Annotated in this window: 38 protein-coding genes and 2 tRNA genes (1 of these 40 only partly in view); 17 read left to right on the top strand and 23 right to left on the bottom strand. The window is 72.1% G+C overall.

All coding sequences use genetic code 11. The annotated features are described in order from the left end of the window. Positions 1–62: 62 nt before the first annotated feature. Complete coding sequence (locus BIU96_RS01620) at positions 63–1,157, top strand: hypothetical protein (protein ID WP_071290859.1); 1,095 nt, start codon at positions 63–65, stop codon at positions 1,155–1,157. A 66-nt stretch (positions 1,158–1,223) separates the two neighbouring features. Next, positions 1,224–1,673, top strand: a complete 450-nt coding sequence (locus BIU96_RS01615) for a hypothetical protein (RefSeq protein ID WP_139199681.1) — start codon at positions 1,224–1,226, stop codon at positions 1,671–1,673. 118 nt (positions 1,674–1,791) lie between these two features. Here the strand turns inward: BIU96_RS01615 and BIU96_RS01610 are convergent. The 3 genes from BIU96_RS01610 to BIU96_RS01600 all read right to left on the bottom strand — a co-directional run bounded on the left by BIU96_RS01610 (position 1,792) and on the right by BIU96_RS01600 (position 4,168). Next, a tRNA-Arg gene (locus BIU96_RS01610) sits at positions 1,792–1,864 on the bottom strand. A gap of 88 nt (positions 1,865–1,952) precedes the next feature. Next, positions 1,953–2,738, bottom strand: coding sequence for a dienelactone hydrolase family protein (locus BIU96_RS01605; protein ID WP_071290857.1), 786 nt, complete (start codon positions 2,736–2,738; stop codon positions 1,953–1,955). Positions 2,739–2,749: 11 nt separating this feature from the next. Beyond that, complete coding sequence (locus BIU96_RS01600; protein WP_083402570.1) at positions 2,750–4,168, bottom strand: glucose-6-phosphate dehydrogenase; 1,419 nt, start codon at positions 4,166–4,168, stop codon at positions 2,750–2,752. A gap of 81 nt (positions 4,169–4,249) precedes the next feature. Here BIU96_RS01600 and BIU96_RS01595 point away from each other — a divergent pair, with 81 nt between their 5' ends. The 4 genes from BIU96_RS01595 (at position 4,250) to BIU96_RS01580 (ending at position 10,598) form a co-directional block, all read left to right on the top strand. Further along, a complete protein-coding gene (locus tag BIU96_RS01595) occupies positions 4,250–5,419 on the top strand; it encodes a Gfo/Idh/MocA family protein (protein WP_071290855.1) in 1,170 nt (389 codons plus the stop codon). Further along, positions 5,416–6,339: a sugar phosphate isomerase/epimerase gene (locus BIU96_RS01590; RefSeq protein ID WP_071290854.1), complete on the top strand. Its 924-nt coding sequence runs from the start codon at positions 5,416–5,418 to the stop codon at positions 6,337–6,339. The genes BIU96_RS01595 and BIU96_RS01590 overlap by 4 nt, the downstream gene beginning before the upstream one ends. A gap of 35 nt (positions 6,340–6,374) precedes the next feature. After that, entirely contained in the window at positions 6,375–8,189 is a 1,815-nt protein-coding gene (locus tag BIU96_RS01585) for a thiamine pyrophosphate-requiring protein (protein ID WP_071290853.1), read from the top strand. A gap of 87 nt (positions 8,190–8,276) precedes the next feature. After that, on the top strand, positions 8,277–10,598 hold the full coding sequence (locus BIU96_RS01580) for a bifunctional UDP-sugar hydrolase/5'-nucleotidase (protein ID WP_071290852.1): 2,322 nt from the start codon (positions 8,277–8,279) through the stop codon (positions 10,596–10,598). Between the two features lie 424 nt (positions 10,599–11,022). Here BIU96_RS01580 and efeB read toward each other — a convergent pair whose 3' ends face one another. The 3 genes from efeB to efeU are packed head-to-tail and all read right to left on the bottom strand — an operon-like array spanning position 11,023 to position 15,132. Beyond that, on the bottom strand, positions 11,023–12,336 hold the full coding sequence (gene efeB, locus BIU96_RS01575; RefSeq protein WP_083402569.1) for an iron uptake transporter deferrochelatase/peroxidase subunit: 1,314 nt from the start codon (positions 12,334–12,336) through the stop codon (positions 11,023–11,025). Further along, complete coding sequence (efeO, locus tag BIU96_RS01570; RefSeq protein ID WP_071290851.1) at positions 12,333–13,556, bottom strand: iron uptake system protein EfeO; 1,224 nt, start codon at positions 13,554–13,556, stop codon at positions 12,333–12,335. Before efeO ends, efeB begins: the two co-directional genes overlap by 4 nt. Further along, the gene (gene efeU / locus BIU96_RS01565; RefSeq protein WP_071290850.1) at positions 13,543–15,132 is read right to left on the bottom strand and encodes an iron uptake transporter permease EfeU; all 1,590 of its coding nucleotides are present in this window, start codon (positions 15,130–15,132) and stop codon (positions 13,543–13,545) included. The genes efeO and efeU overlap by 14 nt, the downstream gene beginning before the upstream one ends. Before the next feature lie 69 nt (positions 15,133–15,201). Between efeU and BIU96_RS01560 the strand changes: the two genes are divergently transcribed. Next, complete coding sequence (locus BIU96_RS01560; protein WP_071290849.1) at positions 15,202–15,984, top strand: trimeric intracellular cation channel family protein; 783 nt, start codon at positions 15,202–15,204, stop codon at positions 15,982–15,984. Positions 15,985–16,248: 264 nt separating this feature from the next. Further along, positions 16,249–16,857, top strand: a complete 609-nt coding sequence (locus BIU96_RS01555; RefSeq protein WP_071290848.1) for a TetR/AcrR family transcriptional regulator — start codon at positions 16,249–16,251, stop codon at positions 16,855–16,857. A 95-nt stretch (positions 16,858–16,952) separates the two neighbouring features. On the opposite strand, the gene BIU96_RS01550 is transcribed toward BIU96_RS01555, so the two are convergent. The 5 genes from BIU96_RS01550 to BIU96_RS01530 all read right to left on the bottom strand — a co-directional run bounded on the left by BIU96_RS01550 (position 16,953) and on the right by BIU96_RS01530 (position 24,058). After that, complete coding sequence (locus BIU96_RS01550) at positions 16,953–19,334, bottom strand: DUF3488 and transglutaminase-like domain-containing protein (RefSeq protein WP_071290847.1); 2,382 nt, start codon at positions 19,332–19,334, stop codon at positions 16,953–16,955. Then, the gene (locus BIU96_RS01545; RefSeq protein ID WP_071290846.1) at positions 19,331–20,662 is read right to left on the bottom strand and encodes a DUF58 domain-containing protein; all 1,332 of its coding nucleotides are present in this window, start codon (positions 20,660–20,662) and stop codon (positions 19,331–19,333) included. The genes BIU96_RS01550 and BIU96_RS01545 overlap by 4 nt, the downstream gene beginning before the upstream one ends. Beyond that, the gene (locus BIU96_RS01540) at positions 20,662–21,654 is read right to left on the bottom strand and encodes a MoxR family ATPase (protein WP_071290845.1); all 993 of its coding nucleotides are present in this window, start codon (positions 21,652–21,654) and stop codon (positions 20,662–20,664) included. The genes BIU96_RS01545 and BIU96_RS01540 overlap by 1 nt, the downstream gene beginning before the upstream one ends. 197 nt (positions 21,655–21,851) lie before the next feature. After that, positions 21,852–22,856 carry a sugar phosphate isomerase/epimerase gene (locus tag BIU96_RS01535; protein ID WP_071290844.1) on the bottom strand — a complete coding sequence of 335 codons (1,005 nt, stop codon included), beginning with the start codon at positions 22,854–22,856 and terminating at the stop codon, positions 21,852–21,854. Beyond that, a complete protein-coding gene (locus BIU96_RS01530; RefSeq protein ID WP_071290843.1) occupies positions 22,853–24,058 on the bottom strand; it encodes a Gfo/Idh/MocA family protein in 1,206 nt (401 codons plus the stop codon). Before BIU96_RS01530 ends, BIU96_RS01535 begins: the two co-directional genes overlap by 4 nt. Before the next feature lie 96 nt (positions 24,059–24,154). Between BIU96_RS01530 and BIU96_RS01525 the strand changes: the two genes are divergently transcribed. Both BIU96_RS01525 and BIU96_RS01520 read left to right on the top strand, forming a co-directional pair. Beyond that, positions 24,155–25,150 (top strand): LacI family DNA-binding transcriptional regulator, encoded by a 996-nt coding sequence (locus tag BIU96_RS01525; RefSeq protein WP_083402568.1) that lies wholly within the window; start codon positions 24,155–24,157, stop codon positions 25,148–25,150. 49 nt (positions 25,151–25,199) lie between these two features. Next, a complete protein-coding gene (locus BIU96_RS01520) occupies positions 25,200–25,715 on the top strand; it encodes an AAA family ATPase (protein ID WP_071290841.1) in 516 nt (171 codons plus the stop codon). 34 nt (positions 25,716–25,749) lie between these two features. Here BIU96_RS01520 and BIU96_RS01515 read toward each other — a convergent pair whose 3' ends face one another. Next, on the bottom strand, positions 25,750–26,154 hold the full coding sequence (locus BIU96_RS01515; protein ID WP_071290840.1) for a GNAT family N-acetyltransferase: 405 nt from the start codon (positions 26,152–26,154) through the stop codon (positions 25,750–25,752). Between the two features lie 18 nt (positions 26,155–26,172). On the opposite strand from BIU96_RS01515, the gene BIU96_RS01510 reads away from it, so the two are divergent. Then, on the top strand, positions 26,173–26,865 hold the full coding sequence (locus BIU96_RS01510) for an HAD family hydrolase (RefSeq protein WP_071290839.1): 693 nt from the start codon (positions 26,173–26,175) through the stop codon (positions 26,863–26,865). Here BIU96_RS01510 and BIU96_RS01505 read toward each other — a convergent pair. The 3 genes from BIU96_RS01505 to BIU96_RS01495 form a co-directional block, all read right to left on the bottom strand. After that, positions 26,862–27,536 (bottom strand): Type 1 glutamine amidotransferase-like domain-containing protein, encoded by a 675-nt coding sequence (locus BIU96_RS01505; protein ID WP_071290838.1) that lies wholly within the window; start codon positions 27,534–27,536, stop codon positions 26,862–26,864. The genes BIU96_RS01510 and BIU96_RS01505 overlap by 4 nt on opposite strands. 81 nt (positions 27,537–27,617) lie before the next feature. After that, positions 27,618–28,622: a glycosyl hydrolase family 18 protein gene (locus BIU96_RS01500; protein WP_139199679.1), complete on the bottom strand. Its 1,005-nt coding sequence runs from the start codon at positions 28,620–28,622 to the stop codon at positions 27,618–27,620. 62 nt (positions 28,623–28,684) lie between these two features. Next, positions 28,685–29,134, bottom strand: coding sequence for a MarR family winged helix-turn-helix transcriptional regulator (locus BIU96_RS01495; protein WP_071290836.1), 450 nt, complete (start codon positions 29,132–29,134; stop codon positions 28,685–28,687). Between the two features lie 147 nt (positions 29,135–29,281). On the opposite strand from BIU96_RS01495, the gene BIU96_RS01490 reads away from it, so the two are divergent. After that, positions 29,282–30,475: an MFS transporter gene (locus BIU96_RS01490; protein WP_071290835.1), complete on the top strand. Its 1,194-nt coding sequence runs from the start codon at positions 29,282–29,284 to the stop codon at positions 30,473–30,475. 117 nt (positions 30,476–30,592) lie between these two features. Here the strand turns inward: BIU96_RS01490 and BIU96_RS01485 are convergent. From BIU96_RS01485 to BIU96_RS01475, 3 genes are all read right to left on the bottom strand, one after another. Then, positions 30,593–30,682: transfer RNA gene (locus tag BIU96_RS01485), tRNA-Ser, on the bottom strand. Positions 30,683–31,168: 486 nt separating this feature from the next. After that, positions 31,169–31,843: a GntR family transcriptional regulator gene (locus BIU96_RS01480; protein WP_071290834.1), complete on the bottom strand. Its 675-nt coding sequence runs from the start codon at positions 31,841–31,843 to the stop codon at positions 31,169–31,171. 149 nt (positions 31,844–31,992) lie between these two features. Then, positions 31,993–33,447, bottom strand: a complete 1,455-nt coding sequence (locus BIU96_RS01475; protein WP_368072962.1) for an MFS transporter — start codon at positions 33,445–33,447, stop codon at positions 31,993–31,995. A 239-nt stretch (positions 33,448–33,686) separates the two neighbouring features. Between BIU96_RS01475 and BIU96_RS01470 the strand changes: the two genes are divergently transcribed. Next, entirely contained in the window at positions 33,687–35,075 is a 1,389-nt protein-coding gene (locus tag BIU96_RS01470; RefSeq protein ID WP_139199677.1) for an AAA family ATPase, read from the top strand. Continuing rightward, complete coding sequence (locus BIU96_RS01465) at positions 35,068–37,077, top strand: VWA domain-containing protein (RefSeq protein WP_071290831.1); 2,010 nt, start codon at positions 35,068–35,070, stop codon at positions 37,075–37,077. Before BIU96_RS01470 ends, BIU96_RS01465 begins: the two co-directional genes overlap by 8 nt. A 370-nt stretch (positions 37,078–37,447) precedes the next feature. Here the strand turns inward: BIU96_RS01465 and BIU96_RS01460 are convergent, their stop codons facing one another. Genes BIU96_RS01460 through BIU96_RS01440 form a run of 5 tightly spaced genes read right to left on the bottom strand, consistent with a single transcriptional unit; the run spans position 37,448 to position 41,350 of the window. After that, positions 37,448–38,206: an SCO1664 family protein gene (locus BIU96_RS01460; RefSeq protein WP_071290830.1), complete on the bottom strand. Its 759-nt coding sequence runs from the start codon at positions 38,204–38,206 to the stop codon at positions 37,448–37,450. Beyond that, entirely contained in the window at positions 38,203–38,730 is a 528-nt protein-coding gene (locus tag BIU96_RS01455; RefSeq protein ID WP_071290829.1) for a DUF3090 domain-containing protein, read from the bottom strand. The genes BIU96_RS01460 and BIU96_RS01455 overlap by 4 nt, the downstream gene beginning before the upstream one ends. Positions 38,731–38,764: 34 nt before the next feature. Then, on the bottom strand, positions 38,765–39,487 hold the full coding sequence (locus BIU96_RS01450) for a histidine phosphatase family protein (protein ID WP_071290828.1): 723 nt from the start codon (positions 39,485–39,487) through the stop codon (positions 38,765–38,767). 10 nt (positions 39,488–39,497) lie between these two features. Continuing rightward, positions 39,498–40,244, bottom strand: coding sequence for an ABC transporter ATP-binding protein (locus BIU96_RS01445; protein WP_071290827.1), 747 nt, complete (start codon positions 40,242–40,244; stop codon positions 39,498–39,500). After that, positions 40,241–41,350 carry an FtsX-like permease family protein gene (locus tag BIU96_RS01440; protein WP_071290826.1) on the bottom strand — a complete coding sequence of 370 codons (1,110 nt, stop codon included), beginning with the start codon at positions 41,348–41,350 and terminating at the stop codon, positions 40,241–40,243. The genes BIU96_RS01445 and BIU96_RS01440 overlap by 4 nt, the downstream gene beginning before the upstream one ends. Positions 41,351–41,499: 149 nt before the next feature. On the opposite strand from BIU96_RS01440, the gene BIU96_RS01435 reads away from it, so the two are divergent. From BIU96_RS01435 to BIU96_RS01425, 3 genes are all read left to right on the top strand, one after another. Continuing rightward, positions 41,500–42,669 (top strand): sensor histidine kinase, encoded by a 1,170-nt coding sequence (locus tag BIU96_RS01435; protein ID WP_071290825.1) that lies wholly within the window; start codon positions 41,500–41,502, stop codon positions 42,667–42,669. Further along, positions 42,666–43,286: a response regulator transcription factor gene (locus BIU96_RS01430; RefSeq protein ID WP_071290824.1), complete on the top strand. Its 621-nt coding sequence runs from the start codon at positions 42,666–42,668 to the stop codon at positions 43,284–43,286. Before BIU96_RS01435 ends, BIU96_RS01430 begins: the two co-directional genes overlap by 4 nt. A 62-nt stretch (positions 43,287–43,348) precedes the next feature. After that, a protein-coding gene (locus BIU96_RS01425; RefSeq protein ID WP_071290823.1) for an MFS transporter crosses the window boundary here: on the top strand, positions 43,349–43,754 show its beginning. Its footprint extends 788 nt past the window's final position; the window shows 406 of its 1,194 coding nt (coding positions 1–406); the start codon lies at positions 43,349–43,351; its stop codon lies off the right edge, out of view.

The following is a 43,754-nucleotide window of genomic DNA, read 5'->3' as shown; positions in this document are numbered from 1 at the left end:
GCCTCCCGTCCGTCGTCTGCACGACCGGTAGATTCGTCTGGCCGCGATCCAGGGGGGGAACCGTGCAGGCACTGCCGACACCACTCGACACCACCGCGCTCACCGAGCGTGTCCGCCGCCGGGACGTCCGTCGCTCGTGGCGGTCGCTCGTCCGCGCGCACCCCGGAGCGCGTGACACCTCCGGGCTCGTGCGCCGGTTCGTGCTCGGCTTCGCGACGTGGACCGTCCCGCTCGGCTTCCTGGCCCTGGGCATCGGGATCCCGGAGACCATCGCCGAGGGCGCCGACGACGTGGTCACCGCCGTCATCGTCCAGAGCACCATCGGCGCGTTCATGCTGCTCGCCTGGGTGCTCTGCGGCTGGGCGTGGTTCCGCCTGCACCGACGTCGCCCTCGGAAGCGGGTGCACCACCGGCTCGCCCGCTTCGCGGCCGCCAACGGCATGACCTACGAGCCCGGTCCGACGGGGGCCCTCCGGGGTGCCCCGATGCGCCGTCGCGGGTCGCTGAACCTGTACCGCGTGCTGCGGACGCCGGGCCCGCGCGGGTTGGAGTTCGCGAACCACGAGCTCGTGCGGTCGACGATGGACAACACCTCGCCGGCATTCGGCGGGTACTGCGCGATGCGTCTGCCGGTGGCCCTGCCGCACATCCTGCTGCGCTCGGAGGACGGCCCGAAGCGGCCGCTGCACACCTCGTCGGTCGTCCGCGACTCGCAGGTGCTCTCGCTGGAGGGCGACTTCGACCGGTACTTCCGGCTGTACTGCCCGGCGGGCTACGAACGCGACGCGCTGTACCTGTTCACCCCGGACGTGATGGCCCGGCTCGTCGACCACCTGCGCGGCCTCGACGTCGAGATCGTCGACGACTGGATGTACCTCATCAGCGCCCGCGACCTCGTCACCGACAGTGCCGAACGGTGGCAGGCGCTGGCCGCTGCGGTCGACGCGCTCGACGACCGGGTCGAGCGCTGGGGTCGGTGGCGTGACGAGCGGGTCGACGAGGTCGTGCCCGCGCACGACGAACCGGTGGTCCGGGTCCGCGAGGTCGCACGAGCCGGTCGCCGACTCCGGACCACGTGGGGTGCTGGCACGATCCTGATCGTCGGGACGGTGACGCTCGGCTTCGTCGCGCTCGTCGTGGCGGTCAGCCTGCCCTGAGCACGGCCCGCCGCCGAGCAGCCCGCGTGCTCGGCGGCACGGGGCGACGTGTGCGACACTCGGGCCATGACGGGGGCGGATGACATGGTGGGTGGCGACGTCGTGCGGGATGAGCAGCGACGGCGCCGCGCGCAGCGCGAGCAGGACGAGCGCCGCATCGCGTTGGTCGCGGTGCTGGTGCTGTGCGCCGTCCCGTTCATGATGTTCGGGAACCTCGTCTCCACCCTCCGCCTGATCGGCGGGAGCGAAGAGGGTCTCGCGTCCGTCCGCACGTACGAGGTGCTGCTCGTGCTCGCGCCGATCGCGTTCCTGGTCGCGATGATCCTCGGGGCTCGCACCGGACGGCGGGGCGTCCTGCTGCTGGCCCTGACCATGGTGCCGATCGTCCTGATCACGGCCTACGTCTTCGCGGTGCCGCAAGGCCGGTGGCACTCCCCGGCCGGGTTCACCTTCCCGAGCCGCGACGTGCCGGCCTGCTACAGCGGGACCGACAGCTGCGCCGAGTACGGCGGCTGACACGACGTGAGCCGACACGAAGGGCGGTCGGAACGAAAGCCTGTCAGAACGAACGAAGCCCCGTCGCAGTGCGACGGGGCTTCGTTCTGTTCGGTGTCGTACCGACCTGTCGGTACTGTGCGCTCGAAGGGACTCGAACCCCCAACCTTCTGATCCGTAGTCAGATGCTCTATCCATTGAGCTACGAGCGCGTGGCCTTGCGGCCGTGGAAGACTCTACAACAGCTGCGGCCAGGGCGCCAATCGAGCGGGCTCGAGCGGCCCGCTCGGCGTGTCGGCCTCAGAGCCCGGCGAGCTCCTCGTCGAAGACCTCGGCGAGGAAGACCTCGAGCGCCTGCCACGACCGGCGGTCGGCGCGCTCCTGGTACTGCGCGCCGTGGTCCGGCGCGTCGGTCCCCGGCACGGCGAACGCGTGCATGGCTCCGGCGTAGGTGACGAGCTGCCAGTCGACGGACGGTGCCGCGCGCATCTCGTCCTGCCAGGCGACGACCTTCTCGTCCGGCACGACCGGGTCGGACGCGCCGGTGAGGACGAGGAGCTTCGCGCGGATCTCCGAGGCGTCGGAGGGGTTGTGCGTGATGAGCCCGCCGTGGAACGACACCGCCCCGACGAGGTCCACCCCGGTCCGCGCGAGCTCGAGCGCCGTCGAGCCGCCGAAGCAGTACCCCATCACGACGATCCGGGTGTGGTCGACGTCGGGGTCCTGCCGGAGCCGTTCGAACCCGGCGAGCGCCCGTGCCCGCAGCAGCGGGAGGTCCTGGTAGTACGACCCCGCGACCTGCCCGGCGGTGTCGTCGCCCGGACGGATGCCCTCGCCGTAGATGTCCGCGCCGAAGGCCACGTACCCGAGCCGGGCGAGCATCGTGACGCGTGCCTCGACGTGCTCGTTCACGCCGTGCCAGTCGTGCACCACCAGGACGGCGGGACGGGGCCCGGACACCGCGGCGTCCTTCGCCAGGACGCCGAGCAGCGCGGTGCCGTCGTGGTCGTAGCGGACGGACTCGACACGGATGTCGGAGCCGGCGGGTGCGGGGACGGTCTGCAGGACGTCGTCGATGGTGGTCACGTGGTCAGACGTTACGCGTCGACGTTGTCCCAGGCATCGGGGCCCTCGGACCCGGCGGCGTACTCGTCGAGCGGGGTCGTGCCGGCCCGCCAGGCGTCCAGGAACGGCTCGACGACCTTCCAGCCCTGCACGGCGCTGTCGCCGCGGACGGAGAGGGTCGCGTCGCCCTCGAGCACGCCGGCGAGGACCTCGCCGTAGGCGCTGAGTCGTCCGGGGTTGAAGGACACCTCGAGTGCGGTGTGGTCGATCGTGTACGGGTCGCCGGGGCCGTTGACGTTCAGCTCGAGCTGCATCTCGTCGGGGGCGATCCAGATGCAGAGCCGGTCGGGCCGCTCCGCTCCGGACAGCCCGACGGGCACGTGCGGGGAGTCCTTGAACGTGATGAGGATCTCGCGGCGCTGCTTGCCGAGGGCCTTGCCGGACCGCAGGGTGAACGGGACGCCGGCCCAGCGCCAGTTCGCCACCTCGAGCTTCAGCTGCGCGAGGGTCTCGGTGCCGAGCGACGGGTCCACGCCGTCCTCGTCGACGTACGACGGCATCGACCGGTCGCCGACCGTGCCGGCCGTGTACCGCGCACGCTTGCCGGCCGCGACGACGTCGCCGCCCCAGGGCCGCACGGCGCGCAGCACGAGCTCCTTCTGGGTCCGCAGGTCGTCCGCGTCGATCGAGGCCGGGGCCTCCATCGCGACGACGGCGAGCACCTGCAGCAGGTGGCTCTGGATCATGTCGACCAGGGCGCCGGCCTTGTCGTAGTAGCGGGCGCGCCCTTCGAGGCCGAGGGTCTCGTCGTACACGATGTCGACGCGCTCGACGTGCTGCGACGAGAGCAGGGGTTCGATGATGCGGTTCGCGAAGCGCAGGCCGAGCAGGTTGAGCACCGTCGAGCGGCCGAGGAAGTGGTCGACACGGTGGATGCGCTCCTCCGGCAGGAACGAGTGCAGCACGTCGTTGAGGTGCTCGGCGCTCCCCGCGTCCGTGCCGAAGGGCTTCTCGAGCGCCAGGCGGGTGCCGGCCGGCAGCGGCAGGTCCTTCAGGACCTCGCAGCTCTTCTCGGTGACGGCCGGCGGGAGCGCGAAGTAGATCGCCGGGTCGTGCCGGCAGTCGGCCAGGAGGGCCTTCAGGTCGTCGGCGCTCGTGACGTCGGCCTTGCGGTAGCTCGACGCGTCGATGACGGCCTGCAGCCGGTCCGACAGCGTGGTCTCGGCCTCGGCGCCCTCGTCCTCGTTCTTCGACGCCTGCGCGTTCTCGAAGGACTCGCGCACCTGTTGCTTCCAGTCGGCGTCCGAGATGTCCTCCACACCGGCCCCGACGAGCTGGACGTCCCAGTCCTCCTTCACCTCCAGCAGGGTGGCGAGGCCCGGCAGGAGCAGACGCTTCGACAGGTCGCCACTGGCACCGAGGATGAGCAGGGAGGTCTGGAGGCTCGACATGCCCCAGAACGTACTCATGCGTTCCGGCACGTGGCCGGGAGACGCCGATACGGTGGGACCAGTTCGGCGCGAGGGAGCACCATGAGCAGTGGGTACGGAGGGCGACGCCTGCGCGTCGTCGTGGTCGGCACGGGCATGATCGCCGGGGTCCATGCGCAAGCTGCGCGCGCGGCCGGCGCAGAGGTGCTGGGTGTGCTCGGCCGGAACGCGACCCGGTCGGAGCAGGTCGCGGCGCAGCTCGACCTGCCCCGCGGGTACGCATCCCTCGACGAGGTCATCGCGGACGCCCCGGACGTCGTCCACATCTGCACCCCGAACGACCAGCACCACCCCCAGACGCTCGCCGTGATCGCCGCCGGCATCAACGTGGTGTGCGAGAAGCCGCTCGCGATCGACGCGGCACAGGCCTCGGAGCTCGTCGCGGCCGCAGCAGAGGCCGGTGTCGTCGCGACGGTCCCGTTCGTCTACCGCTACCACCCGATCATCCGCGAGATCCGCGGGCGCATCGCGGACGGCGACCTCGGCCGGGTGCTCGCCGTGCACGGGCACTACCTGCAGGACTGGATGCTCGACGAGGACGCCTCGAGCTGGCGCGTCGACGCCGGGGCCGGTGGCCTGTCTCGGGCGTTCGCGGACATCGGCTCGCACTGGTGCGACCTCGTCGAGTTCGTCACCGGTGACCCCTTCGCCTCGGTCTCCGCCGTGACCGACATCGTCTACCCCACCCGTCCCGCGGCGTCGGGTCCGTCGTTCTCCGGCTCCCCCGACCCGGACCCCGTCCTCGACCCGAGTTCGCGCGCCGAGGTCACGACCGAGGACACCGCGGTCGCCACCTTCCGGACGGGCACGGGCCGGATCGGCAACGTCGTGATCTCGCAGGTGTCGGCGGGCCGGAAGAACCGGCTGTGGTTCGAGGTGGACGGCTCCCGCGGGTCGGCGGCGTTCGACCAGGAGCAGCCCGAGTCGGCGTGGTTCGGCAACGAGCGCGGCGCGCAGATCGTCGTCCGCGATCCGTCGCTCGGCGTCCCCGACCAGCGCCGGCTCGCCCTCGTGCCGTCCGGCCACCCGCAGGGCTACCTCGACGCGTTCGCCGCGTTCGTGGCGGACACCTACGCCGCCGTTCGGGCCGGCGATGACCGGTCGGCGTGGCCCGAGGGACTGCCGACGTTCGCGGACGGTGCACGGGCCGCGCACATCATCGACGCCGTGATCGGCAGCGCCGCCGACGGTGGCTGGAGGGAGATCCGATGAAGCTGGGGATGCTGACGGCGTGCCTGCCCGGGTGGTCGCTGGACCGCATCGCCGGGTTCGCGGCCGAGCAGGGGTACGAGCGGCTCGAGGTGGGCGTGTGGCCCGGCACCGGCGGCCGCGACTTCGAGGCCGCCCACCTGCCGGTGGCCACGTTCACCGACGAGGACGCGCAGGCGACCCGCGCCCTGCTCGACCGCACCGGGCTCGAGATCAGCGCGTTCGCCTACTACGAGAACAACCTCCACCAGGACCTCGACCGCCGTGCCCAGATCAAGGAGCACCTCTTCCACGCGATCGACGCGGCGCAGCGCCTCGGCGTGCCGTACGTCGGCACGTTCATCGGTCGCGACAACTCGAAGTCGGTGCGCGAGAACATGGCCGAGGGCGACCGGGTCCTGCCGGAGCTCGTCGACTACGCCGGCGAGCGGGGCGTGCGGCTCATCATCGAGAACTGCGTCATGGAGGGCTGGCACCCCGACGGCTACCCGGGCAACCTCGCGTACTCGCCGGAGCTCTGGGGCTGGGTGACCGGTCTCGGCTTCGGCCTGAACTGGGACCCGTCGCACCTGACCTGGATCGGCATCGACCCCGTCGAGACGATCCTGCCGTTCGCCGAGCACATCGTGCACGCGCAGGCGAAGGACCTCGAGCTCTTCCCCCGGAAGCGGAACGACTACGGCTTCTTCGGCAAGGTCGACAAGGGCGACGACCCGTGGGACATGGGCTGGTGGCGCTTCCGGGTGCCCGGCCGTGGCGTCGTCGACTGGCCGCACGTCGTCGACCGGCTCTACGAGGCGGGGTTCGACGGCACGCTGAGCGTCGAGCACGAGGACCCGCTCTGGGGCGGCACCGACGAGAAGGTCCTCGAGGGGCTCCGCATCGCGCACCGCACCCTCCGTCCCCTCATCGCCGAAGCCTGAGAACGCGGGGGTCGCCGCCCGCGCACGCTGGTGCCATGAGCACCACCGTGAGCGACTTCGTCATCGACCGCATCAAGGCGTGGGGCGTCTCCCGCGTGTTCGGGTACCCCGGCGACGGCATCGGGGCCTTCGACGGTGCCCTCGGCAAGGCGGACGGCAGCGAGCGAGCGCTCGAGTACGTCCGTCCGACGCACGAGGAGATCGCCGCGCTGATGGCGACCGCCCACGCCAAGTTCACCGGCGAGGTCGGGGTCTGCGTCGCCACGTCGAGCCCGGGTGCGTTCCACCTGCTGAACGGCCTGTACGACGCGCAGATGGACAACCAGCCGGTCGTCGCGATCGTCGGGCAACAGGGTCTGGCGTCGATCGGCACGTTCACGCAGCAGGAGTCGAACCTGGAGCGGGTGTTCGCGGACGTGGCCTGCTACGTCGAGACCGTCGCCACGCCGGACGCCGTCGGAGTGGTCGTCGACACCGCGTTCCGGACGGCGATGCTCCGGAAGCAGCCGGCGGTGGTGGTGCTCCCCCACGACGTGCAGGCGATGGCCTACGAGGCGCCCGCGGCCGAGCACTGGGTGTCCCGGTCGAGCGACGTCGCACCGTCCACGCGCATCACGCCGCCCGCCGACGAGATCGCGAAGCTCGCCGAGATCGTGAACGCCGGCGAACGCGTCACCTTCCTGGTCGGAGCGGGTGCCCGCGGTTCGACCGACCAGGTGCTCGCCGCCGCCGAGAAGGCCGGCGCGGGGATCATCACGGCGCTGCGCGGCAAGGACGTCGTACCCTCGGACGTGCCGTGGCACACGCAGCAGGTCGGGCTGCTCGGCTCGCGGCCGAGCCTGACGCAGATCAAGGAGTGCGACACGATCGTGCTCCTCGGCACGAACTACCCGTACGGCGAGTACCTGCCGGCGAGCGGTCAGGCGCGCGGTGTGCAGGTCGACATCAAGCCGGAGCAGATGGGCCTGCGCTACCCGACCGAGCTCAACCTCTGGGGCGACGTCGGCGCGACGCTCGACGCCGTGCTCCCGCTGCTCACCGAGAAGACGGACAAGTCGTGGCAGGAGAAGCTCGCGGGCGAGATGCGCGAGTGGGAGGCCGAGATGGCCCGCCAGGCCGAGGTCGCCTACGACGACGGCGTGAACCCCCGCCGGGTCGTCCGCGCGGTGAACGAGCACCTCCCCGAGGGCGTCACCGTCACCTGCGACGCGGGCACCACGGCGGACTGGTACGGCCACCACATCCGCCTGCGGCGCGGCATGCACGGCGACATGTCCGGGCGGCTGGCGACGATGCTGGCGGCGATGCCGTACGCCGTCGCCGCGAAGTTCGCGTTCCCGGACCGGCCCGCGGTGTGCACGATCGGCGACGGCGCGTTCCAGATGCTCGGGATGAACGAGCTCATCACCGTGAAGAAGTACATGGCGGCGTGGCCGAACCAGCAGCTCGTCATCGTGGTCATGCACAACGACGACCTCGGCCAGGTGTCGTGGGAGATGCGCACCGAGGACGGCAACCCGATGTGGCGCGGTTCCCAGGACGTCGAGTCGATGGACTACGCCGGGTACGCCGAGCTCCTCGGGTTCACCGGCATCGCGGTGCACGGTGACGACGAGGTCGAGGCGGCCGTCGAGCGGGCGTTCGCGAACCCGGGCGTCACGCTCATCGACGCGTACGTCAGCCGGAACGTCCCCCCGCTGCCGCCGCACATCACTGCCGAGTACGCGCTCAACACCGCGAAGAGCCTGCTCAAGGGCGACCCGGCGGAGCTCGGCGTCGTGAAGGACTCGGCGAAGGCGATGGCGGCCGAGGCCGTCGAGCGGGTGAAGGGCGCCCTGGGTCGCGACTGAGCCGCGCGCCGGGCCGTGTGAACAACACGTGACGTGTTGCGGCACACCCTGGCGGGTCTGCTGTGCGTTCTCATAGGTTCGACGCCGATGAACGCTCACACTCCCCCGCGCCGACGTCGGCGTCTCGCCGGCGGCGCGGCACTCGTCACCGCCGGTGTCCTCGTCGCCCTGTCCCTGCCGTCCGGAGCCATCGCGGCCGACGGCGACACCACCATCGACCTCTACAACGTGAACGACTTCCACGGTCGGATCGCGCAGTCCATCTCGCAGACGAACGGCGCGCCGACGCCCCGCGACGGCGACGCCGCGGGCGCTGCGGTCCTGGCCGGCGCGCTCGACGAGCTGCGCGGCGAGGACCCGACCACGTCGGCGTTCGTCAGCTCCGGCGACAACATCGGCGGGTCGACGTTCGAGTCCTTCATCCAGCAGGACCAGCCCACCATCGACGTGCTGAACCAGATGGACCTGTCGGTCAGCGCGATCGGCAACCACGAGCTCGACAAGGGGCAGGACGACCTGCGCGACCGCGTGATCGGCCCGGAGTCCGACCCGAACGCGAAGTGGGACTACGTCTCCGCGAACATCCTCGACGAGGCGACGGGCGAGCCCGCGTTCGACCCGTACGCGGTCGAGGAGATCAGCGGCCAGCGCGTCGCCTTCATCGGCGCCACGGTCGACCTGGTCGGTCAGGGGCTCGTCAGCCCGGACGGCATCAAGGGGCTCGTGATGGGCGACATCACGACCGAGGTCAACAAGGTCGCCGCGCAGATCGTCGCGGAGGACGCCGCCGACGTCATGGTGCTGCTCGTGCACGACGGCGCCGAGACCTCCGCGGCGGCGGACCTGGGCCGCGACAGCGCCTTCGCCCGTGCGGTCCACGGCGTCACGCCCGACGTCGCCGCGATCCTCTCCGCGCACACGCACCAGACCTACGTGCACTCGGTCGTCCCCGAGGGCGGCACGGTCGCCCGACCGGTGATCCAGACCGGCTCGTACGGATTCAACCTCGGTCACGTGCAGCTCGCCGTCGCCGAGGACGGCACGGTCACCGCACCGATCGCCGAGAACATCCGGCTCGTCGACGGCACGTACGGACCGGACGCGGCCGTCGCCGCGACCGTCGGCGCGGCGGTCACCGAGGGCGATCGCCTCGGAGCCGTCGAGCTCGGCACGGTCGACCGCGACCTGCGCCGCGCGGTGCAGCGGGACGGCTCGGAGAACCGCGGTGGCGAGTCGACGCTCGGCAACTTCGTCGCCGATGTGCAGCGTGCTGCGACCGAACGGCAGGGGTCGCAGATCGCGTTCATGAACCCCGGCGGTCTCCGCGCGGACATCACCGCCGGTGCGGTCACCTACAAGGAGGCCGCGGTCGTCCAGCCCTTCGCGAACACGCTCGTCGTCCTCGACCTGACCGGTGCGCAGATCCAGCAGGCGCTCGAGCAGCAGTGGCAGCCGGCGACGGCCAGCCGCCCGTTCCTCAAGCTCGGCGTCTCGGACGGGTTCGCGTACACCTACGACCCGAAGGCCGAGGCGGGCTCCCGCATCACCTCGATGACGCTGGGCGACGAGCCGATCGTGCCCGGCAGCACCTACAGGGTGACGGTGAACTCGTTCCTCGCGGGCGGCGGCGACAACTTCGCAGCCTTCACGGCCGCAGCCACGAAGCAGGACAGCGGCAAGGTCGACCTCGAGGCGCAGGTCGAGTACTTCCAGGCCGACCCAGAGGTGAAGGTCCAGGAGGACCAGCGCTCGATCGGCGTCCGCGTGACGCCGACCCCGGCGGGTGGCTTCCAGCCCGGAGACGCCGTCACCGTCGACCTGTCGTCCCTGGTCTTCAGCAACGTGCCGGGCCAGGGCGGCGAGGTCGCGGTCAGCGCCGGTGGAACGGAGCTCGCCCGGTCGGCGGTCGACACGACGATCGTCGACACGACGGACGAGCAGGGTCAGGCCACACTCCGGTTCACGGTCCCGGGTGCGGCACCCGCGCCGGAGACGCAGCCGGTCGCCCTCGCCGCCGCCGTGGCACCCGCCGCGACGACCGACGAACCGCTCGTCGTGACGCTGCCGAACGGTCGGACGATCACCCTCGCGGTGACGATCCCGCTGCCCGCCGTCGTCGACCCGGGTACCGACCCGGACGACGGCGACCCGAACACGCCGATCGACGACGACCCGACCACTCCGGGCGTCGGGAACGGTGGCGCCGGAGGGGTGGGCGTCGACCTCGACGGCGACGGGGTCGTCGACGGCACCGTCCCGGTGCGCGCCGACGGCGAACTCGCCTTCACGGGTGCCGAGCTCGCCGCTCCGGCGATCGCCGCCGGGCTGCTCCTGCTCGCCGGACTCTCGACCGCGCTGCTCGTCCGCCGGAACCGTGCGAAGCGCGACGCGACCGTCCTGACGGACTGACACCGCGCCTCCAGGCCGACCAGACGGGCCGTCTCACCATGGTGGGACGGCCCGTCCTCGTGCTGCCTGGAGGCGCGGCGCCGGTCCCACGGTCCGGCCCGCGTCGGCGGGCGGTCACCACCACTGTCCCATCCCGGTACTTCCCTGCGGATCCGGCGATGCGCGGGGTACGCTCGGCGTGTCGCATCGCGACGCGTCGTGCTGGGTCACCTCTCGTCCGGACGGTGGTTCCGCCCGGCGGACTCCGCGACGCGGGTGCTCTCCGTCTCCAGGGAAACGACGGAGGGCACCCTCTCCACGTCAGTCCGGGCGTACCTGGTGAATCCGGGCGTACTCACCCGGGAGTTCGGACCGGGTACGCCCGATTCCACCGGGTTCGACGGGGAGCGCCGACGGGGAGCGCCGACGGGTCAGCGCCGACGGGTCAGCGGAACAGCTGCTCGCCGATGTACGACCCCTTGCGCGGGGCCGGCGGGACGGCGAACACCGCGGACCCGATGTGCGAGATGTACTCGTTCAACCGGTCCGACGCCCCGAGCTTCCGCTGCAGCCGCGTGAAGTGCTCGGGGTCGTTCATGTACGCCGTGAAGAGCAGTCCCGCGTCGAGCTGCCCGTACTGGTTCAGCCCGTCCGTGTAGTTGTACGGACGACGGAGGATCTTCACGCCGTCGTTCGCCTCGTGCGCGGCGAGGGCGATGTGCGACGTCGGGTCGATCTTCGTCCCGCCGCCCGTCGCCTTCGCGTGGAAGTCCGGCGTGGTGTGCTCCGAGCCGCCGGAGAGCGGTGCGCCCTCGATCTTGGTCCGGCCGAACACCCGCTGCTGGTCGCTGACGACGTCGGCGTCCCAGATCTCGATGTTCATCCGGATCTTCCGCGCGACCTGGTACGTGCCGCCGGCCATCCACCCCGCGCCGTCACCCGCGTCGTCGACCCAGACGAACCGGTCGTAGTCCTCGTCGGTGCTGATGTTGCGGGTGCCGTCCTTGAAGCCCATCAGGTTCCGCGGCGTGGACTGGTCCGGCCCAGCCGACGCCCGCCCGAACCCGAGGACGGTCCAGCGGACGGTCGCGGTGCCGCGGGCCATCCGAGCGAGGTCACGGACCGCGTGGTACGCCACCTGCGGGTCGTCCGCGCAGGCCTGCAGGGACAGGTCGCCGCCGGTGAGTCCGGCGTCGAGGTTGTCGCTCGGCAGCGTCGGGATCGCCGCCAGGTGCGCCGGCTTCTTCGACGCCAGGCCGAAGCGCCCGTCGAAGATCCCGGGGCCGAGGCCGACCGTGACCGTGAGCGAGGCGGGGCCGAGGTCGAGCGCCTCCCCCGTGTCCGCGCCGACGCCGTCGCCGTGCGCGGGTTCGACGCTGCCGACGGTCTTGCCCGCCTGCAGCTGCGCGATCGACGCCGACCAGCGGGCGAGGAGCACCTGCAGGTCGGTCGTGACCGTTGACGACATGTCGAACGTCATGAAGACGCAGTACCGCTGCGGTGCGGTGCGCACCCCGCCCTGCGGCTGCCGGGCGGCGGTGGCGTAGAACGGGTGGCTCTGCGAGAGGTCGATGGACTCGTCGCCGTTCGTCGCGGCGGTGAGGGGGTTCACCCCGGTCGCGGCGGCGGCTCCGGCGATGCCCGCGACGGCACCGACGCCGGCGCCGGCCGCCGCGACCCCCGCCCCGAGGAGCCCGCGCCGCGAGACGTGCCCGCGGTGCTGGTCCGCGGGCACCCCGTCGTCGTGCGGGTCGGTCACGCGGTGGCGACCTTCTCGGCGAGGCGGGACAGGGGGTCCTGAAGCGCCTGGACCTGCTGCGAGATCGTGTTCGCGTCGGACGCCTTCGTCGCGGCGTCCCACGTCGCGAACCCGCCGAGGTCGTCGGCGTCGCGGTACCCGTCCATCAGGGTGTTCGTCGCGTCGAACTGCTTCGCGATCTGCTTCGTCAGCGTCGGGTCGAGCTTCGTCAGTCCGGGCTTGAGGTACGCGAAGGCCTGCCGGGCACCCTCGACGTTCGCGGCGAGGTCGACGAGGTCGATGTGGCTGTAGGCCTCTTCCTCGCCGGTGATCTTGTTCGACTGGACCTCCTCGAGCAGCCCCGCGGCGCCGTTGGCGAGGTCCTCGGGCTTGTAGTCGAGGGTCGGCACGAGCTTCGCCAGCAGTTCGACGTTCTCGGTCAGGTCCGCAGCGGTCTTCTTCGTCGAGGCGGTGATCGCGCCGGCCGCGAACAGGTCCTTCTCGACCGCGTGGAACCCGCTCCAGCCGACGGCGTCGTCGAGGTTCGACGCCCGCATGTCGATGAGGTAGTCGAGGTTGCCGGCGTTGTCGGTCGCCTTGTGGCCCTTCTTGACGAAGCCGTCGACATCGCTCTCGACGTGCTCGTAGAACGGGCGGGCGTTCGCGTAGTCGGTCTTCGCGGCAGCGAGGTCGCCCTTGTCGACGTCGGCCTGCAGCTGCTTGACCGCGGCCACCATGTCGGTGACCTGGCCGTCCACGTACTCGGCGTAGCCCTTCGTGCCCTCGTCGAGCAGGGTCGCGGCGCTGCTGTTCGCGGTCGAGGTCACCTTGCCGGTGACGGTGAAGTCGGTGAGCTCGCGGTCGGCGCCGGGGCAGTAGACCTGGTACTTCCCACCGGTGAGCGTCGCGGTGAACCGCACGGCGTCGAGGCCGGGTGCGAGGTTCTCCTTCTCACCGAGGATCCGCTGGTCCTGCAGGAGCTCGACCTCGGTGATGGCGGTCGACGACTCGTTCTTGACGGTGAACGTGACCGGGCCGGCCGGGACCTTCGTGGTCGAGACGGAGCACGTGTCCGAGCCGTCGTTCGTCAGCGTCACCGACACGCGCGAGACCTTGCCGGAGCTGCTCGCGCCACCGCCGGTCGACGGGGACGCATCCGCGCAGCCGGTGAGCGCGAGGGCGGCGACGACGCCGAGGGCGCCGAGGGTGAACAGGGGGCGGGCAGTCCTAGCGGAGGGCATACTCGGGGCTCCTTGTGGGGTCGTCGGCGGGTGGGCCGCGCGACGGGTCGGGGTCGGGTGCGGTGGTCGAGGTGAGGGGGCGGCGACGCCGGTCGCGCAGCGCGAGCAGCACCTGGGCGGCAGCGGCGACGCCGAGGGCGATCGGCAGCCAGGCCTTCCAGAGCAGGAGCTCGGCACCGCGGGTGTCCGCCGCCGAGACGGCGGCTGCGGACTGCTGGACGGTGGCGCTCGGCACGGCCCAGACGGTGCGGTCCAGCGTCGTGGTGCGGGCAGCCGGGAGGCCCCCGCCACCGAGCGTGAGCACCGTGCGTTCCGTACGGGTCGCGTCCAGGACGCCACCCCGGACGGTCCACAGGGTGACGGTGTCGCGGACGGCCCAGCGCGCGGTGAAGGGGCCGGGGTTCGTGCTCGGCGAGATCCCGACGGGCACCCGGCCGAACAGGTCGACGAGGTCGTCGAGGGTCAGGGTCAACGGCCGCCGTGCAGCCGAGCTGTCCTGGGTGAGCCGCCAGCGGTCGGCGGTCACGCCCGCGCGGGTCGCGCGGCGGTGGGCCGACGTCGGCAGGGTGATCCGGGCCTCCTGGTCGTCGCCGGCGGCGCGCAGGACGGCTGCCGCACCGTCGACGGAGGCTGAGACGGACCGGGCGTCGCCGGTCACGGCGGTGGAGCGCGGCAGGTCGGCGCCGCCGGTGGGCACGGCGATCGCGAGTGCTGCGGCCGCGACGGCGAGGACACCGGCGGTGACCAACCGGACCACGGGCACGCGCACCGGGGACGGACGCCAGGCCCGGGGCCAGAGCGACAGGGCGAGCACGGGCACGACGTAGAGCACCCAGCCGAGGACCTCGATGACGCGGGGGTCCGGCGGGATGCCGAGCACGCCGGTGACGAGTGCGCCCTGCACCGAGCCGTTCGGGGCGAGCCAGGAGAGGTCGACCGTGCGCTGCTGGCCGATGACGATCCAGCCGGCTTCGTGGGCACGGCGGAGCACGGTCAGCACCAGGCCACCGGCGACGAACACCAGGAAGACGCCCGTGCCGGTGAAGAAGCGCGACAGGTTCAGCCGCACGCCACCGGTGTAGATGCCGTAGCCGACGACGACCGCGGCGGCGATCCCGATCACGGCGCCGAGTGCGGCGAGGCCGGTGTCCGACGACGCCTGGAAGGTCGCGAGGAGGAAGACCGCGGTCTCGAAGCCCTCCTTGAGGACCGCCAGGAACGCCATGCCGGCGAGCGCCCACGCGGTCCCACGGCCGAGCGCGGCGGTCGCGCTGGCCTCGAGCTCCTTCGTCAGGGTGCGCGCGTGCGTGCGCATCCAGACGATCATCCCGGTGACGAAGACGACGGCGACGATGCCGATGACCGCCTCCATGCCCTCCTGCTGGGCCTGCGGCAGCGCCTGCTCGACCACCTGCAGACCGAAGCCGACCGCGACGCTGAGCACCACGGCGACCCCCACGCCGAGCCACATGGGGGCGAGGGGGACACGGTTGCGACGGAGGAACGCGGCGATGATGCCGACGATGAGCGTCGCTTCGAGGCCTTCACGGAGGCCGATGACGAGGGTGGCGAGCATGACGAAGGTGAGGCTAACCTAACCGGCGCTCGGCCCGCCAGTCGTGCGGCGTGGGGTTTGATGGTTCTCATGAACCTGCTGTCCCCCGAGGGCCTGACCTCCGTCACGAGCGTCCTCGACCTCGCGGGGGTCTTCGCCTCGGCGCTGCTCGGTGGATCGATCGCCCGGACGATGGACTTCGACCTGTTCGGGTTCCTGGTCGTCGGGTTCGTCTCCGGCCTCGGCGGCGGCATGCTGCGCGACACCCTGCTGCAGGACGGGCCGCCGGTCGCCCTCGTGGACCCGCTCTACGTGCCGGTCGCCATCGCCGGCGCGCTCATCGCCTTCTTCGTGTCGTTCTCCGAGCGCACCTGGGACCGCCTGTTCACCGTGCTCGACGCCGCCGTGATCGGGTTCTGGGCGGTCGTCGGCGTGCAACGCACCTTCGACGCCGGACTCGAGTGGCCGGCCGCGATCATCATGGGGACGATCACGGCGGTCGGCGGCGGTGCGATGCGAGACCTGCTGCTCCGGCGCGTGCCGGCCGTGTTCGGCGGGAACGCCCTGTACGCCACCGTCGCCGTCGCCGCTTCGGCCGTGATGGTCATCGCCTCGCACCTCGGGTCGCCGACGATCGGGATCGTCGCCGCCATCGTGCTCTCGCTCGGCCTGCGGTGGGGCGCGGTCCGGCGCGGGTGGGGCCTGCCGAACGGCCGCGACTGGCAGCCGAAGTCGACCCTCGGTTCGCTCCTGCAGCGCGGACGGCGACTGCGTCCGGACGCCATCCGCCTGCTCCGCCGACCCGGGCGCCGCTCCGGTGCCGGCAGCGTGCGGAGCGAGCACGACACGTCCGAGGACGACCCGGGGGTGTGATTCGTCGGTGCCCGGGCGTACCATCGGTACCGCCGGGTATCGACTCGGCGCACGTCGTCCGCTCACGCACCGACGCGACCCGAACGCGGCGGTTCCGAGCAGACGTGTGGATGGGGGCTTCGCTGATGCCGCGCGGGATCAGACGCGCGGCGCGGCAGGTCTCCGCCACCGATCTGCCCGCGACAGAATGGTGATCGACCACCACCACGCCAGCCCGACGCAGCCGGACCCGACGGACCGCGACGGCCCGCCGAACCAGGAACGATGAGCGACGACGCCTCCGACTCCCCCACCCCTCGGACCCCCCGCGCCGAGGTCCGCGAACGTCTGCTGAACGCGGGCGCCGAGGTGTTCGCCGAGTACGGCGTGCACGAGGCCCGGCTCGACGAGGTCGCCGCCCGCGCCGGGTTCAGCAAGGGTGCCGTCTACTCGAACTTCTCGTCGAAGGACGACCTGGTCGCGCAGGTCATGCAACGCGCGACGAACCTGGTGCTCGGCGCGCTGCGGGAACTCGTCAGCGCCGACATCGCCGCCGTCGAGATCGGGGACGTCGTCCGGGCGGCGTTCGGGCGGCACGACCAGAGCGCACAGTTCGCCCTGCTGTCGGAGTTCCGCGGCTACGCGATCCGGCACCCCGAGTTCCTGCCCGAGTTCGTCCGGCAGCGCCGCGAGCTGCAGGACGGTGTGCTCGAACTCGTCCGGCTGTGGTTCGGGGCCCACCCGGAGATCGACCCCGGCATGGACCTCGAGGACCTGACGACCGTGCTCGTCGGGGCGAACGTCGGGATCATGTTCGACACCGCGGCGCTTCCAGGGGTCAACCCCGGCGAGGTCGTCGCGACCCTGGTCGAGGCGGTCATCCGCCGCCGCTGACGGGGCCGCTCCGAACCGCTACGACCCGCTGCGTCGCCGACCCGCTCCGCAGGGCTGCGGCCCCGACCCTCTGCGCGGTGCTGCGGCGCCGACCGCTACGCGGGGCGGCGGCTCGTCCGGCGTCCCTCGTGCGACCAGGCCGACGACGGCAGCAGGCTCGGCGGCAGCAGGCGCGACCGGACCACCTTCGCACCGGACACCGACGCGTCGAGGGCGACCCGGGCCTGCCGGACGGCCACCAGCAACGCGGCGACGTCCACCGACGCTGCGCCACCGGCGGCGAACCGCTCCCGGTCGACGGCGTCGACCACGGCGTCCAGGTGTGGCAACACGGCGGGCGGCAACGACGGCCGGAGCCGACCGAGCACCGCGCGTGCCGTGCGTGCCGCAGCGGCCGCGTCGTCCGGTGGTGCGAGCCCCGGGGAGTACCCGTGGTCGGCGACGTCGTCGAGGACCTCGCGCCAGGCGTTCACCGCCGGCGACCGGCCCGAGCGGATCGCACCGAGACGCGATCGTCTGCGGATCGCCCGGACGGCGGACGGTGCCACCAGCAGGGCGAGGGCGAGCAGGATCCCGACCCCGAGCCCGAGCGGACCGTTGGCACCACCGCTCGTCGACCCTGCGGCCCCGGGACCGGCTGAGGCACTGGGGGTCGGGGTCGCCGAGGACGGAGCGGCCGAGGCCTCGCCGGGTGCCGGCAGCGGTGTGTCCGGAGCGGCGGGCGACGGCGTGGCGGTCGCTTCGGTCGACGAGGTCGCGGCCTGGTCGGAGTCAGGAGTGGGCTCGAACGCGACCCAGCCGGCGCCCTTGATGTACAGCTCGGGCCACGAGTGCAGCTGCCGGTTGGAGACCGTGTACTCGCCGTCCGCCTGCGTCGAGCCGGCCCGGTAGCCGACCGCGATGCGCGACGGGATGCCGAGCGTGCGGGCCATCACCGCCATCGCGGACGAGAAGTGCACGCAGTACCCCTCGCGCACCTGCAGGAACTTCGCGACGACGTCCATGCTGTCGCCGTCGTAGCCCTGCTCGACGGGCGCGGTCTCGGAGTAGGTGAACAGGTCGCTGCGGAACCACTGCTCGAGCGCCCGGGCCTCTTCGTAGTCGCTGCCGGCGCCACCGGCGACGCGCTGGGCGGTCCGCGCGATGCTCGTCGGCAGCTGCTTCGGCAGCTCGCGGTCGGTCCGGAGCTCCGCGTTCGACGGGCGCGCGAACCCGCGACCGTCGGCACGGCCGAGCAGCCCGGACTGGGCGATGGCGTCGAGGTACTCGCCGGACCACGTCGATGCGCCGTAGACCTCGTACGTGGCACCGCGCGGTGTCGCCGGGCCGGTCGACCGGACGGTGCTCGAGTTGCCCATCCAGCGCCACTGCGCCAGGTCGAAGTTGGTGGAGCGCGACTCGATCGAGACCGCGCCGGCCGGCACCGGCAGGTAGTTGCTCGACAGCCCGGTGATCCGGATCGTCACGTCGCCGCGCGCCGACAGCCGTGGGTTCACGCCGACCGCCCACTGCTGGGTGTCGGCGGTCTCGGAGGTGCTGGCGTCGGTCGTCGTCGGGACCCAGTCGCCGGTGCCGAACTCGTCGAGGTCGGCGAGCTTGAGGTACTCCGGCTGCCCGTCCGCCGAGCGGTACCGGAAGACCTCGAGCTCGTTCGGCTGCCGCAGGTCCTGCCCGAGGTTCAGCAGCGTGCCGGGGCGTCCGGGCTGCACGGGCGACTGGATGGCCCCGGTCACGCCGGACAGCCAGCTGGCGTTGAGCGGCACGATCGCCGGCAGGCCCACCGCGACGACGAGGCCGATCGCGCCGACCACGGCAGCCGGCACGGCGCGTTGCACGGGTCGGACCGACAGCCAGAGCAGGGCGAGGAACGCCAGCCCCGTGGCGATCACCAGCCCGGGTGCGGCCGGCGCCCCGGTGACGATGCCCGGGACGATGAGGATCACGAGGGCGGGTACCGCGGCGAGGGCCGCGGTCGGGGCGACGGCGGCGAGGAACAGCGACACGCCGGCGACCCACCCGATCGCCACAGTGACGATGAGCCGGATCGAGTCGGTCTGCGGCAGCGGCGCGGGGTTGAGGCGGATGGCGGCCAGGGTCTCGCCGAGCGCGCCGTCCTTGTCGAGCCAGCCGAGCGGCTGGACGTCGTTGACCACGGCGGCCGCGCACGAGCAGACGATCAGCGCCGCGACGAGGGCCACGAACCGGACGCCCGGTGCCCGGCGGCGGAAAGCGAGCATCGTGCCGACCAGCACCGTGGCCATCAGGACGCCGGACACCCACCAGGCGGCACCCTGCACGAGCGGGCGCATCGCCAGGGCGGCGATGAGCACCGGCACGGGCGCGAGGGCGACGACCCAGGGGTTCGGGGAGTCCGGACGCTCCGCACGCGCGGCGAGGGCACCGTCGTCCGCACGGCGTGGACCGCCACCGCGTGGGGCGCTGCCAGGCACGACGGGACGCGTGGAGACGCCGCTCACCGGATGCTCCCCGCGGTGTGCGCGCCGGCGACCGGCACGACGAGGGTGCGCCAGCCGCCGCGGTCGAGGATCCCACGCACGACCGGGTCCGGCGGGACGATGGTGGCGAGGATGCCCCGGCTCGACCCGGTGGTCGCGGAGACGAGTTCGGCGGCCTGCTCGGCGGTGCAGTGCCCGGTGACGACGGCCGTCATCCCGTGCACGTCGCGACCGCGGACGTCGGGCAGCACCTCGGTGACCTCGCGGGCGTCCGACCGGACGCGAACGTCGGCAAGGCCGACGAGCACGTCGGTCAGTCCACCGGCATCGCCGGCGTGCCGGGTGCTGCCGGACGGCCCGTCGCTGACGAGGAGCACGCGCGAGGTCCGTGCGGCGAGGGCGCGGGCGACGCTGGCAGCCACGACGACCGCGTGCTCGAAGGCCGCGTCGCCGCCGAGGTCGGACAGTTCGGCGAGGTCGTCGCGGCCGAGGCGCTGGTACGACTCGCGCCGGACGTCGAGCGCGATCACGGCCTCCGGTGGCTGGGCCTGCGTGGTCTGCCGGACGTGGAGTTCGCCGCGGCGGGCGCTCTGGGCCCAGTGCACCCGACGGATCGGGTCACCCGGACGGTAGGGGCGGAGTTCGCTGTCGTCCGCCGAGCCGCCCTGGCCGACCCGGCCCTCGTCGGCGGAGACGGCTCCGGCCAGCGCACCGGTGTCGAGCGCGGCGAGCGGGGTGGTGGCCGGCACGACCACGACCTCTTCGGCCGGCACGACGGGACGGTCGATGCGGAGCAACCCGAACGGGTCCTCGACGCGGATCGTCACCGGCCCGACCAGGCTGCGGCCACGGTGCATCGCCAGGGCCTCGACGTCGAGGACGGCCGGCGGGACGTGCGGCCCCACGGTGGCGTACGTCTCGGCGGTGGACATGCTGACGAGCCCGTCGTCGAGCTGTTCGCGGACGAGCAGCGTCGAACGCGGTCCGATCGGCAGGTTCGTCCCGCCCAGGGTGATGCGTTCGCGGTACACCTCGCCGACCTGCACGATCGCCCGCGTGGTGCTCCGACGACCGCGCAACGGTGCCGCGACGACGAACGCCATCACGACGCCGAGCACGACGAGCACGAGCAGCAGGAGCCCGGCGGACACGGCGACGCTCGTCGTGCCCACCAGACCGCCACCGACGAGCCCGATGCCGACGGCGATGACGGTCCAGCCCCGGGCGGTCGGCCGCGGGAACGGGGTGCGGCGCAGCAGGGAGAGCCCACGGCGCCCGTACCGGACGGCGAACGACCGCGCGGCACCCGTCCGCAGGGCGAACGACGACGGTGCCGGGGAGCCGGGCATCAGGAGCGGACGGCGGTCGCGGTGAAGGGCACGACGGTGTCGGAGACGATGCGCACCACGATCTCGCGCGCGGTGTCGTCGCCGGTGCCGCCGAGGCCACGGGCGACCGGCACGAGGCGGTGGGCGAGGATCAGCGGCGCGAGCGTCGCGACGTCGTCCGGGGTGACGAAGGGACGACCGAGCAGCGCGGCGTGGGCGCGAGCGGCCTGCGCGAGGTGCAGCGTGGCGCGCGGGCTGGCACCGAGCACGATGTCGGGGTGGGTGCGGGTGGCCCGGACGATCGCGACGATGTACGCCTCGACGTCGGCGGCGACGTGGACCGTGCGGACCGACTGGATGAGGTCGCGGAGGGTGTCCACGTCGACGATCGGCCGCAGGTGGGCGAGCGGGTCACCACCGCCGCGGTTCGTGAGCATCTGCCGCTCGGAGTCCGCACTCGGGTACCCCATCGTCAGACGCGCCATGAAGCGGTCACGCTGGGCCTCGGGCAGCGGGTACGTGCCCTCCATGTCGATCGGGTTCTGCGTCGCGACGATCATGAACGGGCTGTCCAGCTTGCGCGTGACCCCGTCGACCGTGACCTGTGCCTCGGCCATCGCCTCGAGCAGGGCGGACTGCGTCTTCGGGCTCGTGCGGTTGATCTCGTCGCCGATCACGACGTTCGCGAACACCGGGCCGGGCGAGAACCGGAACGTGCCGGAGGACTGGTCGAAGATGTTCACGCCGGTCACGTCGGACGGCAGCATGTCCGAGGTGAACTGGATGCGGTTCACCGACCCGCCGACGGAGGCGCCGAGCGCCTTCGCGAGCACGGTCTTGCCGACGCCGGGGACGTCCTCGACCAGCAGGTGCCCCTCGGCCAGCATCACCGTCAGTGCGGTGCGGATGGCTTCGGTCTTGCCGTCGATCACCGTCGAGACGGCGGCGATGACGTCGTCGCCGACGTCGCGGATGCGCTCGATCGGGAAGGCGGGGTCGGTCGGTTCCGGCACGCAGGCCTCCTCGTCTCGGACAGGTGTCGTGCATGCTACAACGGCCCGGTGACAGCCTCCGGAGGATGCGTCACCGACTGCGCCTCACGACCCAGCCGGGGGACGCGGCACAGCCTGGAGGCCCGGATCACGTGAGCGGTCTGCTCACGTGATCCGGGCCTCCAGGTCGACCCCACCGTGCATCCGACCCAGCCGGGTCAGACGCGTGCCGCGAGGGCCGCGTCCGCGGCGCGGAGCACCGCGGCGGCGACCGCCACCCCTTCCTCGCGGCCGAGCTCGGTGTCCTCGTGCTCGATGTTCACCCACATGTCCGGGTCGACCTCGTGCAGTGCCTCGAGGAACGCGGACCAGTAGGCCGCCTCGTGCCCCTTGCCGAGCGCGACGAAGTCCCACGCCGACGGCTTCGGCCACTCGTTCGCCCACTCGTCGCCGCCGAGGTTCGTGCGCGGCTCGTCCGGCGACAAGCGGCGGAACGAGTTGTCGAGCACGCCGTTGATCGCGGCGTGCGGGTTGATCCTGACGTCCTTCGCGGCGGCGTGGACCACGAGCGGCCCGAGGTCGCGAACGACGGCCACCGGGTCCATCTGCTGCCAGAACAGGTGCGACGCGTCGAGTTCGACCCCGATGTTCGTCAGACCACCCCGCTCCACGAGCTCGCGGATCGTCGCCGGGTTGAACACGAGGTTCTGCGGGTGCAGCTCGAGCGCGACCCGGACGCCGTGCTCACGGGCGAGCGCGTCGATCTCCTGCCAGAACGGCACGGCGACGCTCCACTGGTGCTCGATGACGTCGAGCGCGGCGGAGTTCCACGCGTTCACGACCCAGTTCGGCCGGATGCCGCCGGGCTCCCCCGCTGGCAGTCCGGACATCGTGACCACGCGGTCCTGGCCGAGCCGTGCTGCGAGCCGGATGCTGCGGCGGACGTCCTCGGCGTGCGCCGGGCCGATCGCCGGGTCCGGGTGCAGCGGGTTGCCGTTGCAGTTGAGGCCGGCAATCGTGACGCCGGTGCCGTCGAACTGCGCGAGGAAGGCGTCGCGAGCACCGTCGTCGACGAGGATCTCGTCGATCCCGGGCACGTGTACCGGGGGCAGGAACCCGCCGGTGTTCAGTTCAATGCCGGTCAGCCCGTTGTCCGCGATGACCCGCAGGGCGTCGGCCAGCGGGCGGTCGTGCAGGATCGCGTCGTACAGCCCGAGCTTCATGCGTGCACCTCCTCGGCGATCGCGACGGTCGCGCCACCCTCGGCGGCCGACCGGGCCACCGCGTCGAGGACCTCCATGTTGTGCACGCCGTCTTCGAAGGTGGCGTTGGCGGGCAGGGCATCGCTCGCGCCCGTGACCTCGTCGAGGAACGCGCGGGCCTGGTACTCGAACATCTGGTTCTGGCCCCAGCCGACGCCGGGCGCGTCCATCGCCATGCCGCCGGCGACGTAGGGGTGGTCCGGGCCGAGCACCACCTGGCGGTACCCGCCGAGGCGCGGTCCGTCGGCCTGCAGGGCGAGACCGATCTCCGACGCGCGCTCCTGGTCCCAACGGGCGGCGCCGCGCTCGCAGAACACCTCGACCACCAGGCCGTTCGGGTGCCTGGAGGCGACCCGTGACGCCTCGAGCGAACCGACCACCGAGCCGTCGCCGAACCGCGCGCTGAACGTCGCGTAGTCGTCGTTCTCGACGCGCGCGGTCTCGCCTGTGAGCGGCGTCGCCTGCCCGCGGAGCGCGTGCCCGGCGGCGACCGGCCGCTCGGTGATCGAGGTCGTGAAGACACCGCCGCTGACGCTCTGCACCGGCCCGGCCAGGAACTCCGCGACGTACGTCAGGTGCGAGCCGACGTCGGCGAGGGCGCCGGTGCCGGGGGCCCCGGCGAACCGCCACGAGAACGGGACGTCGGGCGAGGCGCCGTAGTCCGTCCAGTAGCGGGCGGAGACGTGCAGCACCCGGCCGAGGGTGCCGTCCTCGACGAGTTGCCGGATCGCCGCGAGTCCTGGTGCGCGCCGGTACGTGAAGCCGACGCGTGCGACGAGACCGCGGTCGGCGGCGCGCGCAGCGGCGGTCGCCATGGCCCGGGCGTCCTCCAGCGAGTCGGACAGGGGCTTCTCGCACAGCACGTGCTTGCCCGCGGCGAGGAGTCCCTCGACGATCTCGCGGTGCAGCGTGTTGGCGACGACGACGCTCACCACGTCGACGTCGTCCGCCGCGGCGATCGCCCGCCAGTCGGTGTCGTGCCGGGCGTAGCCGAAGCGCTTCGCGGCCTCGGCGGCCAGGGGCTCGTACACGTCGCCGACCGACACGAGCCGCACCGGCGGCAGGGTCGAACCGAACAGGGACGGTGCGTTCCGCCACGCGGCCATGTGGGCCTTGCCCGCCATGCCCGCCCCGATGACGGCGACGCCGATGCTGTCGCTCATGGTCTCTCCTTCGAGAACTCGCTCTGCGTTCTGGAACGTTCCAGAAGCTGTCGGTAGACTGTAGCCGCAGCAGCCCATGTCCTGTCAAGGAGTCGTGTGTCCCGTCCGCCGACGATCATCGACGTCGCCACCCGCGCCGGCGTCTCGAAGTCCCTGGTGTCGATGGTGATGCGCGACGACCCCGGGGTGTCGGACGTCCGACGCTCCGCCGTCCTCGCGGCCGCGGCCGAGCTCGGCTACCGGCCGAACCGCGCCGCTGCGATCCTCGCCGGCACACGCACGCGGACGATCGGCGTCGTCGTCGACGACTTCCGGAACCCCTGGTACGTCCCGATGCTCGACGGCGTGCGCGAAGCCCTCGCCCCACACGGCCTCCGCCTGACCCTGGCCGACACCCTCGCCAACGCCCACCTCGGTTCGTCACCGTTCGACGACCTCGTGTCGCTCCGGGTCGACGGGGTCGTGCTCGCCGCCGAGGGCTTCACCGACCTCGTCGTCCCGGCCGACACCCCCGTGGTCGTCGCCGGCGAACGCGCCGAGGTGCCAGGCGGGCTCGACGTGGTCGCCTCCGACGAAGCCGCCGGCGGCCGGTTGGCAGCGACACACCTCGTCGACCTGGGGCACCGCCGCATCGCCCACGTCACCGGCTCGGGAGGCCCGGCTGCCGTCCGCCGCGCCGCCACCGTCACGCGGCTGGCCGAGTCCGGCATCCCGGCCCTGGTGTACGGCGCCGGACCGACGTCCGAGCAGACCGGCTACGAGGGCACCCGGCGCGCGCTCGAGGACCACCCCGACCTGACCGCCGTGTTCGCCGCGAACGACGTCATGGCGATGGGGGCGATCGCCGCGGTGCGCGAGGCCGGGCTCCGCGTGCCCGAGGACGTCTCGGTGATCGGCAACGACGAGACCCCGCTGGCGTCGTCTCCCCTGCTGCGCCTGACGACGGTCGACCCGCACAACGACGAGGTCGGTCGGCTCGCAGCGGCCCGACTCGTCGAGCTCATCGGGGCACCGCACCGCCCCGCGCCGACCCGGACCCTCGTGCCGCCGTCGCTGGTCGTCCGCTCGACCACGGCTCCCCCGCGCGCCTGAGCACGAGCGTCGAGGTGCCGGCCCGCCGTTCCCGAACTACCGTGCTCCCATGGGTGCGCGGAACTACCTCGTCGACGGCGTCTCGGGGACCGGCAAGACCTCGGTGTGCGAGGAACTGCGCCGACGCGGGTTCGCGGCGATCAACGGAGACCGAGAGCTCGCGTACCAGGGCGACCCCGAGACCGGAGCGCCGGTCGACGGCGTGAGCGGCACCGCCGTCCACGAACACCACCTCTGGCGGGTGGACCAGGTGGTGCGGCGCATCGCGGATCGGTCCGAGCGGGTGACCTTCTTCTGCGGCGGAGCACGGAACGTCCGCGAGTTCATCGCGTCCTTCGACGGAGTGTTCGTCCTCACCGTCGACGAGGAGACGCTCGAACGTCGACTCGACGCGCGTCCCGACGACGAGTGGGCGGGTCGAGGCAGGGCGGAGGAGCGAGCGCTGGTCCGTCGACTCCGCGCCACGGGACGGGACACCCCTCCGGGCACCGCCATCGACGCCACCCGGCCCCTCGGGGTCGTGGTCGACGAGCTCCTGCACCGGTGCGGACTGTCCAGCGGATGATCCTCGACCGGCGCAACTCGGCAGCACGGATTCGTCAGCGCAGCCGGATCAGGCCCGCGTGCGTCGGTGTGAAGCCGCACGCGCCCTCGTAGAAGGGCACCAGGTCCTCGCCGTAGTCGACGAACAGCCATTCGCAGCCGGCTGAGCGGGACGCCTCGACCGCCAGCTGCACGACGGCGGTGCCGAGGCCCCGGTGCTGGTGGGCGGGATGGGTCTTCGTGTCGATGAGGAAGGCGTGGTCCGCACCGTCCCACGCGACGTTGACGAACGCCACGAGTGCGCCGTCCGGGGTCCGACCGGCGACCCACCCGAGCGACCGGGGGCGGACGCGATCCCACCATCCGGCCGCGGCGGTACCCCCGTGGGCCGCCGTGAGCGCCACGAGCTCGTGGTCTGCGATCTCGGTCCGCCAGGTCAGTGTCACGTCGTCGTGCTGCATGCCTCGTAGTCTGGACGAGTGGGTGCCGTCCGCGCAGTGTGCTTCGACCTGGACGGGACCCTGTTCGACCACGCGGGCGCCGCCCGAGCCGGCGCGACGCACTTCATCGAGGGTCTGGGGTCGGCCGCGACGGAGTCGGCGCTCGACGCGTGGTCGTCTGCCAAGGCCGAGCAGTTCGAGCGCTGGCGATCCGGGCAGATCAGCTTCCAGGGGCAGCGCCGCGAGCGCCTCCGGGCCGTCCTGCCACGGCTCGGAGCCGAACTGCCTCGTGACGACGACGCCCTGGACCGGTTGTTCGAGGGCTACCTGCGCTCCTACCGCGCGTCGTGGCGGCTGTTCCCGGGCAGTGCGTCGCTGCTGCGCGAGCTCCGGGTAGGTGGTTACCGGCTGGGTCTCCTCACCAACGGGACCGAGGAACAGCAGCGCGACAAACTCGGGCGGACCGGGCTGGACAGCGCGTTCGACGCCGTCTGCGTCTCGGAGCACATCGGGTACCAGAAGCCCGACGCGCGAGCGTTCCTGACACTGGCGGACGAACTCGACGTGGACGCTGCCGACTGCCTCTTCGTCGGTGACGACGCCGACCGGGACATCGCCGGTGCCCGAGCCGTCGGCATGCGCGCAGTGCTGGTCGACCACTCGGCAGCGGGAGCGGCCGATCTGCGGACGGTGGTGCTGGCCGCCCTCCGCGACGACGAGGCGATCCGCTAGTCGGTCGGTCCCCGGTCGAGGTGCACCCAGCGCCCCTCGGAGACCACCTCGACCACGCCGTCGACGACCTGGATCGCGGTCTGCTCGTCGATGGCGTACGCCGGCGCACCGAGGTCGGCGGCCCATCGCTCCGCGTTCTCGAGGGTGTTCTCGGGGAACGCGTCGAGGTGCGGGAAGATCGAGAAGTCGACGACGCCGAGCGTCCGGTCGTCGGCCGCGAGCGGCCACTCGACGAAGAACTCGCCGATGCGCGGAGCCATCACCATGCTCCCGGCACTCACCCCCACCCACACCGTGTCACGCAGGGACGGCAACAGGTCCGCGAGCCCGGAGGCGCGCATCCAGTGGCTGAGGTACGTCGCGTCGCCGCCGTCGACCAGCAGGACGTCGGCCTCCCGCACCCAGCTGACCCACCGCTCGACGCCGATCGTGGGCAGCGCGGTGAGCTCGAGGACGCCGAGCGACGCCCACCCGAGCCCCGAGAAGAACCGGGAGTCGTCACCGCCCGACACCGTGTCACGGACGGAGGCCGGTCCGCACATCGGGTGCCCCCACTGGGCGGTCGGGATGACCAGTGCGTGACTCTGGTCGACGGGCTTGCCGAGGAGCCCGACGAGCGCCGCGTGGATGCTCGGGTTCGTGACACCACCGGATGTCAGCAAGAGCTTCACGTCGCCTCCGGGGTCTGCGGCACAGGTCGTCGCAGTCAGGATCCACCGTCGTCCGGCGCCGCGCAACGGTCCGTCGCGGGATCAGTCGGGGAGGGCGAGCGTCTCGAGGGACCAGAGGGCGACACCGTGCAGCCCGAGGTCCTCGGCGAGGGCGGTGCGTGCCCGGTAGGAACGTGCGTCGGACCAGTGCAGTGCACGCCTGTCGTCCAGCGCGGCGGACCACTCCCCGTTCCGCGACGACCACCGTGCGCGGTCCCCGGCGGCCGTGCGCGCCTGCGCCGGGGACACCTGCGCGTCGCCGGAGCCGCCCCACACGTAGCCGTAGCCGGCGATCCCGAGGTCGATCCGGTCAGCCGACAGTCCTTCGGCCTCGGCGGCGTGGACCACCCGCTCCGCCCACGGGAGCGCGCCGACCGTGCCCGGACCGCTCCAGGGGCCGTGCTGGTCGTAGGTCATCAGCACGAAGCGGTCGACGTGGTCGGCGAGCGCGCCGAGGTCGTACCCGGTGTCGCGGTACCCGTCGGCGTTCGTCGAGGCCATCACGGCCATCGAGACCTCGGCGTCGTCACCGAGTTCGACGTGCACGGCGGCCTCGAGCGCTGCGGCGAACGCCACGAGTCCGGCGCGGTCACGGCTCCGGAGGGACTCGAGGTCGATCTGCACCCCGGTCACGTGCTGCTCGGCGGCGAGCTCGGCCAGCTGCGCCGCCACGCGGTCACGGTTGCCCCGGTCGGACAGCAGCGCCGTCCCGATGCCGGGCGAGAAGTCACCGAGCGATTCGGAGTAGTTGCTGACGAGCAGTTCGGACGCCGCGCCGCCCTTCGATGCGGCGCGGGCGAGCGTGCCGACGCCGTCCGGCAGGTCGTCGAGCCGGGCACCGTCGTCGGCGACCGTGACACCGTCGATGCCGATCGTGGTGGCACCCGGAGCCGCGTCCGCGACCCGCTGCTCCGTACCCGGGCCGGGCTCCGCGTACGCCTCGACGGCGAGGCCGGTGGCGCCGTCGTCGGACTCGGTGGCGCAGCCACCCAGCACCACCGTGAGCACGAGCGCTCCGGCGACCACGAGCCCTCTCCGCCGCACCACCCGCTCACCGTAGCGTGCGGGCACGAAGCGAGCCGCGCCTCCAGGCAGGTGCACGACGGTCGTCAGACGGCCGCGCCCTCCAGCCGGTCGACGGCGACGGCGAGCTCCTCGAGTTCCGGGACGTCGCGCGCCTCGGCGAGCGCCCCTTCGAGGGCCGCGGCGTGGATCGGGGTGGCACGGTCGAGCAGCGCCTGCCCGGCGTGCGTGAGCTCCGTGTAGAGCCCCCGGCGATCGTCAGCGCACAGGACCCGAGTGAGGAGAGCTCGTTCCTCGAGGCGGTTCACCAGACGGGTGATCGCGCTGGGGCTGAGGGCGGCCGCCCGGGCGAGCTGCTGCATCCGCATGTGGAAGCCGTCCTGGCGGCGGAGCGCATCGAGGACCGTGAACTCGACGACGGACAGGTCGACCTCGCGCAGCGCGCGCTCGAGCCGCGTCTCGATCAGCCCGTGCAGGGCGGCGAGGGTGCGCCAGCCGTGGGCGCGGACGGCGGTGGAGGTGTCGTCGACCGACATCGGGCTCCTTCGTGTCTCGGGGTGCGCGGGCAGGCGTTCACCACATGGTTGCTTGCGCGGATAGTCCGCGTGTGCAACTATCGATATCCCGCGCGTGCAACTACCAGCGTACGCGGGACAGCTGCACCGCACAACGGAAGGACACCCATGCCCGCGGGACTCATCGCCCTCGCACTCGGCGGCTTCGGCATCGGCTTGACCGAGTTCGTCATCACCGGGCTGCTGCCCGAGGTCGCTGCCGACTACGGCGTGACCGAGACGACGGCGGGCTGGCTCGTCACCGGCTACGCCCTCGCGGTCATCGTCGGAGCGCTCGGCCTCACCGCCGCCACCACGCGGCTCCCCCGCAAGCCCGTGCTGATCGGCCTGCTCGTTCTGTTCATCATCGGCAACACGCTCTCGGCCCTCGCGCCGGTCTACGGCGTGATGATGCTCGGCCGGGTCATCGCCGCGCTGTGCCACGGAGCGTTCTTCGGCATCGGTTCCGTCGTCGCGTCGAACATGGTCGCGCGGGAGAAGCGCGCCTCAGCAGTCGCCCTCATGTTCACGGGGCTGACGGCATCGAACGTCCTCGGCGTCCCGTTCGGCACCTTCCTCGGGCAGGCGCTCGGCTGGCGCGCGACGTTCTGGGCCATCGCGGTCATCGGTGTCGTCGCGCTCGTCGGTGTCCTCGTGCTCGTCCCCGCGGTGCGGGTCACCGAGACCCCGTCGCTCGCCCGGGAGCTCAGCGCCTTCCGGTCCGGGCAGGTCTGGCTCTCGCTCGGCATCACGGTGCTCGGCTACGGCGGCATGTTCGGGGCCTTCACCTACATCGCGTACACACTGACCTCGGTGTCGGGGTTCGCCTCGAGTGCGGTGCCGTGGCTCCTCGTCGTGTTCGGCGTCGGGCTGTTCGTCGGGAACTTCGCCGGCGGGAAGCTCGCCTCGCGGTCGATCGACGGCACGCTCCTCGTGGTGCTCGTCGTCCTCACGGTCGTGCTCGCGCTGTTCGCCGTCGTCGCGACCTCGCCCGTGCTCACCGTCATCGCCCTCGTGCTCATGGGCGCCTTCGGGTTCGCCACGGTGCCAGCACTGCAGACGCGCGTGATGCAGTACGCCGACCACGCGCCGACCCTGGCGAGCGGGGCGAACATCGCCGCGTTCAACCTCGGCAACGCGCTCGGGGCGTGGATCGGCGGGCTCACCATCGCCGCCGGGCTCGGGTACACGTCGCCGATCTGGGCCGGTGCCGGGATCACGCTGGCGGCCGTGGTGCTCACCGCGATCGCTGCGGGGGCGGCGCGGCGGTCACGAGCGGCTCGACCGGTCGGGTCGGGCACGGGAAGCGTCGCGACGGTCTGAGCGTCCGTGGAACGACGAAACCCCGGTCCGCGTGGACCGGGGTTTCGTGTTCGCTGCTCGTGCTGCGCCGCTCGTATCTGCGCCGCTCGTATCTGCGCTGCCAGTTCTTGGCTCGTGCGGAGACGGAGGGATTTGAACCCTCGGTCCCCTCAAAGGGGACTCCACCTTAGCAGGGTGGTGCACTCGGCCGGACTATGCGACGTCTCCATGCACTCTCGCGAGTGCTCACACCACCATACAGGAGGACGAGACCGGTCTCGACCCGGCATCGGGCGGGCGCGTCATCGCCGGTCCCCCGAAGTGGGGACGTGCGGGGGTTGTCGGCACGTACCCCGGTCAATAGCATCGTCGGGACGCGGCGATCACATTCCGGGGGCTCGAGCCTCCGTAGTCGCGACACAGCACCGACGTCGTTCCCTGCAGCTGACGCGCGACGCGCCCGATCGTGCGGCGCCCGGCCGGGGGACGGCCAGGGGGCGCGGTCCACCACCGCGCCCCCGTTCTCGGTCGCGTCGGGCACACCGGCCGACCCACGCCGGCGCTGCCTGCGCCACGTCGGCAAAGCGACACTTCCGTGCGATCGGGGCCGGAGGGAGCCACCGAAGCGACAGTTGCACGCGGATGTTCGACGGCGAAGTGTCGCTTTCGCGAGAGGGACCGCGGGGCGCAGCACCCGCAACCCGCGGCGAGCGCTCAGGCGGCCGCCCGGAACCGCTCGGGCAGGGCGATGAGCGCCGTGGCGAGCTCCACGAGGGCATCGGCGCAGTCCCCGAGCGCCTCGGCCTCGGCCGCGCGGGCCGCACGCTCGACGATCTGCAGGCGATCGCGCCGCGCAACGACGGCGTCGATCCCGTTCGCCAGCGCGACGTCGTCCTTGTAGAAGGCGTCGAGCACGGCGCGCTGGGACAGCAACCAGTCGGCACTGACGGCGGCGCCGTGCCGGCGGAGCCACCACGAGCCGACCTCGACGAAGGCCCCACCCTCGGTCGAGCACTCCCGCAACCACCCCGCGTCGAACCGGTCCCTGGTGCAGTCCGACCCGACGGAGGGGTCTGTGAACATCGTCCGGGCGATCCGGATCCGCTCGGTCATGTGCTCGACCGTCCAACCCGTGATGACGACGCCGACGTAGCGCTGCACGGTCACGAGGCGGAGCGTCTCGAGCGGCACGAGTGCTTCTCGCACGGGAGTTCGCGAGACGCCCATGTCGTCGGCGATGTCGTCGAGCCGGATGCGCTGCCCCCGTCGGTAGACCCCGCGGAGCACGTTGTCGAGCAAGCGCGCGAAGACGGCGTCGCGCAGCAGGCTGCGGCGGATGCCGTTCGGGTCGTCCGCGCCGCGCCCCGGACGGTTCGTCGATCGGTCCATGTCGCCAGGATCACGCACGGCTGACGCCGCCGGGTTCGATGGGGGTCGGATCGTGGACCATGCGGACTGTCGTCGCGGTGTGGAGGAGTGCCATGTGACGACGGTGGCAGTTCCGGATCACGCCCGCTAAACACTCCGTATACGGAATACTACTTCCGCGCCGAGTCGGACTCCCCCGTCAACACCGACAGCGGTTGGGTGATGTCCTCCAGACCCTTCCGGGCGGAGTCCACCCCGAAGATCAGCGCCACGACCCCGCCGCCGATCATCACCGCCGAGCCGAGCAGGTAGCCCCAGAAGAGCGGCTCACGGGACGACCCGTCCCCGATGAACGCCCCGTAGATCGCCGGCGCGACCGCACCGAAGATCTGCGCGAGGGCGAAGAAGTACGAGATGGCCTGCGACCGCAGCTCGAGCGGGAAGATCTCGCTGACGGTGAGGTACGCGCTCGACGCTCCCGCCGAGGCGAAGAAGAACGAGACGCACCAGAAGGCGACCTGCACGGTGGCGCTGATGGCGTCTGCGCGGAACAGGAACGCCGACGTCGCCAGGACGAGCCCGGACACCAGGTACGTCAGGAAGATCATCTGACGGCGTCCCCAGGTGTCGAAGAACCGCCCGAGGATGATCGGTCCGAGCAGGTTCCCGATCGCGAACGGGAAGAAGTAGATCGACGTCTGCGCGGTCTTCAGGCCGAAGAAGTTCGTCAGGACGAGCGCGTAGGTGAAGAAGATCGCGTTGTACAGGAAGGCCTGCGTGATCATCATCGTGGCGCCGACCAGGGTGCGGGTCGGGTACTGCTTGAGGAGCACCTTCGCGATCGTCAGGAACCCGACGCGGTCCATCGGCGTGACCGTCAACGCCTTCGACTGGTCGACGTCCGGCAGGCGGTGCCCGGTCGACTTCTCGACGGACTCCTCGATCTGCGTCACGGTCGCGTCGGCCTCCTCCTCACGCCCGTGGGTCATCAGCCACCGCGGACTCTCGGGGATGTGCCGCCGCAGGAAGATGATCGCGATGCCGAGCACCGGGCCGAGGAAGAAGCCGATGCGCCACCCGATGTTCTCGGCGAAGTACGAGGTGTCGAGCAGGTAGATGTTGGCGAAGGCGCCGAGCGCGGCACCGCCCCAGTACGTGCCGTTGATCGCGATGTCGACGTGGCCGCGGTACTTCGAGGGGATGAGCTCGTCGATCGCGGAGTTGATCGCCGCGTACTCACCACCGATGCCGAGGCCGGCGACGAACCGGAACGCCGCGAGGAACCAGAAGTCCTGCGCCAGTCCCGCGATGCCGGAGCCGATCAGGTAGATCGCCAGCGTGAGGATGAAGAGCTTCCGTCGCCCCAGTCGGTCGGACATGCGCCCGAACACCAGTGCACCGACGACCTGGCCGACCAGGTAGATGGTCCCGAGGGACGTCACCTGCTGCGTCGACAGGTTCAGGTCGGCCTGGAACCCGGCGTTGGAGACGATCTGGATCTCCAGACCGTCGAGGACCCAGGAGACCCCGAGTCCCACGACGACACTCCAGTGGAACCGTGTCCACGGCAGTCTGTCCATCCTGGCGGGGACCAGGCTCTTGATCGCCCCGTTCGTGCTGCTCACGAGAGGGGAACGTACGCCGAGATCGGCAAGGTGGTTCACATCCGGTACGACGGGGCCGGCTCGGAGCCGGATCCCCCTATCGAATCCGGCTCCGATGCCGGAACCACAATCATTGCAATTGCTATGTAAACCCACAAGCGGGCCGGGCAGCGCCGGCCGGCCTGGAGGCGCGGGGCGGACCCGCCACGCGCCTCCAGGCCAGCACGTGGCCGCGTCCACGGCACGGGCGTAACGTCGGAGTGGTGACCCGACCCTCCATCCGAACGGTCGGCGAGCTCCGCACCTCTGGTCACGTCCAGAAGACGGTCCGCGCCGAGATCCGCGACAACCTGCTCAGTGCCCTCCGCGAGGGCCGCGACCCGTGGCCCGGCCTCCACGGCTTCGCCACCACCGTCGTCCCCCAGCTCGAACGAGCCCTCATCGCCGGCCACGACGTCGTCCTGCTCGGCGAGCGCGGGCAGGGCAAGACCCGTCTGCTCCGCACCCTGCAGGGCCTGCTCGACGAGTGGACGCCGGTCATCGCCGGGTCCGAGCTCGGCGAGCACCCCTTCGAACCGATCACCACGGCGAGCATCCGTCGCGCCGAGGACCTCGGCGACGCGATGCCCGTCGATTGGCGGCACCGCGACGACCGCTACGTCGAGAAGCTCGCGACGCCGGACACGAGCGTGGCGGACCTGATCGGCGACGTCGACCCGATGAAGGTCGCCGAGGGCCGCAGCCTGGGTGACCCGGAGACGATCCACTTCGGACTCGTCCCCCGCGGCCACCGTGGCATCGTCGCGATCAACGAGCTTCCCGACCTCGCCGAGCGCATCCAGGTCGCGATGCTCAACGTGATGGAGGAGCGCGACGTCCAGATCCGCGGGTACGTCCTGCGCCTGCCGCTCGACGTGCTCGTCGTCGCCAGCGCCAACCCGGAGGACTACACGAACCGCGGCCGGATCATCACGCCGCTGAAGGACCGCTTCGGTGCCGAGATCCGCACCCACTACCCGATCGAACTCGAGGACGAGATCGCCGTCATCCGGCAGGAGGCCCAGCTGACGGCCGACGTGCCGGACGCCCTCATCGAGATCCTCGCCCGCTTCACCCGGGCGCTCCGCGCGTCGAGCGCGGTCGACCAGCGCAGCGGCGTCAGCGCCCGCTTCTCGATCGCCGGCGCCGAGACGGTCTCCGCGGCGGCCGTGCACCGTGCGGCCCGACAGGGCGAGGACCACGCGGTCGCGCGTCCGATCGACCTCGAGACGGCGGTCGACGTGCTCGGCGGCAAGATCGAGTTCGAGAACGGCGAAGAGGACCGAGCCGACGAGGTGCTCGAGCACCTGCTCCGGACGGCCACGGCGGAGACCGTGCGCTCCCGGTTCAAGGGACTCGACTTCGCCGTCCTCGTCGAGGCGCTCGACGGCGGCACGATGGTGACCACGGGCGAGCAGGTCAGCGCCCGTGCGTTCCTCGAGGGGCTGCCGTCGATCGGTGAGTCCGACCTGTACGACCAGGTGTGCGATCGACTCGGCGCCACGAACGACGGCGAGCGGGCTGGTGCGATCGAGCTCGCGCTCGAGGGGCTCTACCTGGCGCGACGCATCAGCAAGGAGTCCGGCGGGGGCGAAGCCGTCTATGGCTAGGCAGAACCGGCGCCTGTCCCGCGACGCCCGGTACGGAAAGTACGAGGACGGCCCGGATCCGTTGGCTCCCCCGGTCGACCTCGCCGAGGCGCTCGACGCCATCGGCGAGGACGTCATGGGCGGGACCTCGCCCGAGCGCGCGATCCGCGAGTTCCTCCGGCGCGGCGGTCGGGACCAGCGCGGGCTGGACGACCTGGCTCGTCGCGTGGCCGAACGACGCCGTGAGCTGACGAGCAAGAACAACCTCGACGGCACGCTGCAGCAGGTCAAGCAGCTGCTCGACGAGGCCGTGCTCGCCGAACGCGGGCAGCTCGCCCGCGACACGGACATCGACGACGGCGACCGCGCCCTCGCCGAGATGCAGCTCGACAGCCTCTCCCCCTCGCCCGCGTCCGCCGTGCAGGAGCTCAGCGGCTACGACTGGAAGAGCCCGACCGCGCGGCAGAAGTACGAGGAGATCAAGGACCTGCTCGGCCGCGAGATGCTCGACCAGCGCTTCGCCGGCATGAAGCAGGCGCTCGAGGGTGCGACGGACCAGGACCGGCAGGCCGTGGCCGACATGATGCGCGACCTGAACGCCCTGCTCGAGTCGCACGCTCGTGGCGAGGACACCCCCGAGCAGTTCGACGAGTTCATGGCAGAGCACGGGCAGTACTTCCCGTCGAACCCGCAGAACGTCGAGGAACTCCTCGACGACCTCGCCGAACGGGCCGCCGCCGCCCAGCGGATGCGGAACTCGATGACCCAAGAGCAACGGGACGAACTCGACGCACTCGCCGAACAGGCCTTCGGGTCACCGGACCTGATGGGCCAGCTCGCGCAGCTCGACGGGAACCTCCGGTCGCTCCGCCCCGGTGCGGACTGGGGCGGCTCCGAACGGATGGACGGCGAACAGGGGCTCGGACTCGGCGACGGCACCGGGGTGTTCCAGGACATCGCCGACCTCGACGCCCTGGCCGACCAGATCGCACAGTCCGGACCGGGATCGGACCTCGACGACCTCGACCTGGACGCCCTCGCCCGGCAGCTCGGCAACGAGGCCGCGGTCGACGCGAAGACCCTGCAGCAGCTCGAGAAGGCCCTGCGGAACTCCGGGGCGATGCGGCGCGGTGCGGACGGGCAGCTCCGGCTCACCCCGAAGGCGATGCGGCAGCTCGGCAAGAGCCTGCTCCGCGACGTCGCCGAGCGGATGTCCGGCCGGCAGGGCGCTCGCGACCTCCGCCGGTCCGGTGCGGCCGGGGAGCCGTCGGGGTCGACCCGGCAGTGGCAGTACGGCGACACCGAGCCGTGGGACGTCACCCGCTCGATCACGAACGCGCTGACCCGGACCGCGGCGTCCGGTCGGATCGGCCCGGGTGTCCGGCTCGAGATCGACGACGTCGAGGTGCAGGAGACCGAGGCGCGGACCCAGGCGTGCGTGGCGCTCCTCGTCGACACGTCGTTCTCGATGGCGATGGAGGACCGGTGGGTGCCCATGAAGCGCACCGCCCTGGCGCTCCACACGCTCGTGTCGACGCGGTTCCGCGGCGACGACCTGCAGCTCATCGCCTTCGGCCGCGAGGCCGAGGTGATGGACATCGAACAGCTCGTCGGTCTCGACGCGATGTGGGACAAGGGCACGAACCTGCACCACGCGCTGCTGCTCGCCAACCGCCACTTCCGGAAGCACCCGACGGCGCAGCCCGTGCTCCTCATCGTCACCGACGGTGAGCCGACGTCCCACCTCGAGCCGAACGGGCAGGTCTGGTTCGGCTACCCGCCGGACCCGATCACGATCGCATTGTCCGTCCGGGAGCTCGAGAACGCCGGACGCCTCGGCGCGCAGACGACCTTCTTCCGGCTCGGCGACGACCCCGGGCTGGCCCGCTTCATCGACTCGATGGCGAAGCGGGTGGACGGCACGGTGGTCGCACCGGAGAACGACGACCTCGGGGTCGCCGTCGTCGGCTCGTACCTGGGTGCACGGCGCGGCAGCCTGTTCGGTGACGACTGGGCGGTCTGACGCGGGAACGGCGGACGGGAGGCGCGGTGCCAGCCGGCACCGCGCCTCCCGTCCGTCATCCAGCTGGGTCTGTTGCTCCTGCCGCGACCGTCGTATGCTGACGCCACAGCTGCCCGAGACCCCGGCCGCCGTCACCGATCCACGCGCACCGACCTCGTCGGCGCGTCGGAGCCGACCGGCCGAGTGCACCTGATCCGTCCTCGGCCGGTCGACCCCCTGCGGGGGTCCCGGAGGGCAACGGCGCACTCCGACCGGATCACCGCGGGTTCCGCGTCCCTGCAGCCGGGGCGCGGTACGGGTCGGCGGGCTCCGGACCCGACGGTGCCTGCCGACCCGATCTCGGTTCGACGGGCACCTGCACGACGGCCTGCTAGAAGAGCGGCCAGGGCACGGCCGGCCCGTTTCCCGGCGGCGGCGGGAAGACCCCGACGGCCCGCAGCGCGGCGCAGCGCGCCCGGAGGGTGTCCACCTCGGCGACGGTCAGGTGTTCGTCGAGGGCTGCGCCGAGGTCGCCGTGCAGCGCCTCGGTGACGCGGTCGATGCCCTCGAGCTCGTCGGCGTCGAGGGGTTCCCCGATCCACCCCCAGAGCACCGTGCGGAGCTTGTGCTCGACGTGGAAGGCCAGCCCGTGGTCGACGCCGAAGCGGTGGCCGTCCGGCATCGCGAGCACGTGACCGCCCTTGCGGTCGGCATTGTTCACGACGACGTCGAACACGGCCATCCGGCGGAGCGCGAGCGTGTCCTCGTGCACGAGTGTGACGGGACGGTCCTGCTCGTCGATCGCCTCGAGCACCGGGAGCCACGGGGTGCCGTCGGCTTCGGCGTCCTCGGTGGGGACCAGGTCGACGGCGTCCTGATCGGGGTCGACGTCCTGCCAGCGCTGGACCATGCCCCGCCCGAACGGCCCGTCGCCCATCCACGTGGGCGGGACGACGCCCCAGCCGAACGCCTCGGACACCAGGTACGCGGCGACCTCGCGGTCGGCGAGGGTGCCGTCGGGGAAGTCCCACAGCGGTCGCTCGCCCTCGATCGGCTTGTACACGACCGACTCGCCGTCGAGGTCGGCGAGGAACGTGGCGTTCGAGGCTTCTCGGATGCGTGCCCGGATGGACAGCGATCCGTCGCTCATGCGTCCCCGGGTGGACGGCCGGCGGCGACGATCTGCCGCGTGCGCTCGACGAACGCACGCGCCGTGCCGACCGGGATCTTCACCTGGAACAGCTCGGCGGGTTCCGGGATCTCGACCACGGCCTCGATCTCCTCGCCGTCGTCGTCGGTCTCGGTGACGATCTCGATCTCGTCGTCGATCGGGTACGCCTCGATCACGACCTGCGCGGTCGCGGGGTCGAAGCCGAGGCTGAGGGCGCCGGCGCGGAACTCGGGCTCAACCGGCTGGTCGAGCGGAGCACCGTCACGGAGTTCGGTCGGAGCGGACGGCGGGACGCTGAAGCGGTTGTCCTCGACCGTGGCGACCTCGTCGAGGAGCTCGTCGATCTTGTCCGCGAGGACGGACGACTGCTCCTTCTCGAGCGCCACGCTCGTGACGCGGCGGCCGTCACGGGCCTGGATGTAGAAGGAGCGCTCGCCCGGGAGGCCGACGGTCCCGACGACGAGACGGTCCGGCCAGTCGAAGCCGTGCACGATGGTGGGCATACCCCGCATTGTAGGAGCGCCCGGCGACACTCGTTCAGGGTCTGGCAGGGCCTGGCTCTGCGGGTGCGTCGTCGTGGCCCGCTCCGCCCCCGACCGCGGCGTCGCCGGTCGGTGCCGGGGCGGCGGCCAGCCAGGCGAGGTCGCCCGATTCGGTGTTCGACGCGACGACCTCGGGACGGTGCTCGCCGTAGCGCACGATGGACACCGAGGCAGGGCCGACGGCGATGCGCTGGAACAGGTCGAGGTGCATGCCGAGCGCGTCGGCGAGGACGGACTTGATGACGTCACCGTGGCTCACGGCGACCCAGACGGCGCCGGGGCCGTGCGCCGCCTCGACCTCGGCGTCGATGCGGCGGATCGCGGCGACCGCGCGGGACTGCATGCCCTGCATCGACTCGCCGCCCGGGAAGACGACGGCGCTCGGGTTCGCCTGGACCGTGCGCCAGAGCGGCTCCTTCGCCAGGTCGGCGAGCTTCCTGCCCTGCCAGTCGCCGTAGTCGCACTCGGTGATCGCCCGTTCGATCCGCGTCTCCGGGGAGCCGACCTGTCGTTCGAGCAGCGCGCGGGAGGTCTGCCGGCACCGCTCGAGCGGACTCGACACCACCGCGGCCAGCGGTACGGCGGCGATGCGCTCCGCGGTGCGGGCGGCCTGTTGCCGGCCGACGGCGTCGAGCGCCACCCCGGCCGTCCGGCCGGCGAGCACCCCGGTCGCGTTCGCGGTGGTGCGTCCGTGCCGGACGAGGAGGACGGTCGCCATGTGCCCGATCCTAGGCCGCTGCGACCGACACTCCGTCGGCGCCGGGACGGTCGTCGGCCGCCGGGTTCGTGACCACCCGCCCGTCGACGACGGTCACGAGCTCGTCGAGGACGTCCCGGTGCACCATGTCGTGGGTGACGAGCAGCGTCGCCGTGCCGCGTTCGTGCGTCAGCTCGGCGATCAGGTCCATGATCGCCGCCCCCCGCTCCTGGTCGAGCGCGCTGGTCGGCTCGTCGACGAGCAGGACGTCGGGCTCGTGCACGAGAGCCCGGGCGATCGCCACCCGCTGTCGCTGACCACCGGAGAGCTGCGCAGGTCGCTTGTCGGCGTGCGCGGTGAGCCCGACCGCGTCGAGGAGTTCGTCCACCCGCGCCGGTGACACGGCGGTCCGCGACCAGCCCCGCGCACCGCCGAGGTGCGCCATCACGAGCACCTGCTCGCGGGCCGTCAGGGCCGGCAGGAGGTTCGACTGCTGGAAGACGATGCCGATCCGTTCCCGTCGGAGCGCGGTGGCCTCGTCACGGGCCAGTGCGGCGGCGTCGACCGCCTCGGGACCCGGGCCGCCGATCAGCACCCGCCCGGAGTCCGGACGGATGAGCGTCGCGGCGACGGCGAGCAGCGAGGACTTGCCGGAGCCGGACGGACCGGTGATGCCCGTCACCACCCCGGCCGGCGCGGTGAGGGACACGTGGTCGACCGCGGTCACCCGGCGGTCGCCGTCGGGGAAGGTCAGAGTGACGTCGTCGAGGGTGATCATCGGTTGCTCCCGAGTGCGGTGAGGGGGTCTGCGGCGGTGACGGTCCGGAGGGCGACGGCCGCCCCGGCGAGTCCGAGTGCGGCCATCACGACCGCGGGGACGACGGTGGTCAGGGGGCTCATCAGGAACGGCAGGGCTCCCCCGGCGAGCGCACCGAGTCCGACCACGGCCGCCATCCCGACGGCGATCCCCGCGACGAGCACGACGAGCGCCTGACCGAGGGCGTCGCGGACGAGCGAACCGGTGCTCGCCCCGAGTGCCTTGAGCACGGCGACGTCGCCCGCGCGCTGCATCGTCCACACCGTGAAGAAGGCGCCGACCACCAGGGCGGAGACCCCGAAGAGCATCGCGATCATCAGCGCGAGGGAGCCGACCTCGGACTTGAACGTCTCGAGCGCGGTCAGCGAGCCGAGGTGTGACGCCGCCGAGGTGTGCGTCGCCGCAGCGACCGCGTCCCAGTCGGGCGAACCGCTCACCGCGAGCAGCGTCGTGGAGCCGTCCCCGCCGAGACGACGGTCGGCGCCGGACCAGGCGTCGGGCGTCATCGCGAGCACCGGCGTGTGGCTGTACCAGGCCTCGCCGCCGACCGACGCGACCCGGAAGGTCGTGCCGGTCACCGTGACGCGGTCGCCGACGTCGACGCCGAGGCCGGACGCGGCGGCGGCCGACAGGCCGACCTCGTCGTCGCGGCCCGGAACGAGCGCGGCGACCGGCCCCGAGCCCGAGCCCGAGGCGGGCATCCCGAACAGGGCGACCCCGACCGCCGGTCCTCCGGCGCCCGAGTCCGCACCCGGAGCCGCAGCAGCCGTCGCGCGGCCCTGCACGATGCCCACCGGCACCACCTGGTCGACGCCGGCCGCCGTCTGCCAGCCGACCCGCGCCTCCCGGTCGATCGTGGACTCGCCGAACGACGGCTGCCCGCTCGAGGGCTGCTGCAGCACCAGTCGGTCACCCGGCAGGTCCAGCACGGCGGAGACGTTCTGCGCCGCGAGCCCGCCGGTGAGCCCCGCGAGGAACCCGACGAGCAGGGTGATGAGCGCCACGACGGAGCCGATGAGCACGAAGCGTCCGCGGGCGAACCGGAGATCGCGCCAGGCGACGAACACGGTGGTCCCTTCCCGGTCGCGGACCCTCCGCGACCATGACTCCGAGCCTCCCCGGGACGCTCCGGGCGGTCATCGCCGACGAGGTTGGTCCGCCGATCGAACTTTCGGTTGATCCGTCGCGGTGCGCGGCTCCGTACGCTGGGACGGACATGGCGCACAGCACCCTCACCCCGGTCTTCGTCGGTCTGCGGACCGGCCTGCACGTGCTGTTCGCCGCGCTCCTCGTGCTCGTCGTCGTCCGCATCGTGGTGGTCGGTGCGTCGGGCTCGTGGGTGCCGCTGACACTGTCGGCGCTGTTCGCCGGCGTCTACCTCCTCGGTGCCCTGGCCGCTCGTGCCCCCGGAGCACGCCGGACCGTCGTCGGAGCGGTCTGGATCGTCGGGCTCACCCTCGTGTGGATTGCGCTGCTCGTCCTCGTGCCCGAGGCGGCGTACCTCGTCTTCCCGCTCTTCTTCCTGTACCTCCACGTCCTGCCGCGGGTCGTCGGCCCGGCCGCGGTGGTCGTCGCGACCCTCGTCGCCGTCGTCGCCCTGGGCCTGCACGGCGGTTTCACTGTCGGCGGGGTCGTCGGTCCGCTCGTCGGCGCGGGCGTCGCGCTGCTCATCGGTCTCGGCTACCGGGCCCTCGCACGTGAGGCCGTAGAGCGTGAGGCCCTCGTCGGCGAGCTCCTCGCCACACGAGACCGCCTGGCCGCCACCGAGCGCGAACAGGGCGTCCTCGCCGAGCGCGCTCGGCTCGCGCGGGAGATCCACGACACCGTGGCACAGGGGCTGTCGAGCATCCAGATGCTCCTGCACGCGGCCGAACGCGCCGACGGCGAGCGCCCCGGACTCGACCACATCCGGCTCGCGCGGAAGACCGCCGCCGACGGCCTCGCGGACACCCGGCGCTTCATCCGGGAGCTCACGCCGCCGTCGCTCGACCAGGGACTCGCGGCGGCACTCCGCCGACTCGCTGAACAGCAGTGGACGCGTGACGGGCTGACCGCGACCGTCGAGGTCCCGGAGATGTCGCTGCCGATGGACGTCCAGACGGCGCTGCTGCGCATCGCCCAGGGCGCGGTCGCCAACGTGGTGCAGCACGCCCGTGCGACCACCGTCCGTCTGACACTCGGCGTGACCGACCGGGAGGCGCGACTGACGGTCACCGACGACGGCGTCGGTTTCGACCCGGTCACCGCCCGGGCGTGCGCCGGGTCGACCGACTCGTTCGGGTTGTGTGCCATGCAGGACCGCGTGCAGCAGTTCGGCGGACGACTCGACATCACCTCCGGACCCGGCCGAGGGACCACGCTCGTCGCCGTCCTGGAGGTCCCGTGATCCGCGTCCTGATCGCCGACGACCACCCGGTGGTCCGCGCCGGCCTCCGCGCGCTCCTCGACGGCGAGGACGGCCTCGAGGTCGTCGGCGAGGCTTCGTCCCCGGCCGACGCGGTGTCGCTCGCCGAGACGCTGGCGCCCGAGCTCGTCCTGATGGACCTGCAGTTCGGCCAGGAGACCACCGGCGCCGACGCCACCCGCCGGATCCGAGCGCTCGACGCGGCGCCGTACGTACTCGTCCTGACGAACTACGACTCCGACGGGGACATCCTCGGCGCGGTCGAGGCGGGCGCGAGCGGGTACCTGCTCAAGGACGCCCCGCCGCACGAGCTCATCGCGGCGGTCCGAGCGGCGGCGTCGGGCCAGAGCGCGCTCGCCCCGGCGATCGCCGGACGGCTGCTGGCCCGGATGCGAGCGCCGCAGGTCGCACTGTCGGCCCGTGAGATCGAGGTCCTGCGGCTCGTCGCCGAGGGCGCGTCGAACGGCGACGTCGCCGCGCGCCTGCACATCAGCGACGCCACCGTTAAGTCCCACCTCGTCCACGTGTTCTCGAAGCTCGGGGTCTCGTCGCGGACGGCCGCCGTGTCCGAGGCGCGATCGCTCGGCATGCTCCGCTGACGTCGGCCGGGGTTCCGGGCGATCCCCTTGACTCGGCGGCGTTGAAACGTTCTGATGGACCCATGATCGGGCGCCACCGCGCGGCACTCTTCGCCACGTCGACGATGACCGGGTTCGGGATCGCGTCGTGGATCACCCGCACACCCGCGGTCCGTGACGAGCTCGGCGCGTCGATCGAGGCGATGGGCTTCGTCCTGCTCGGGCTGTCGATCGGGTCGATGATCGGGATCCTCGGCGCCGGTGCCCTCGTGCGGCGGCTCGGCACCCGGCCGCTCATCGTCCTCGGTGGAGCGCTGCCGGTCACCGGGATGCTGCTGGTCGCGCTGCTCACGCCCGCGCAGTCACCCGTCGGGGTGTGGGCCGGCCTGTTCCTGATCGGCTTCGGGTCCGGCGTCGCCGAGATCGGCCTCAACGTCGAGGCCGCCGCGGTCGAGCGGCAGCTCTCCCGCCCGGTGGTGCCGATGCTGC

The sequence above is a fragment of the Curtobacterium sp. MCBA15_008 genome, assembly GCF_001865065.1.
Classification (GTDB): Bacteria; Actinomycetota; Actinomycetes; order Actinomycetales; family Microbacteriaceae; genus Curtobacterium.
The sequence above is the reverse complement of the archived record's forward strand: the minus strand, read 5'-3'. Positions and strand labels throughout refer to the sequence as shown.

Coding starts and splice junctions, on each gene's coding strand:
- BIU96_RS01615 (WP_139199681.1), top strand. CDS start 1,224: ATGACGGGGGCGGATGACATGGTGGGTGGCGACGTCGTGCGGGATGAG.
- BIU96_RS01445 (WP_071290827.1), bottom strand. CDS start 40,244: ATGATCACCCTCGACGACGTCACTCTGACCTTCCCCGACGGCGACCGC.
- BIU96_RS01595 (WP_071290855.1), top strand. CDS start 4,250: ATGAGCAGTGGGTACGGAGGGCGACGCCTGCGCGTCGTCGTGGTCGGC.
- BIU96_RS01585 (WP_071290853.1), top strand. CDS start 6,375: ATGAGCACCACCGTGAGCGACTTCGTCATCGACCGCATCAAGGCGTGG.
- BIU96_RS01580 (WP_071290852.1), top strand. CDS start 8,277: ATGAACGCTCACACTCCCCCGCGCCGACGTCGGCGTCTCGCCGGCGGC.
- BIU96_RS01530 (WP_071290843.1), bottom strand. CDS start 24,058: ATGAGCGACAGCATCGGCGTCGCCGTCATCGGGGCGGGCATGGCGGGC.
- BIU96_RS01435 (WP_071290825.1), top strand. CDS start 41,500: ATGGCGCACAGCACCCTCACCCCGGTCTTCGTCGGTCTGCGGACCGGC.
- BIU96_RS01535 (WP_071290844.1), bottom strand. CDS start 22,856: ATGAAGCTCGGGCTGTACGACGCGATCCTGCACGACCGCCCGCTGGCC.
- BIU96_RS01490 (WP_071290835.1), top strand. CDS start 29,282: ATGCCCGCGGGACTCATCGCCCTCGCACTCGGCGGCTTCGGCATCGGC.
- BIU96_RS01520 (WP_071290841.1), top strand. CDS start 25,200: ATGGGTGCGCGGAACTACCTCGTCGACGGCGTCTCGGGGACCGGCAAG.
- BIU96_RS01450 (WP_071290828.1), bottom strand. CDS start 39,487: ATGGCGACCGTCCTCCTCGTCCGGCACGGACGCACCACCGCGAACGCG.
- BIU96_RS01465 (WP_071290831.1), top strand. CDS start 35,068: ATGGCTAGGCAGAACCGGCGCCTGTCCCGCGACGCCCGGTACGGAAAG.
- BIU96_RS01545 (WP_071290846.1), bottom strand. CDS start 20,662: ATGCCCGGCTCCCCGGCACCGTCGTCGTTCGCCCTGCGGACGGGTGCC.
- BIU96_RS01455 (WP_071290829.1), bottom strand. CDS start 38,730: ATGCCCACCATCGTGCACGGCTTCGACTGGCCGGACCGTCTCGTCGTC.
- BIU96_RS01515 (WP_071290840.1), bottom strand. CDS start 26,154: ATGCAGCACGACGACGTGACACTGACCTGGCGGACCGAGATCGCAGAC.
- BIU96_RS01555 (WP_071290848.1), top strand. CDS start 16,249: ATGAGCGACGACGCCTCCGACTCCCCCACCCCTCGGACCCCCCGCGCC.
- BIU96_RS01560 (WP_071290849.1), top strand. CDS start 15,202: ATGAACCTGCTGTCCCCCGAGGGCCTGACCTCCGTCACGAGCGTCCTC.
- BIU96_RS01460 (WP_071290830.1), bottom strand. CDS start 38,206: ATGAGCGACGGATCGCTGTCCATCCGGGCACGCATCCGAGAAGCCTCG.
- BIU96_RS01495 (WP_071290836.1), bottom strand. CDS start 29,134: ATGTCGGTCGACGACACCTCCACCGCCGTCCGCGCCCACGGCTGGCGC.
- BIU96_RS01590 (WP_071290854.1), top strand. CDS start 5,416: ATGAAGCTGGGGATGCTGACGGCGTGCCTGCCCGGGTGGTCGCTGGAC.
- BIU96_RS01480 (WP_071290834.1), bottom strand. CDS start 31,843: ATGGACCGATCGACGAACCGTCCGGGGCGCGGCGCGGACGACCCGAAC.
- efeO (WP_071290851.1), bottom strand. CDS start 13,556: ATGCCCTCCGCTAGGACTGCCCGCCCCCTGTTCACCCTCGGCGCCCTC.
- efeU (WP_071290850.1), bottom strand. CDS start 15,132: ATGCTCGCCACCCTCGTCATCGGCCTCCGTGAAGGCCTCGAAGCGACG.
- BIU96_RS01600 (WP_083402570.1), bottom strand. CDS start 4,168: ATGTCGAGCCTCCAGACCTCCCTGCTCATCCTCGGTGCCAGTGGCGAC.